This is a genomic window from Arthrobacter sp. 01L42 (assembly GCF_056400005.1).
Genome location: NZ_JBFTSL010000009.1, coordinates 1 through 56,152, shown reverse-complemented (window position 1 = coordinate 56,152; position 56,152 = coordinate 1). Strand labels below are relative to the sequence as shown.

Below are 56,152 nucleotides of genomic sequence, written 5' to 3'. Positions count from 1 at the left end.
GTTCTAATATCGAACACGCTAGGCCGTTGACAGGCCGCCACACAACGAAGTGAGGAAAGCCCGTGCATTTCCACCACCACGGCTACGTATCCGGTGACCCGCGGGTCCAGCCGGCCGCCGGCGCCGGCATCGACCGGCCCACACACCTTCCCGACGAGGTAGATGTGCTGATCGTGGGCTCCGGCCCCGCCGGCATGCTCGCCGCAGCCCAGCTGTCCCAGTTCCCGGGCGTCACCACCCGGATCGTGGAACGCCGGCCGGGCCGGCTCGCGATCGGCCAGGCCGACGGCATCCAGGCCCGCAGCGTCGAGACCTTCCAGGCCTTCGGTTTCGCCGAGCGGATCATCGCCGAGGCGTACCGCATCACGGAGATGGCGTTCTGGAAGCCGGATCCCGCGGACCCCTCGAACATCGTCCGCAGCGCGCGCACCCTCGATGACCCGGGCGGGATCAGCGAGTTCCCGCATCTCATCGTCAACCAGGCCCGCGTGCTCGACTACTTCGCCGAGTTCATGGCCATGTCCCCGAGCCGCATGAGCCCGGACTACGGGCTGGAGTTCCGCGGCCTGGAGGTCACCGGCGAGGGCGAGTACCCGGTCGCCGTGACGCTGGCGCACACCGCCGGTCCTGACGAGGGCCGGGAGCGCGTCGTGCGGGCCAAGTACGTGGTGGGCGCGGACGGCGCCCGCAGCAAGGTGCGCGACTCGATCGGCTGCACCATGGCGGGCGACCAGGCCAACCACGCGTGGGGCGTCATGGACGTGCTCGCCTCCACGGATTTCCCCGACATCCGGCTCAAATGCGCCATCCAGTCCCACGACGGCGGCAGCATCCTGCTGATCCCGCGCGAGGGCGGGCATCTCTTCCGCATGTATGTCGATCTCGGCGAGGTCGCCGCGGACGACCGCGGTGCGGTCCGCAAGACCACCATCGAGCAGATCATCGCCAAGGCCAACGCGATCATCCACCCCTACACGCTCGACGTGCGCAACGTGGCCTGGCACAGCGTGTACGAGGTGGGCCACCGCCTCACCGACAGGTTCGACGACGTCCTCCCGGAGGAGCTGGGCACCCGCACGCCGCGGGTGTTCATCACCGGCGACGCTTGCCACACGCACAGCGCCAAGGCCGGCCAGGGCATGAACGTCTCCATGCAGGACGGCTTCAATATCGGCTGGAAGCTCGGCCACGTGCTGGAGGGACGCAGCCCGGAGAGCCTGCTGTCCACGTACTCGGCCGAGCGGCAGGTGGTCGCGAAGAACCTGATCGACTTCGACAAGGTGTGGTCGACGCTCATGGCGAAGAAGCCCGAGGAGTTTGAAAACCCCTCCGAGCTCGAGGACTTCTATGTGCGCACCGCCGAGTTCCCTGCCGGCTTCATGACCGAGTACTCGCCGTCGATGATCGTCGCCGAGGCCACGCACCAGCAGCTGGCCACCGGCTTTCCCGTCGGCAAGCGCTTCAAGTCCGCGCCGGTTGTGCGGGTCTGCGACACCAACCCGGTCCAGCTCGGCCACCAGGCCACGGCGGACGGCCGCTGGCGCATCTACGTCTTCGCGGACCAGGCGGCGCCAGCACAACAGGCGGGGGCCCCGTCGCCCGCCGCGGATCTCGCCGCGTGGCTGGCCAGCGCGCCGGACTCGCCGCTCGCCGCCACCCCCGGAGGGGTCGACCGTGACGCCTGGTTCGACGTGAAGGTGATCTACCAGCAGGATCACACTGGCATCGACATCGGCAACGTCCCCGCGGTGTTCAAACCGGAGGTGGGGCCGTTCAAGCTCCCCTACCTCGAAAAGGTCTACGGCACCGACCCGGCGGCGGACATCTTTGCGTTGCGCGGCATCGACCGCGGCGGCGTCATCGTGGTGGTGCGCCCGGACCAGTACGTGGCCAACGTCCTGCCGCTGACGGCGACGGCGGAGCTTGCCGCGTTCTTCGCCCCCCTGTTGCGGGCAGGGCGGCCCGCGGCGGTGTGACCGCGTGGAGTTGGCCTTCTTCGCAAGGTTTGTCCGGGCTGGCGGTCAGAGGCCGGCTGCCTGCCTGGACCTGTATTCCGCGGCGGGGTAGACGCCAAGGATGCGTACCTCTGTGGTGAAGAACTCCAGTTCCTCCAGCGCCAGTCTGAGCGGCAAATCCTCGGGGTGCCCCTCGACGTCGGCCATGAACATCGTGGCCGCAAATTCATTGCCCACCATGTAGCTTTCCAGCCGCGTCATGTTTACCCCGTTCGTGGCGAATCCTCCCAGCGCCTTGTAGAGGGCTGAGGGGACATTCCGGACACGGAATACAAAGCTGGTGACGGCCGGTCCGGACAGGATGTCCCGGGCCGGCAGCGGCTTTTCCCGTGCCAGAACCACGAACCGCGTGGTGTTGGAGGGGTCATCCTCGACAGCGGAGGCGAGCACCTCCAGGCCATAGAGTTGAGCCGCGAGTGGAGGAGCGAGCGAGAGTTTGGTGGGATCGTTCCAGTCGCGCACTTCCCGGGCGGACCCGGCAGTATCGCCGGCGATCACGGGGCGCAGGCTGGCGGAGCGGATCAGACGCCGGCACTGCCCCAACGCGTGGAGGTGGCTGTGGACCTCGGTGGCTGCCTCGATGGTGCTGCCCGGGATGCCCAGCAGGTCGAAGTGGATGGGCAGAAAATACTCGCCGACGATCTGCAGCCCGGACTGGGGCAGCAGCACATGGATATCGGCCACCCTGCCGGCAATGGAGTTTTCGATCGGAATCATGGCCAGGTCGGCGGTGCCGACGGCCACCAGTTCAAAAGCGTCTTCGAAACTCGCGCAGGGAACGCTCTCCAGTTCGGGGAACATCTGCATGCACGCAATATTGGAGTTGGCGCCCGGTTCACCCTGGTACGCAATCTTCTGGGCCATGCTCCGTATGGTTTCACGCCAGGCGCCCGCTCACCCAAGTAAGACGCGGCAGGGCCGTTTGAGAACCAAAAACGGTCCCTGCCGCGACTCAGCTGGGGTTCAGATACTTGGCGAAGTGGTCCTCGATCCGCTGCCAGGCTTCCGGGGCCGATTCCGGATCCGGGCCGATGCCCATGACCCGCATGAGCGGCCGCAGCACCTTCGGCCCGGTCTCCACATCATTGAGGAAGGCGTGCCCGGCGTGCGGGAACTCCTTCACGTCGTTCTCCACGCCCAGCCCGTCGAGCACAGCCGCGAGTTTCGCCGCTTCGCCGGGCAGGGTGCGGTCCCGGCCGCCGAAGTTGGCCACGATCGGGCAGGCACCGGCGAGGGCCTCCCGGGGGTCTTTTGGGCGCCGCCCGTAGTTGACGGCGGCGGCGTCGAAGCCGTCATTGGCCAGCAGCAGGGCGAAGCCGCCGCCCATGCAGAAGCCGATGACGCCGATCTTGCCGGTGGTCCGGCCGGTTTCGCGCAGCCAGTCCCGGGCGGCGGCCAGATCGGTGAAGGCCCGGCCCTCGCCCGCGGACAGCGCGCGCATGGTGGCGACGAGGCAGCGGCGCGCCCCGCCGTCGCTGTACAGGTCAACGGCCAGTGTCAGGTAGCCGGCCGCCGCCATCCGGTCGGCGTGGCGGACGGTGATGTCGTCCAGGCCAAACGCCTCATGGACCATCAGGACCGCGGGGAACGGCCCTTCGCCCTGCGGCGTCGCCAGGTAGCCGCGCAGCGCCGGCGAACCGCCGGCGGCGGCACCGGACCGGCCGAGGTCAGTATTGCTGAGATCCCGGGCGGCGGGCTTGCTGCGTTCTGCGTGTGTCCGTGCCATGCTGACCCCTCCGTCGTCTGTGGGGCCATTCTTGCACGGGCGCAAAAAAGCGGCGCCGGAGATCCCCCAAAGGAAAATCCGGCGCCGCCAACGTCCTAAAGACTAGTCCTTCTTGAAGGCGTCCTTGACGTTTTCGCCGACCTTCTTCGCGTCGGCTACAACCTGGTCCTTCTGGCCCTCGGCGCGCAGCTGGTCGTTGCCAGTGGCGTTTCCGGCAGTTTCCTTGGCCTTGCCGCCGAGGTGCTCCGCTTCGTTCTGAATCTTGTCTCCGACACCCATGGTGTAGGCCACCTTTCGTTCCGGTTGAAAATACTGTCCGATCAGCCTAACACAAAGCATGCTTACTAATTCAAGGGGTCTCGCAGGGTAATTCTCTGGAGCGTCATCCGCGGCAGCGGCGGTGCGGTTCGCGAAAGGATGAAATCCCCCCGGCCCGCGGGCTAGGCTCGAGGTCATGGACCACAAGACCACTCTCACGCAGCACATCAATGCTCCGGCGGACGCGGTCTGGGCGGTGGTGTCGGACATTCCCGGATCTGCGGCGACCCTGTCCGGCGTCGATTCGATCCAGATGCTCACGGGCGGACCCTATGCCGTGGGTACCCGCTGGAAGGAGACCCGCACCATGATGGGGCGCGCGGAAACGGTGGAGATGTGGGTTGCCCAGTCCGAGGCGCCGTCGAAGGGCCGGGGCGGCAGCACCACTGTGAAGGCCCTCCAGGGCGGCGCCGACTACACCACCAGGTTCGCGCTCGCGGAGCGCGGCGGGGGAACCGACCTTACGCTGACCTTTGGCGCCGAAGTCATCAAACCGACCCGGTTCAGTAGGATCATGCTCACCGTGTTCGGTCCGCTCGGGATGCGCATCACCCGCAAGGCGCTTGCAAAAGACCTGGCGGACATCGCGGCCAAGGCCGAGTGCCAGTGATGGTCCGGCGCACTGCGGCGGAGAAAACCCCCAAGGTCACGGCCCCCCGGCTCGCGCCGGTCCGTCCCGGGGATCTGCGGGACGACCCTGCCCCGGAGTTCCGTCGGGGTGTTCGGTACGACGGCGTCCGCTACAGCCGCGCGTCGGCAGACGGTCTGGACCTGGACGGTACGGACTTTGCCGAGTGCGAATTCGCCGGGGTGTCCTTCAATGAGACGCAGCTGCGGGGCGCGACTTTCCGTGACTGCATCCTGGCCGAGACGTACGCCCCGGTGCTGATGGCGGCCCGGACCAGCCTGCGGGATGTCGAGATCGGCAACCCCCGCTGGGGATCGGCGGAGCTCTATGAAAGTGGCTGGCAGTCCGTGCGGATCGACGGCGGCAAACTTGACTACGTGAACCTGCGCGGATCCAAGCTCACGGACGTGCAGATCAGCGACTGCATCATTAACGAGCTGGATCTGGGCTCCTGCACCGCCACGCGCGTCGCTTTGAAGAACTGCACGATCGGCACCCTCGATTTCACCGGAGCCCGGCTCAAGGACTTCGACCTCCGGGGCACCGACTTCCGCACCGTCAGCGGTCTGGGCAGTCTGTCCGGCCTCGTCGTCGACGATCACCAGCTCACCCTGCTCGCTCCATTGCTCGCGGCTCATCTGGGCGTCGTCGTCGCGTAATCCGGCGGCATCCGGTTGACCCCCTTGCCCCGCCGTGTAATCTTTATAGAACGAACGGTCGGTAAATTACTCTGCTGCCGGCCCCGCTTTCTTGGTGAAGGATGTTCTCATGGTCGAGGCTTTTCTTGTTGGCGGCGCCCGCACTCCCGTGGGCCGCTACGGCGGCGCCCTCTCCGCAGTCCGCCCCGATGACCTGGCCGCACTGGTAGTCCGCGAGGCTGTGGCCCGCGCCGGCGTCGATCCGGACACCATCGACGAGGTCATCCTCGGCAACGCCAACGGCGCCGGCGAAGAGAACCGCAACGTGGCCCGCATGGCCACCCTCCTTGCCGGGCTGCCGCTGCACATCTCCGGTATCACCGTGAACCGGCTCTGCGCCTCCGGGCTCAGCGCCATCATTATGGCCAGCCACATGATCAAGTCCGGCGCCGCGGACATCGTGATCGCGGGCGGCGTCGAATCCATGAGCCGCGCCCCCTGGGTCCAGGAAAAACCCCGGACCGCCTTCGCCAAACCGGGCGAAATCTTCGACACCTCCATCGGCTGGCGTTTCGTCAACCCCCAGTTCACCAAGGGCGAGCTGTCCAGGGACGGCAAAATGACCTACTCCATGCCGGAGACGGCAGAAGAGGTGGGGCGGGTTGACGGCATCTCGCGGGAGGACGCCGACGCCTTCGCCGTCCGCTCCCACGAACGCGCCCTGGCCGCCATCGCCGCCGGCCGCTTCGCGGAGGAAATCGTTCCCGTGACCGTCAAGACCCGCAAGGGCGAGACCGTGGTGGACACCGATGAGGGCCCCCGCGCCGGCACCACCATGGACGTCCTCGCCGGGCTCCGGCCGGTAGTCAAGGGCGGCTCGATCGTCACCGCCGGCAACTCCTCCACCCTCAACGACGGCGCCTCCGCCATCATCGTTGCCTCGGAGGCCGCGATCCAGAAGCTTGGCCTCACGGCCCGCGCCCGCATCATCGACGGCGCCTCAGCCGGCTGCGAGCCCGAAATCATGGGCATCGGGCCGGTTCCGGCCACCCAGAAGGTGCTCGCCCGTTCCGGGCTCAGCGTCGATGACCTCGGCGCCGTCGAGCTCAACGAGGCGTTCGCGACCCAGTCCCTGGCCAGCATGCGCCGGCTCGGCCTCGACCCGGAGATCGTAAACCGCGACGGCGGTGCGATCTCCCTGGGCCACCCGCTGGGGTCCTCCGGTTCCCGGATCGCCATCACACTGCTGGGCCGGATGGAGCGCGAAAACGCCAAAATCGGCCTTGCCACCATGTGCATCGGCGTCGGCCAGGGCACGGCCATGCTGCTGGAGCGCGTCTAGTGGCGGCCCCGGCTCTCGACCCGGCTGGCTTCGGCACGCTCCTGGTCGAAGAGCGCGAGGACCGCGTGGTGGTGGTGCTCAACCGCCCCGAGGTCCGCAACGCGATCGACCAGCAGATGGTCGATGAACTCCACACCGTCTGCGCCCATCTCGAGCGGCACCCCAAAGTCCTCATCATCGCCGGCTCCAAGGGGGTTTTCGCCTCCGGCGCCGACATCGGGCAGCTGCGCGAGCGGCGCCGCGACGATGCCCTGCAGGGCATCAACTCCACCATTTTCGTCCGGATCGCCAAGCTGCCGATGCCCGTCATCGCAGCCCTGGATGGCTTCTGCCTCGGCGGCGGCGCCGAACTGGCGTACGCCGCGGACTTCCGGATCGGCACCCCGTCCGTCAGGATCGGCAATCCCGAAACCGGACTCGGCATCCTGGCCGCCGCCGGTGCCAGCTGGCGCCTCAAGGAACTCGTGGGGGAGCCCGTCGCCAAGGAAATGCTGCTCGCCGGTGCCGTGCTGCGCGCAGACCGTGCCCTGGCCGTCAATCTCATCACCGAAATCCATGAACCGGCCGGGCTGATGGCCGCGGCCCACAGCCTCGCCGACCGGATTGCCACGCAGGATCCGCTCGCCGTCCGGATCACCAAATCCGTGTTCCATGCCCCGGCCGAGGCGCATCCCCTCATTGACCAGCTGGCACAGGGGATCCTCTTCGAATCCCAGGCCAAGTTCGACCGTATGCAGACATTCCTGGATAAGAAATCAGATAAGAAATCAGATAAGAAATCAGTGACGAAGCCAGAGAACACGTCCGCTAAAGAACCAGGGAAGCAGAAATAGACATGGGCAACTCCGTACTCCCCGCCAACCTTCCCAACAGTGATCTTCCCGCCAGTAATCTTCCCCACTCCGTGGGAGTCCTCGGTGGCGGCCGCATGGGCGCAGGCATCGCCCACGCCTTCCTGATCAACGGAGCCAACGTGGTGGTCGTCGAGCGCGACGAGGCGTCGGCCGAGGCCGCCCGGGAGCGGGTCGAGTCCGCCGCCGCCAAGAGCATTGAGCGCGGCGCCGTGGACGGCAACCTGGACGAGATCGTTTCCCGGCTCGCGGTCACCGTGAACTACGACGACTTCGCCGGCCGGCAGCTGGTGGTCGAGGCCGTTCCGGAGGACTGGGACCTGAAGATCACCGCGCTGCGCGGCATCGAGGAACGGCTCGCCGACGGCGCCTACCTCGCCTCCAACACGTCCTCGCTCTCCGTCAACGGTCTGGCCCGCGAACTGAAGCGGCCGCAGAACTTCCTGGGCCTGCACTTCTTCAACCCGGTGCCGGCGTCGACGCTCATCGAGGTGGTCCTCGGCGAACAGACTTCCGACGCCCTGGCCCAGGCCGCCCGCGGATGGGCCGAGGCGCTCGGCAAGACCGCCGTCGTGGTCAACGACGCGCCCGGCTTCGCCTCCTCCAGGCTGGGCGTCGCGATCGCCCTCGAAGCGATGCGCATGGTGGAAGAGGGCGTGGCCACCGCGGAAGACATCGACAACGCCATGGTGCTGGGCTACAAGCACCCCACGGGACCGCTGCGGACCACCGACATCGTGGGCCTGGACGTGCGCCTCGGCATCGCGGAGTACCTGCAGTCCACGCTGGGTGACCGTTTCGCTCCGCCGCAGATCCTCCGCGACAAGGTGGCCCGCGGCGAACTGGGCCGCAAGTCCGGCAAGGGCTTCTTCGACTGGACCAAGTGACCGGCATTCTTCTCTGCCCCTAGGATGGTGCGGTGACCTCCCTGGACCGCCCCGCGATCGCGCCCATCACCCTGACCGGCAAGTACGTCGTCCTTGAGCCGCTGAGCCAGGACCACCATGACGGCCTTGTCGAGGCGGCACGCGACGGCGAGCTGTGGCACCTCTGGTACACCAGCGTGCCGCACCGCAGCACATGGCCGCCGAGATTGAGCGTCGCCTGGCCCTGCAGGACAGCGGCGCCATGCTGCCCTTCACCACGCGGCTGATCGACCCCGCTGCCGGCGGACCGGGCCGGGTGATCGGCATGACCACCTACATGAACATCGACGCCGCCACGCCCCGGGTGGAGATCGGCTCCACCTGGAACGCGGCGTCCGCGCATGGCACCGGCAGCAATCCGGACTCCAAGTTGCTGCTGCTGCGGCACGCCTTCGAGACGCTGGGCTGCCCCGCCGTCGAGTTCCGGACGCACTGGCTCAACCACCAGTCCCGCGAGGCGATCACGCGGCTGGGGGCCAAACAGGACGGCGTGCTCCGCAGCCACACGCGCAGCGCCGACGGGGCGCTGCGGGACACCGTCGTGTATTCCATCCTGGAACATGAATGGCCGATGGTCCGGAACGCCCTCGAATCCCGGCTGGCCAAGCGGCGCTAGCGTGCCGAGTAGGCCTTGGCCCCGTTAAGCGATGCGAAGTACGCCTCGTAGCCCCGGGCGTTCGGGTGGAAGTTTTCTGGACTGGCCAGGGCCGTACGGCTGAAATTGATCCACGGAGCCGCAGAGTTCACGCCGTGACCGGCGAAAGCGGCCCGGACATCGACGTACTCCGCTCCGGTGGCCCGGGCGGCGGCGGCGATGGAGCCGTTCAGGCCGTCCGCCAGGACCGTGGCCTTGTAGATGAACCGGGACATCGGATCAGCCTGGCCGGGCGCGACCGGGTCATAGAGGTAGGGGTAGCCCGTCACTACAACCTTGGCGTTGGGGGCGGCAGCCTTCACGCGCTGGATCATCGCTGTCACGTCGCCGGACAGTCGGTGGCTGGAGATCTGGCCCTCGGCGTAGGCACTGGCGGCATCGCACAGCGGACCCGCAGCGGGATTGACCATGGCGGCGCCGCAGGAGGCGAGGATTTCCGCAAACCGGAGGTTGTTGCCGCCGGCAGTGATGGTGACGAGCCCGGTGGTCCTGGTCAGCCGCCTGAGCTGGGTGTTGACGACGTCCTGGGTCGTCTTGCCGCTGCAGGCCGCGTTGGCGACGAGTTTGATGGTCTTCGTGTGGGCAGCGAGTTCGGAATAGCTGTTCTCGCTGCGGTAGCAATCATCCAGGTACGGCCCCGCCCCCAGCCCGGCGGCATAGGAGTCTCCGAGCGCGACGTACCGGGTCCTGTCCGCCGCCTCCGCCGGTACCGCCGCCACACCGGCCGCCATGGCCAGGGCGGCGAGACCGGCCGCCAGAGCCGTCCGCCGGCGTCGAAGTTTCAGACGTCCCATGGTGTTCTCCTCAGTGGCACCCTGGGTTCAGCGCCCGTGCCGTGAAAAACGTGTTGCGAAGCGTAAACCCCGCACCATGCCAATGGTCCCATTGTGTATAACGTTTGTGAATCCTGCCGCGGATCGCGCCGGTGCGTGTGCTTAGCTTTCTGGATGATGATTCCTGCAGCGCCCCTGGGCCAAGCCAAGGGGCAGGCGGTGCCCGGAACCGTGGAGTGGGATGGGGCCGTCAACGCGTGGCACGTGGCCGGGGACGTGTTCCGCATGGGACGGCGGGAGTGGCTCACCGAGGCCGGCTGGCGGCAGGTGCACCGCCGGGGCATCCGGACCGTCATCGACCTCCGCAACGAAGCCGAAATCCGGCGCCGGGAGACCGATCCGCCGGTGCGGGCTGGGGCCCTGGCCGGTTTCGACGTCGTGCTGGCACCCACCGAAGACCCGGACAACCGCGAATTCCGCGAGCTCTGCGTGCCTTACCTGAACGACCCCGCCTGTTATGCGGACAACGCCAGGCTGTTCCCGCACCTGCTGTCCCGGGTCTTCAAGGCGGTGGCCGCCGCGGAAGGCGGTGTGGTCATCCATTGCTCCGCGGGGCGGGACCGGAGCGGCATGATCGCAGCCATGCTCCAGGACCTCGCCGGTGACGGCGAAGAGGCCATTGTGAGCGGCTACCAGCGCTCCATGCGGGGCATCAACGAGCACCTCCGGCACGCCGCAGTCCCGCATCCCCACGAGCGTTTCCTGCCCGAGAATGTGCTGGCGCCCCTGCTGGAATCCCGGGGCCAGAGCCTGCTGCAATTTGTCCGGTCCCTCAACACTGCGGACTACCTCTTCCGCCACGGCGTGACGACCCCGGAACTCGCGGCCATCCTCGGAAAGCTCGGCCGATAGGGTGGGCGCAGTTAGGGTAGGCCAGTGAAGACTCCGAAGTTCCAGCCGATGGTGCGGGCCGCCGCGGCCCTCGCGATTGCGCTTGCCGGTACCGTGCCTGCCTTTGCGCTGACCGCGGTCCCGGCGATGGCCGAAGCCAACGCCCCCGCCCCGGTCCCCGACGACCCGGCGCCCGCTGCGTCGGCGATGGCGACGCCGGTTTCGACGGCGGTCCCGATGCCGGTGCCGGTCTCGACGGCGGTTCCAGCGCCGGCTGCGTCTGCGATCTCGACGGCGGTCCCGGTACCGTCGCCGGCTGACGCGCCTTTGGCTGATTCTTCTCCGGTGCCGTCCGCGACGCCGATCAGCGATGCCGGCCTCGCCGAGGCCGTGCGGCGGGACCTTGGCATGACCCTCGCGGAATTCGACGCCGCCGGTGCACTTGCCCGGCGGGCCGCCGACGCCGCACCCTCCCTTCGGGCCCTCCCGGGTTATGTGGGGATCAGCCTCGCCGGCGGCAAGATCGCGGTTGAAGGCAGCGGCGCCGAGCTCCGGGCCCGCGTGGCCGAACTGAACCAGTCCGGCCCGGCTGACTTCCTGCTTGCCGCCCCCGCGGCCGCCGCCGCTGTCCCGTCAGCCGCGGAGCTGCTGGCCTCCAGCACCCAGCAACTGTTCGAGGCCTATGTCCGCGAGGTCGGGGCCGCCGGGCTGCAGGCCGTCACCTACACAGACGGCCACTTTGTCATCCGCACCGGCGGCACCAACACGGCGCAGTCCGTTCCGGCTGCCGACGCCCTTCCCGCCGCCGCTGTTCCCGCCTCCGTTGTTCCCGCCGCTGTTCCCGCCGCTGGCGCCGATGCGCAGCCGGCGAAAGCCCCGGGCACGGTGCCGAAGATGTCCGCGGCCGAATTCGTGGCCCGCTACGCCAACGTGACGCTGGAACAAGGATCTCGGATCACCACCGAGGAAGACTACTTTGGCGGCCAGGGCTACATCGTTGACGGACGCACGCTGTGTTCGGCCGGGTTCGGGGCCTTCAGCCCCGCGGGCGAGCCTCTGGTCCTGACCGCCGGGCACTGCGCCGGTGACGGCTCCGCGAAGCGGGCCGCGATCGAAAATCCGGGGGGCGCGCCAGCGGCCGGGGGTGCAGGTTCGGGCGCGGCCGCCGGGATCCTGGGCGCATTCGGGTTCAGCCAATTCGGCGGCCCCGGCAATTCCAAGATAGCGACGGACGGCGCCAGCGTCGGCACGGACATCGCCGTCCTCCAGGGCATCAGGAGCGGCCTGGACCTCCAGCCCGCCGTCACCCGTTGGGACAATCCTGCCGATCCGGGGCCGACGTCCGTGAAGATCGTGGGAACCGTGGCTCCTTTCCAGGGCCAGCCCGTGTGCCGGTCCGGCCGGACCACCGGGTGGAGGTGCGGCACGGTGGACTCGATCGGCATCTGGGCCATCCCCGGGCCAAATTCACTGCCGCCGGACTATGACAACGATCTCCGGGCGGTCCGGGGCTTCGACTCAACGTCCGTCACCTCCGGCGGCGGGGACTCCGGCGGCCCGTGGATCAGCGGGAACTTCGCCGTCGGGCTGCACACGGGGGCGGAAAGTACCGACGAGGGCGTCCAGACTCGGGCCATCGCGACCAGCCTCGAGGACGCCATGGGCCAAGTCCCCGGCGGTGTTCAGCTGCAACTGTTCCTGGCCAAGCCGGCGCTCGCGGCGGCATCCAACGGAACCGTCACAGCCGGTGAGCCGATTACCGGGCACATCGATGCCGGCCCGGCCTCCGTGGTGGCTCCGAATTCCAAGGTCCGCATCACCGTCCTGAACCAGAAACCAGGCCAGACCTCCGGCCAGAAGGACGGCCAGCCCCTGGAAGTACCGGTCGACGCGTCGGGAAACTGGCAGTTCCCCGCACCGTCGTTGGCCGGGCCCTTCAAGTTCTCGGCTGAAACCGTGAACGGCTTCAGCGGCTCCGGCGCAGTCGCCCTGTCCGTCGGCGTCTCCCGGCTCGCGGCTCCGGCCATCACCTCACCTGTGGACGGCCAGCCGGACGGCCCGGGACTCACAGCCATCGACGCCATCGAGGGCACCGGAGAAGCCGGAGGCACGGTGCGGCTCTCCGGCGACTTCACCGGGACCGGGCTCGTCGACGCAGACGGCCGCTGGCGCATCAACGTGGCCGATCAGCCGGTCTTCGGAAAAATTTCGGTCACGGCAGTGCTCACGGCCCCCGGAGAAATGGACAGTCCCGCGGCGACCCGCACCTACACCGTCATTCCGCCGGCTCCGGCGGTATCGAACCTCAGGGACGGCCAACACCTGCGCCAGGACGCCCTGCCAGCCACCATCTCCGGCACAGCCCTTCGAGGTGCCGGCGTGGCCGTGGCTGTGGACGGGGTGGCCGTGGACTCCGTGCAGGCCGGTTCCGGTTCCGGAGCGGGCAATGCCGCGCTCGAGCCCGGGACCGCGCAGACCTTGGCCGGCAGCGCCCGGTGGAGTGTCACGTTCCCCGCGGAACTGGCCGCCGGAGCGCACACCTTGACCGTGACGCAAACCATTGACGGCGTCGCATCGCCGCCGGCAGCCGTGGCGTTCAGCGTCGAGGCCGCGCCCGTTTCCGGGGGCACTCCGGCCGGGCCGCCCGCCGGGACACCGGGATCCGTGCAGCCCGCCGGGACACCGGGATCCGTGCCGCCCGCCGGGACACCGGGATCCGTGCAGCCGGCAACGCCTGGCCACCCGGCGGTCCCGCAACAGCCCGCCAACCCGGCCGGGGCTCCCGCCGGACCGGTCAAACCGGCGCAAGCTCCCGCCCCGCCGTCGGACACCTCCGCCATTGTGGGCGGCGCGGCAGCGGGCAGCGCATCACCGGACAACACGGCACCAGGCAACACGCCGGGCACCTCAGGCCAGCTAGCGAGCACGGGCGCCGGCGGGCTCCTGCCCTTGGCGGGTCTCGGCGCCGGAGTCCTGCTGCTCGGCGCGGCCTTCGTGGCGTTCGGCCGGCGCCGGGCGGTGCGTTAGCCGGGGCCTCCAAGCCCGGGCTCGCCCGAAAGCCGCGGGGTCGCCGTACGGCTACGGCGACCCCGCAAGCTTTGGGCGAATCCGCGCGTTCGGGAGGAAACAGCGAGCCGCGGGTTACTGGAAGTCAGCCAGCCAGAGATCCGGGCCGAAAACCTCGTACTGAATGTCCTTCGCGGGGACGCCACCGGCAATCAAGGCGCTCCGAACCGACTTCAGGAACGGCAGGGGACCGCAGAGGTAGTACTCGGCGTCGTCCGGGAGTTCGACGTCGCTGACGTCCATGAAACCGGAGAACACGGAACTGCCCGCCCCGGCCCTCTCGCCGGTTTCGGCCACCGCGGACGCCCCGCCGGTCCCCGCTGTCTCCGCGGGAGCCAGGAACCAGGTCTTCAGGGTCCCGTCCGCGAGTTTCGCAAGATCTTCCCTGACCTGTGCGCGGAGCGGGAAGGATGCCTCGCTGTCATCGGCATGCAGCAGCATCACCTGGCGTCGTGAACCGGACTGCACGAGGTGGGAGAGCATCCCGGCCATGGGCGTGATGCCGATTCCCGCGCTGGCCATGACCAGGGGCCGGTCCGTGTACTCCAGCACAACGTCGCCGAACGGAGCTGAGAGCACCACCTCGTCGCCTACCTGGACGTCATTGTGGAGCAGACTGGACATCTCGCCGTCGGGAGTCGTAAGTCCGTGGACCCTCTTGACGGCGAACTGCCGGTGCTGCCCGTCGTCGGCCTTGGTCAGGCTGTACTGCCGGGGCTGCTGTACGCCGTCGGGCATGGTCATCTTGAGGGTCACGTACTGCCCGGGCAGGGACGGCTTGACGTCCCGCTCGTCGGTCCGCTCGACGACGAACGAGACGACGTCGGCGGTCTCCTGGATCCGCTGCACCACCCGCCACGTCCGCCAAATGGTCTCGGGGGAGAGGTGCACTGCGTTGTACAGCCCGCGCTCCTTGTTGATGAGCAGGTTCGCCATCAGCCAGTAGACCTCGTCCCAGGCGGCGGCGACCTCGGGAGTGACGGCATCTCCCAGAACATCCACGATCGCCCACATGAGGTGGTCGTGGACAATCTGGTACTGGTCCGGGCTTAGTCCCAGCGAGACGTGTTTGTGGGCCACCCGGGAGAGCAGATGGTCCGGCACCTGGTCCGGTTTCTCCACGAGCATGCCGGCGAAGGCCGCGATGGATCCGGCGAGCGCCTGCTGCTGGCGGCCGTCCGCCTGGTTTCCCCGGTTGAAGAGCCCGTCCAGGAGATCCGGCTGCGCCTCGAACATATGTTTGTAGAAGCGCTTGGCGATCTCCTCGATGTGCTCGCCGACTACGGGCAGCGTTGCCTGAATGACGGGAAGTGAGGTGTCTGAGAGCATGGTGGATCCCTTCCGGTGAGACCGGTGATACCCGGCGGTGCCGGGCGACTCAGCACTTCCAAGCTAACAGCCGCGGCCGCGGGCCTTCCGGGCCGATCGGCCCTACATCGGGAGCGGGGTCCGGTGTAGGCGGCCTCCCGCCCTGGGCCCGAGTTCGCCGGAAAGCTCCCGGGTCGCCGGAACGTTACAGCGACCCCGCAGGTCTCCGGCGACCCCGAGGGTTCGGGGCAGAAGTCAGGCCTTGCGGTCCAGCAGCAGGTTGGTGATCCGCAGCGTGCAGATTCGCTGGCCGGTCTCGTTCGTGATCAGCACCTCGTGGGTGGTCAGGGTGCCGCCCAGATGGATGGGGGTGGCCGTGATCGTGATCAGTCCCTCGCGGGCCGACTTGTGGTGCGTGGCCGAGACGTCGACGCCCACCGCCGTCTTGCCCAGGGTGCTGGCGTGGATGACGGCGGCCCAGGACCCCACGGCCTCGCCCACGGCCAGTGAGGCGCCGCCGTGCAGGAGCCCGAACGACTGCCGGTTGCCCTCCACCGGCATGGTCGCGACCACGCGGTCCACGGACTCCTCGACGATCTTCACGCCCATCTTCTCGTCGAGTTCCCCCAGGGTGATTTTCCACAACTCGGTGCTGCCGGTCTCGGGCGTCATAGCGTCTCCTTTGTTGCCGGCCGGCCTGGTCCCGGACGGTCGGTGCCGCCGCGGCTAGTGTGCGGCAGGCCTCATTCATGTACTGTAGATCATATTACCGAACGGACGGTCAGTAATGTTCCGGCCGTGTTGATCTTGCTCCCCCGTTGGAAGGACCCGTCAACGATGACCACCACAGCCGCACCCACAGTAGACACTGTCGAGATCGTTCCCAGTTTCATCCGGGGTTCTTGGTGGACTCCCGACGACGCCGCCGCCGCCGGCGCGGCGCCGGTACTGGACGCCAGCACCGGCGAGCTCCTGGCGAAGGTGAGCACCGAGGGGCTCGACCTCGCCGCCGTCGTGGATTATGGCCGCACCACCGGCCAGGCGGGACTTGGCACGCTGACCTTCCACCAGCGCGCGCTCAAGCTCAAGGAACTGGCGCAGTACCTCAATGGCCGCCGCGAGGAGTTCTACGCGCTCTCGGCGCAGACCGGCGCCACCAAGATCGACTCCATGATCGACATCGACGGCGGCATCGGCGTCCTGTTCACCTTCGGGTCCAAGGGCCGCCGGGAGCTGCCCAACTCCCAGGTGGTGGTGGATGGCCCCATGGAGGTGCTGTCCCGCGACGGCTCGTTCGCCGGTGAGCACATCTACACCCGCATCCCCGGCGTCGCCGTGCAGATTAACGCCTTCAACTTCCCTGTCTGGGGCATGCTGGAGAAGCTTGCCCCGGCCTTCCTCGCCGGCGTCCCCACCATCGTCAAGCCCGCCACCCCCACCGGGTACGTGGCCGCCGCCGTGGTCAAGGCGATCGACGAATCCGGGATCCTGCCCACCGGCTCGCTGCAGCTGATTTCCGGCTCGGTCCGTACGCTGCTGGACCACCTGGACTACCGCGACCTCGTGGCCTTCACCGGCTCCGCGTCGACCGCCAACACGCTCAAGTCGCACCCCAATGTGGTCAAGGGCGGGGTCCGCTTCACGTCCGAGACCGACTCCCTGAATGCCGCGATCCTGGGCCCGGATGCGGTCAAGGGCACACCGGAATTCGACGCCTTCATCAAGTCCCTCGTCACCGAGATGACCGCCAAGGCCGGCCAGAAATGCACCTCGATCCGCCGCGCTATCGTGCCGCAGGAACTCGTCGCCGACGTCACCGCCGCCGTGGGGGACCGCATCCGCGAACGCGTCGTGCTCGGTGATCCCCGCGCCGAGGGCGTCACCATGGGCGCCCTGGCCTCCCTTGAGCAGCTCGCAGACGTGCGCGCCGCCGTCCAGTCCATGCTCGACGCCGGCGGGGAGCTCGCCTACGGCACGCTCGACGCGCCCAAGGTCACCAGCGCGGACGGCAGCATCGGCGTCGTCGACGGCGGCGCCTTCATGTCCCCGGTCCTGCTGAGCTGGGCCAACCCGGAAGCCGAGGAGGTCCACTCGCTGGAGGCCTTCGGCCCGGTGTCCTCGGTGATCGGCTACACCGACCTGGCCGACGCCGTCCGCCTCGCCGCCCGCGGCGGCGGCTCGCTGGTCGCCACGGTCTGCACGAACGATCCCGCCGTGGCCCAGCAGCTGGTCACCGGCATCGCGGCCCACCACGGCCGCGTGCTCATGCTCAACCGCGAGGACGCCCGCAGCTCCACCGGCCACGGCTCCCCGGTCCCGCACCTGGTCCACGGCGGTCCCGGCCGCGCCGGCGGCGGCGAAGAGCTCGGCGGCATCCGCTCGGTGATGCACCACATGCAGCGCACCGCCATCCAGGGCTCGCCGAACATGCTCACCGCCGTCACAGGGCTCTGGCACACCGGAGCGGACCGCAACTTCACGCTCGAGACCGAGGGCCAGCACCCGTTCCGGAAATCCCTCGCCACCCTGCACATCGGCGACGCCATCCGCTCGGAGCTGCGCGAGGTCTCGCTGGAGGAAATCACCAAGTTCGCGAACTCCACCGGCGACACCTTCTACGCCCACACCAACCAGGAAGCCGCCGCGGCCAACCCCTTCTTCCCGGGCATCGTGGCGCACGGCTACCTCCTGCTCAGCTGGGCAGCCGGCCTGTTCGTGGAACCCGCGCCGGGACCGGTCCTGGCCAACTACGGCCTGGAGAACCTGCGGTTCATCACCCCCGTGGCCGCGGGCGATTCCATCCGCGTGACCCTGACGGCCAAGAAGATCACCCCGCGCGAGACCGACGAGTACGGCGAGGTGGCCTGGGACGCCGTCCTGACCAACCAGAACGACGAAATCGTCGCCACCTACGACGTCCTGACCCTCGTAGAGAAGTAAGCTCCTCCGGACGCTCCCTCACGTCCTGTGGTTCCTGTGCGGACGCTCCCTCATCAGTGAGGGAGCGTCCGCTGTTGTTCTGCCGCGAGTGGGGGAGCGTTTTCGAATTAGCTGCCGGAAGTGAGGGAGCGTCACGGGTCCGGGGAGTAATTGGCGGGCTCTTTCCATCCCGCTCCGGCGTAAAATCTTGCTCGTAGGAGGTGGCGAAATGACCCTAGTACTCAATAAAGCCACAACAGTCCTGCCAGTTGATGATGCAGCGCGTGCCCGGCATTTCTACGCGGACACTTTGGGGCTCCCGCACCGTGGCGTGACAGATGACGGAAGCGAATTGTTCGGCTCAGAAGGCGGCCCAATGCTGCAGCTGATGCCAGTCAAGGATGGAATGCATTCAGAGCACACCACCCTGAGCTTCGAAGTCAGCGAGATCGAGCGCACGGTCCAGGAAATGGAAGCCAAGGGCGTCATGTTCCAGGACTACGATCGCCCGGACCTCAAGACCGAGAACCATATTTGTACAACGGATTCAGAGAAGTGCGCCTGGTTCATGGACTCCGAGCACAATATTTTGTGCGTGCACGAGAACATCACCACGGCAGCTGATTACCAGCTCTAAACGGCGGGCAACGGCGGTTTCTCGGGCGCTCCGGCTCAGCGGGGCGCCCTTTTCTGTTGCCCGCGGTCATCCAGGGAGCCTCGCCGCCTTCCGGTGGCGCCCAGGCCCAGGTTCACGAGAGGGATTGTCCTCAGCTGCGTCCCTGCAATTGGTTCGCGGGCTGGTCAGCTTCCGTTGTACTCGTCGTCGGTGATGTGCTCGCCCCACGTGGTGGTCGTCGCTGCGTCCCGGCCGTTCTGGAGCATGGCGATATGTTCCATGAAGCAGCCAGGGGCGGCCGCGTGCCAGTGCTCCTCGCCGGGCGGCGTGTAGAGCGTCTGGCCGGGGTGGACTTCGATGATCTTGCCGTCCCGGGTTCCGAACCGGCCAACTCCCTGGGTGACGCGGAGGTACTGGCCGTGTTCGTGGGAGTGCCAGGCGGTGCGGGCTCCGGGCGCGAAACGGACGGTCGCGACCACCATCGTCTGATCCGGCTCGTGCGGGAGCGCGATCGGATCGAGCCAGACGTCGCCGGCGAACCGGGCCGGCGGGTTCTTCGCAGTGGGGACAGTGGGTTCGATGTTCATGGTGATCCTTACTTGCTCTCGGTGAAGAGCCGCTTGGCGACGCCCATGGCGGCCATGCCCTTGGGCCAGCCTGCGTAGAGCGTGACATGGGTGATGGCTTCGATGAGTTCTTCCCGGGTGACGCCGTTCTCAATGGCACGGCCAAGGTGGAAGCCGAGCTGTTCGGTGTTGCCGCCGGCGGTGAGTACGGCGACGGTGATAAGGCTGCGGTCACGGGCCGGAAGCTCCGGGCGGTTCCAGACGTCCGCGAACAGGACGTCGTCGGTGAGCTCGGCGAGCTTCGGGGCGAAGTCTCCGAACATGTTCCGGCCGCCGCCGATCTGTTGGGGTTGGTCAGTCATGATGTTCCTTCTTTCATTGGAAGCTCGAACTGCTCGAGGTTTGTTTTCTTGATGCTCCCGCCCGTGGGACGGGCTGGCAGTGTCCGGCAGTTACCAGGTTGATGCGACTGTGCGTGTGATGACCCAGTCGTCTCCGCGGGGTTCGAACCAGGAGCGCAGCGTCAGGCGCCTCGGCGGTCACAGTTGCTTCCGTCGCCGCGCCAGGGGCGTGAGTTCGTTGGCGCCGTAGCTGTTGTCGTCCGGGTTGACGGTCACGCCGGGTGCGACGAGCTGGTCGATGCGGTCCAGCACGTCGCTGGCCAAGGTGATGTCCGCGGCGGGCAGATAAGACTCGAGCTGTTCCATGGTGCGCGGTCCGACGATGGCGGCCGTGACGCCGGGGTGGTTGATCACGAAGGCGATGGCCAGTTCGATGAGCGTCAATCCGGCTTGTTCAGCGACGCGGGCGAGTTCTTCGACGATGTCGAGCTTGCGCTGGTTGGCCGGGCTCGTCATGTCGAACCGGGCGTTCGGGCGCGCGGTTGAGGTGGGCGCGGAGGCTGCATTTTTACGCCAGCGCCCGGAGAGCCAGCCGCCGCTGAGCGGGCTGTAGGTGAGGGTGCCCATGCCGTGGCGTTGCACCGTGGGAAGGATGTCCTCCTCGATGCCGCGGACCAGGATCGAGTACGGCGGCTGCTCGGTGACAAACCGCTCCAGGTTGCGTTCCCGGGATGCCCACTGGGCTTCCACGATCTGCGACCCGGAATACGACGAGGAGCCGATGTACCGCACCTTCCCCTGGCGGACCAGATCAGTGAGGGCGCCGAGAGTCTCCTCGACGTCGGTATCCGGGCTGGGCCGGTGCACCTGGTAGAGGTCGATGTAGTCGGTGTTCAAGCGGCGAAGCGAGTCTTCCACCGCCCGCATGATCCAGCGGCGGGATCCACCCCGCTGGTTGGGATCGTCTTCGCTCATGGGCATGAAGAACTTCGTGGCGAGGAAAACGTCCTCACACCGGCCCTCCAGTGCCTGCCCGACGATTTCCTCGGATGCCCCGCCGGAGTAGACATCGGCGGTGTCGATGAAGTTAATGCCCGCGTCGAGGGCGCGGTGGATGATTCGAATGGAGTCCGCGGTGTCGTTGTTGCCCCAGGGGCCGAACATCATCGCGCCGAGGCATAGGGGACTGACCTGCACGCCTGTGCGGCCAAGGGGACGATATTCCATGGTGGTGGCTTCTCTCGGTCTCAGGCTTCGGGGATGACCATGGCGAAACGCTCGTCGCGGGCCTCGTCGGGGTCCGGTCCGTTGCGCACGCCGGTGTCGAGGGCGTCGATGGCGGCGAGTTCGTCGGCGCCGAGTTCGAAGTCGAAGACGTCGAAGTTCCCGGCGATGCGTGCGGGGTTGGTCGACTTCGGGATGGCTGAGCGGCCCTGCTGCAGGTGCCAGCGGATCATGACCTGGGCGGGGCTCTTTCCGTGTGTTTGTCCGATGCCGGCGATCGTCGGGTCTTCCATCACGTTCCTGCGCTTCTCGCCCCATCCGGGGTAAAAAGTGATGCCGCCGATCGGTGACCACGCCTGGGTAAGGATGCCGTGTTCGGTGTCCGTTGCCTGGACGGCCGGCTGGGCGAAGTACGGGTGCAGCTCAATCTGGTTCACCGCCGGGACGACGTCTGTGGCCGCCAGCAGCTGCTCCAGGTGGTGCGGCATGAAGTTGCTGACACCGATCGCCCGGACGCGCCCGTCAGCAAGCAGGGTCTCCAGGGCCTTGTACGCGCCGACGGTTCTTTCGAAGCGGTCGGGGGCGGGCTGATGCAGGATGAACAGGTCCAGGTAGTCGACGCCGAGCTTGCCTGTCGCCTTTTCCCAGGCGTGCAACGTCTGGTCGTAGCCGTAGTCACTGACCCAGACTTTGGTCTCGATGAACACGTCGGAACGGTCCAGGCCCGAGTTGCGGATGCCCTCACCGACCTCCCGCTCGTTGCCGTACGCCGCGGCAGTGTCGATGTGCCGGTAGCCGGCCGCCAGCGCCGCTTCGACGGCCGCCGTCGTTTGCTCCGGCGCGCTTTGGAAGACGCCCAGTCCGAGGGCGGGCATCGTGACGCCGTTATTGAGAGTAAGTTCCATGTGCATGCCTTTCACGGTATTCAGGTGTGCGGGATTGTGGGAGGGCACGTGAGTACCCCCTTTTCGGATGTAGACAGGTCAGCGGGCGGCCTCGGCCAGGGGTGCGGGTGCGGCCCCGAGCGGTGTCAGGTAGCTGGCGAGGATGATCGCCAGGATCGCCGCCGGGTGGGCAGTAGTTGCGGGTGCAGGACTCATGTTTTCCATGGAACCGTGATTTCCCAATGGCGGGGAGTCACGGTCGTTCCGGGTAATGCCAGTGCCTCCCTCGTCGCATTGGCCGCGGGTAGCGTGGAGGCCATGACACACAGCGACGACGTGCGGAAGTTCCTGACCTCCCGCCGTGCCAGGATCACGCCGGAGGAGGCCGGCCTCCCGGTCTACGGCGGAAACCGCCGCGTTACCGGGCTGCGCCGCGAGGAAGTCGCGATGCTCGCCGGGATGAGCATCGATTACTACATACGCCTTGAGCGCGGAAACCTCTCCGGCGCCTCGGACAGCGTCCTTGAAGCCCTCTGCCGTGCACTGAAGCTTGACGACGCCGAGACGGCCCACCTTTTTGACCTGGCCCGCGCGGCCACGGCCGCTCCCCGGGTGCGGCGAAAGCGCAGCCCGCAGACGGTGCGGCCCAGCGTGCAACGCGTCATTGATGCGATCACGACGGCGCCGGCCTGGGTCCGCAACGACCGCGGGGATGTCCTTGCCGCCAACGAACTCGGCCGTGCACTCTACCTGGACATGATGGCTGAGCAGGTGACTCCGCCGAACAGTGCACGGTTCACCTTCCTGAACCCGAAAGCGCGGGAGTTCTTCGCCGATTGGGAACGCAGCGCGGACGACATCGTCGCGGTCCTGAGGTCCACCGCCGGGAAAAACCCCTACGACAGGGACCTCACGGACCTGATCGGAGAGCTTTCGACCCGCAGCGAGGAGTTCCGCACCCGGTGGGCGAGGCACGACGTGAAGTACCACCGCACCGGCCGCAAACGGCTCCACCACCCGATCGTGGGGGACCTGGACCTGAGCTTCGAGGCACTGGAACTGCCCGCGGACCCCGGACTGCGCATCAACGTCTACACGGCAGATCCCGGGACACCCTCCGAGGACGCCCTGAAAGTCCTCGCCAGCTGGGCCGCCACCCAGCGCGAAACGGCAGCGGCCGCAGTCAGGGAGAAGGAATGACCGATCGTTCCTCCACCGTGCTCATTGTGGGGGCCACCAGGTCAATGCCCGGGTCCGGTGACGATCTTCTTTCGTTCGGATTCGTGCGCGCCGCCCTTCTTTGCCAGTGTTGAGCACGCCTCCTCGATATCCCGGGCGAGCGTGTCGACGTGCTCGCGGCTCATCGTTTCCTTGACCAGCGCACGCATGATCGTCACGTCCTGGGCGTTCGGCGGCAGGGTGTAGGCCGGCACCATCCAGCCGCGTTCGGCCGAGAGCTGCCAGGCAATGTCGAACTCGTCGTAACCGGGGTCGCCGGCGAGCCGGAACGCAACCAGGGGAAGCTGCTCCTCGTCGGGGCCGATGATCTCGAACCGGCCCATGGCCTCCAACTTCTCGGCGAGGGCGCGGGCGTTGGTCTGCATGTTCTGCATGATGTAGGTGTAGCCGGCGCGGCCATAGCGCACGAAGTTGTAGTACTGGGCGAGAACCATCGACGAGCCGGTGGAGAAGTTCAGGGTGAACGTCGAGTCGGTCTTGCCGAGGTAGTTCTCCTCAAAAACAAGGTCCTTGGCCAGGTCGGCCTTCTCCCGGAAGATCAGCCAGCCGATGCCGGGATAGACCAGTCCGAACTTGTGCCCGGAGACATTGATCGAGTGGACCTGCTCGAGCCGGAAGTCCCACTCGGAGTCCGGGTACAGGAAGGGCCAGACAAACCCCCCACTGGCCCCGTCCACATGCAGCGGCACATCAAGGCCCCGCTCACCCTTAATCCGGACCAGCAGGTCGTTGATGCCGACGATGTCGTCTTTGTGCCCGGTGAACGTCGTGCCCAGCACGGCTGCGACGCCGATGGTGTTCTCATCGATATGGGCCTGCACGTCCTCCGGGCCGATCGTGTACTTCCCCGGCTGCAGGGGCACGATCCGCGGCTCGACGTCGAAGTAGCGGCAGAACTTCTCCCACACAACATGCACGTCGCCACCGAACACCAGGTTAGGGCTCGACGTCGATGCGCCGGCGGCCTCGCGGCGTTTGCGCCAGTTCCACTTCAGGGACAGGCCGCCGAGCATGATCGCCTCGGACGATCCCTGGGTCCGGGCGCCCGTCGTCTCGCCGGGAGCGTGGAAAAGGTCTGCGAGCATCCGAATGCAGCGCTGCTCGATTTCGGCCGTGCGGGGATATTCGGCGTGGTCGATGAAATTGCGGTGCAGGTTCGCTGCGATGATCTGCTGGGCCTGCGGCTCCATCCATGTCGTTACGAAGGTCGCCAGGTTGCGGGCCGGATCACCCTCCAGCGCCAGGTCCTCCGACACCAGCCGCAAAGCGTCCTCAGCAGGAATGCCGGTCTCCGGGAACTCCCGGCTCGGAACCTCCTGGGTGACAAATCGGTTGCCGAACAGTGCCACGTCGGCGTCCGCCGGCTGGGAATTTATTGACATCACTTCTCCTCAAGAGACTGTTGAAAGGGGGTTACGGATGAGCTCCACGGCTTGCAGGAGACGAGGCGTCGGTGGATTCTGGACTCAGCATCAGAACCGCGCCGGTGAGAAAGCACAGGCCTCCCACAAATGTGCCGAGATTGGACAGCTCGGCGTTCCAGACATCGCCGCTCGACGGTATGACAAACGCCGCGACAGCCGAGATGCCGAACGCAACGGAGCCGGCCACGTTGATCACGCCGATCTTCCACGTTCGAGTCCTGGGCCGGCCGGCAATGGCGCCGCGACCGGCATCCCGCAACGCCACCCCGCTTGAAACGAGGAAGGCGACTGACCCCAAAGCGTCGGGTCGCCACACTTGCTGCTCGGTCAGCGCCGCACTGAGATTGACCCGCATTGCGTTTGCCGTACTCCAGTTGAACCACAGCGTGCCGGCAAGTTGAACCGCGCCAGCAAGCCAGCCGAGATTCCGTGGCGCCCATACCCAAAACGAATGGCGCCGCGTGGCACCCACGGCCGGGAGCGCGTCAACGGCTTCGCGGTACTGCAGGAACGCCGCACAGGTGAAGAACAGCGAACCGACGAAGAACGTGGCTGCACACAAGCGCAATCCCACGGCCTCGGCGTATAGCGGCACCGCTCCCAGGGCGAACAGACTCGAGCCAATGATGAACAACCAGGCGGTCCACCGGTCCCGTACGGTCAAACGGCCCGCGCTCGAGATCTCAGTCATTGTCGGCCCTCGAGGCAGCCCGATGGTGGACCTTGCCGCCAGCGTCAGACGCCACGGGCCCTTTCGGGCCCGGGACCGGGACCGGGAGCACGTTGGAGATCACGAAGGCCACCGCCACAGCCACCACCACCTGCGGTGTTACCGCCACACCGTCCACTCCCAGCAGCAGCGTGGCCAGCAGGGTCGACGTCAACGGCAGCCGCAGCATGGCTGCGCACATGGCTCCCATGCCCATGCCGAGTCCTGCCGCGAGATTCATTCCGGGCAACCCGCTCGCGACAACACCGAGCGCCGCACCGATGAACATCGAAGGGAACACGGGCCCACCACGAAAAGCGCTCAGGGAGAGCCCGTAAGCCAAGGCCTTACAAACGATCAGCAGGAGGAGCGCCGCAAGCGAGTAGTCCGTGGCGTGTTCGACCAGATCCGGAAGGGCGTCCTGCCCCGAAAACAAGACCTGCGTGAAGCTGTTCCCAGAGATCAACTGGTAGGTCATTGCGGCAAGACCGATCAGCAGGCCGAGCCCGGAGGTCACCAACATCCGGTTCAGGTGCACGAGCGGACGAAGCGAGAGCCCGACCCAGCGGATCAACCATCCCAACAGCGCGCCGACGACGCCCATGATCACCGCCCAGCCCAGCGTCGCCAGGGTCGGCGGCACAGCAGGCGGCACGACGGGCAGCGCCAGCGAGAAGCTGCCCAGCCCGGTCCAGCCGTCCAGGCCGACGAACACCAGCGCCCCGACGCCGGACGCGAGCAGTCCGGGCAGGGCCATCAGGCTCAGCGTCATTCCCCCGATCCCGGCGGCCTCCATGATCAGGAATGCACCGAGCACGGGGGATCCGAGCAGGGTACTGATCGCTGCGAAGCTGCCAGCCGACGCCATGATCGTCAGGGCCATCGGCGGAGCGTCCTTCTTCGCCAGGTGCACCGCCAACGCCCCGAGGCCGCCACCGATCGCGATCAGCGGACCCTCCGGCCCGAGCACCGCACCCAGGCTGAGCGTGGTCAGCGCCGCGAGAATAATGCCCACGAGCTCCCGGCCGCTGGGCGGACCGCCGCCCGTCTTGAAGCCGAAAGCCGGTGAGTGGCCCCCGGTTCCCGGCAGATACCGGATGGTCGACGCCGTCAACAGTCCACACAGCACCAACCACGGAACCGGCCACCAGGCAGGAGCGGGACCCCCGAGGACTTGTTCCGGCAGGCCCACGAAGACGTACTGCTGGACAACCGCGACCAAAGCGAGAAAGCCGTACGCAATGACCGAGATGGGAACGCCCAAGACCGCAGCCAGCACGAGCGCAGAGATGTACGCCCTGGAACGAATGACGACGGCCGGATCGAAACTGGGCGGCGATGCGGCAGGCTCGCTCATTCCCGGCAACCCGGCGCGACTGTGACGATCCGGGTGACCCCGAATGTCTTTCTTCCAGGTCGGGGCGGCGTGCCCGGCCGGCAACACCGCGGGTCACCGATGATCAACGAGCAGAACATCATCCCTCCTCCTTCCGCCAGACGGCGGGAGCCTTTAGCGAGGTCTCACAAGCGATAGAGGTGGTCCTTCAGATGTTCTCCAAGCTAAACCCTTCCAAGGGGGCAGTCGTCACCCAATGCGGGTGAAAGAGAACCAAAGCGTTGCGGTCACACCCCGGGTGCCCCCGCTCCGTCCGGGCGTGACCATGGCGTGACCGGGCGCTCCTGCCGGACGCCGTCCACCGTGATGTCCACTCGCTCATTGAAGAAACTGACAAGTCCGTGGATCTGCGCGGCGTCGAGGAGCCGCCGGTCATAGCTCCACGCGACGTTCCTGCCCTGCTCGGAACCAGGGTAGCTCCAGTAGCTCGCCTGGCCCTTGTACGGGCAAATGGTCCGTTTGGGGCTCTCTTCCATCAGATCCAGCCGCACATCCGACGGCGGAATGTAGTAGCGCACCGGCAGCATGGTTTCGTAGAGCAGCTGCGCGCCGTTCGTCGTGGCGAGCGTTACGCCGTCGAGCCCTACCTCAACGGTGAGCGAGGACGCCCGGATGTCCACACGGTGGAACGGATCACGTGGGTGGCCGATGATCTCCTCGTCGTCCTCGAGCCAGCCGAAAGCGTTGAAATCCAGCACCACGTAGGCGGCGAGGTCGGGGTCCGCCGGCCGGAAGGCAGCTCGGGGCAGCCTCGCATGGGGAGTGACGACGTCGAGCTCCTCACCGGCCGCCGTGTGCCTGCCGAACGCCGTGCGCGGATCCAGTGCCCGAGGCCCCTCCCGGCTCACTCGGAAGCCGTTTTCCGGGACGTCTCCCGCCTGCTGCCCCGGCGGCGCCAGTTCGGCCCGGAGGTCGCCTTCGGAAACAGCGTAGACGGGGGTGATGCGTTTGGGCTCCCACACCAAGAGCGCACCCAGAGTGTCGACGACGGCACGACCGCCCACCATGGCACGGACCCTTTTCGCGGTGGGCTGGTAACGCAAATCGGGGAACGTGCTGAAGAGGACGTCAGATATCTTCGTGGCCATGACTACAGGGTGGGCGTCCGTTATCCCGCCGTCAACGACTGACCCGGCCACCCGCCGGCCGGCAGGCGGTCAGCGGGGGACGTGAAGGCCGTGGAACGCCATGGTGATGACGTCGTCGGCCAGCTTCTCCGGGGACAGCGAGCCGCCCGGCTTGTACCACTCGACGATCGAGTTGATGGTGCCGAATAGCAGCCGGGTGACGGTGCGGGGGTCAATGTCCTGGCGGAGCGAGCCCTCATCCCGGGCCTCGGAAATCAATGCGGCGACCTTGTGGTCGAAGGTGCGGCGTCGTTCCAACGCATCCCGCTCGATCTCCGTGTTCCCGCGCAGGCGCAGCAGCAGCGTCACGAAGGGCAGCCGCTCCACCAGCACCGAGATGGTCTGGCGGACCACGAACTCCAGCCGGGCATCGGCCGAACCGGAGGTTGCCCCGGGCTGGTCCAGGATCGCCTCGAGCCCGCCCAGGGCGTGGTCCAGGGCGAGCTTCAGCAGGTCGCCCTTGGACGGGACGTGGTGGTAGATCGCGGACTTGGAGATGCCCAGGTTCTCAGCAAGGATACCCATCGAGGTGGCATCGTAGCCGTGGCGGTTGAAGACGTCGACGGCGATGACCAGCACCGACTGCTGGTCATAGCCGGGGCGGCCGCGCTTGGTGGTGGTTGCTGTGCTGGGCATAGTGGCTAGTTTCTCACGATCTGGTGCTCACTCAGCCCTTGGGGCGCATGTCGTAGATCCGGCGCAGCTTGCCGTTGGACCGCTCCAGCGAGCCGGGGTCGACGACGTCGACGGTGCAGGAGGAGCCGACGTGGATCTTGATCTGCTGCTGCAGGACCTTAGCGGCGGCCGTGGCGCCCTCGACGGTGACGGTGTCGCGGCGCTCGATCTTGACGGTCAGCTGGTCCATGCGCAGTCCCTCGGGCCGGGTCAGCTCCAGCTGGAAGTGCGGGCTGAGCTCGGGGATGCGCAGGGCGATCTCCTCGATCTGGGACGGGAACAGGTTCACCCCGCGCAGGATGATCATGTCGTCGCTGCGGCCGGTGATGCGGCCCATGCGGCGGTGTGCCGGCCGTGCGGTGCCGGGCAGGAGCCGCGTGAGGTCCTTGGTGCGGTACCGGATGATCGGCAGCGCCTCCTTGGTGAGCGAGGTGAACACCAGCTCGCCCGGTTCGCCGTCGCCCAGCACTACGGTGGGGTCAAAGGCGTCGATGATTTCGGGCCGGAAGTGGTCCTCCCAGATGTGGCTGCCGTCCTGCGTTTCCACGGCTTCGCCGGCGACGCCCGGGCCCATGACCTCGGAGAGGCCGTAGATGTCGCAGGCCTTGAGGTTCATGGTGGTCTCAAGCTCGTGCCGCATTTCCTCGGTCCACGGCTCGGCGCCCAGGACCGCGTACTTCAGCGACGTGGAGGCCGGGTCGATGCCCTGCTTGATCATGGCGTCGGCGATGGTCAGCAGGTAGGTGGGGGTGGCCAGGATGGCATCGGGCTTGAAGTCCTGGATGAGGGTGATCTGGCGCTCGGTCTGGCCGCCGGAGATCGGGATGACGGTGCAGCCGAGGGCCTCGGCGCCGGCGTGGGCGCCCATGCCGCCGGTGAACAGGCCATAGCCGTAAGCGTTGTGCACCTTCATGCCGGGCCGGACGCCGGAGGCGCGCAGCGAGCGGGCTACAAGCTTGGCCCAGTCGGCGAGGTCCTTCTTCGTGTAGCCCACCACGGTGGCGCGGCCCGTGGTGCCGGAGCTGGCATGGATCCGCGCTACCTCGTTCTGCGGCACGGCGAACATGCCGAAGGGGTACTCGAGGCGGAGGTCCTCCTTGGTGGTGAAGGGGAACTTGCCGAGGTCGGAGAGTTCACGCAAGTCCGACGGGTGGACGCCGGCCTCGTCGAACTTACGCTTGTACAAGGGGACGCGGTCATAGGCGTAGGCCACCGTGTGCTGCAGGCGGCTGAGCTGGAGCGCCTCGAGCTCGTCGCGGGAGATGGTCTCCTCGCGGTCCAGGACAGCGTCGGTAGTGGCGGCGGCAGTTTCTTGGGTCATCAGTGGTTCCCTGTTTCTATTTCTTGGAGATGGTGCGGCTGCGGCCGCGGAACTCGGCGATGAGTTCCCACGTAGGGGCGTCGGTAGCGGTATCGGTGGGGAGCTGGCCCGGAAGGGTTGCTGCGGGGGCCGCGCCGGCCGGTGCCGGCTGCGGTGTTCCGGGCGTGCCCGCGCCTGGGTCGGCGGCGTAGATCTGGATGTCGTACAGCCCGCTGCGTCCGGTGCTGGCGCGGCGGTTCGCGACGGCGGTCAGCACCTGTCCGCGGAAGGCGGGCTTCAGGAAGTTGATGTCGACGCCGGCAGCAACCGTGATGTTGCCGCTGTCGATCCCGGCTTCGCCGGGTTTCGGGCTGGCCGGGTTGCAGGCGAGGGCGAAGGCGGTGTCGCCGAAGGCGAAGATCATTCCGCCGTGGGCCATGCCGAAGCCGTTGAGCATTTCCTGCCGGAGCGTCATGCGGATCGTGGCATGCCCGTCGTCCAACGCCAGGACTTCGATGCCCATCCATTCCGAGGCGTAGTCGTCTTTCAGGATGGGGTGGGTGGCCCCGGAAACCGTCAGTTCAGCCATGCGTCGTTGCCTCCAGCTTTATTTACCGAATGTTCATTAGGTAATCCCATGTGGGTGCCCGCTGTCAAGGGGTGTAAGTATGCTGGGACACATGGCCAAAGGAATTTACGTCAGCGCGACCACCCCGGGCTCCGGCAAGTCCCTCATAGCGCTGGGGCTGGCGGACACCCTCCACCGGCACGCGGACCGGATCGGATTCTTCAAGCCTGTGGTTCACGGCAACGACGCCGCGGCGGACCCGATGGTGGCGCTGATGAAGGCCCGGTTCGATCTTGATGACCAGCGCTGCCGCGGCGGCCTGACGTTTGCCGAGGTCCGCGGGCTGCTGGCCGAGGGCAACAGGGCCGAGATCGACGCCCGCTGCGTGGAGATCTTCGCCGAAATGTCCCGCCACTGCGACGTGGTGATTGTGGAGGGGACGGACCTCACCGGCCAGGATGCCGCCGTCGAATTCGACCTCAACGCTCGCCTCGCGAACAACCTGGCCGCCTCGATCGTCGCCGTGGTGGGCGCGAAGGGGCGGACCGTCGCGGAGGCTGCCGACGCCGTCGAGGTTGCCCGCAAGGAACTGGCGGCGGAACACTGCAGCCTCCTGGCCATCATGGTGAACCGGGCCGACCCGGAGGACGTGGACGGGATCGTCGCCGCCGTGAAGCCCGGCGCGTCCGGCCGCCCCGTCTACGTCTTCCCCGAGCTGGAGGACATCGCACGGCCCACCACCGGGGAGGTGGCCTCGGCCCTTGGGATCCGCCAGGTGGCCGGCCGGCAGGACATGGAACGCGACGTCCATTCCATCAAGGTGGCGGCGATGAACGTGGCCAACTTCCTGCACGTGCTCGACGACGGCGCCCTCGTGATCGTCCCGGGTGACCGTGCGGACGTGATGGTCGCGTGCCTCGCGTCGTCGTTCTCGCCGGAGTTTCCGGTGCCGTCGGCGCTCATCCTCACCGGCGGCCTGGCCCCGGACCCCAACATCTACTCGCTGCTGGCGCAGGCGCCATTCCCCGTGTTCGCGGCCCCGGATGATACCTACACCACCGCCAAACGGGTGTCCGAGGTCCGCAGCGAGATCTGGTCGGGGCACCGCCGCAAGGTGGCCTCGGCCGTGGGGCTGTGGGCTAAGCGCGTGGATGAGGCCGAGCTGGTGGAGCGGCTGCACCTGCCGCGGCTGGAGCGGATGACGCCGCTGCGGTTCCTGCACGACCTCATTGAGCGGGCCCGGCTGCAGCGCCGGCACATTGTCCTGCCCGAGGGGAACGACGTGCGGATCCTGCGGGCCGCCGAAATTCTGCACCGGCGGGACGTCTGCGACCTCACGATCCTGGGCAATGAGTCGGCGGTCCGGGAGCTGGCGTCCACCCAGGGCATCGACCTCTCCGGCATGAGCATCGTGGACCCCGCGACGTCGGAGCTGCGCCAGCAGTTTGCCCAGAAGTACGCGGAGCTGCGGGCGCACAAGGGCGTGGACCTGGCCCGGGCGCTGGAAGTCATGCTCGACGGCAGCTACTTCGGCACCATGATGGTGCAGCTCGGTGTGGTGGACGGTATGGTGTCCGGCGCCGCGCACACCACGGCCCACACCATCCGGCCCGCGCTGGAGTTCGTCAAGACGCGGGACGGCGTAAAAATCGTCTCCTCGGTGTTCCTGATGCTGATGCCGGACCGGGTGCTGGTCTACGGCGACTGCGCGGTCAACCCTGACCCGAACGCGGAGCAGCTGGCGGATATCGCGCTGGCCTCAGCCGAGACCGCAGCCCAGTTCGGCGTGGAGCCCCGGGTGGCCATGCTGTCCTACTCCACCGGCGGATCCGGGACCGGGGAAGCAGTGGACAAAGTCCGGCAGGCCACCGAAGTCGTGAAGGACCGCCGCCCGGATCTCGCCGTTGAAGGCCCCATCCAGTACGACGCCGCCGTCGACGCCGCCATCGCCGCGTCCAAGATGCCCGGCTCGTCCGTGGCAGGGCAGGCAACCGTGTTCATCTTCCCGGACCTCAACACCGGCAACAACACCTACAAGGCGGTGCAGCAGTCCTCGGGTGCGGTCGCCGTCGGGCCGGTCCTGCAGGGGCTCCGGAAGCCGGTTAACGACCTCTCCCGCGGGTGCACGGTGGAGGACATCGTGAACACGGTGGCCATCACCGCCGTGCAGGCGCAGTCCGTGGAGCCCGCTACCGAGCCGGAACCTGCGGCTGCCCGCGCATAGTCAGCTGTTCCGGCTCGGCTGTTTTCCAGGTCAGCTGTTTTCCGGCTTCGCCGGACTTTCGGGGTCTTCCTCCTTGGCAGGCTCATCGGCCAGGCCCGCCGGCGTGAGATCCAGGTCCTCCAGATTCTCGGGGGCCTCGGGCGCTTCGCCGACCTCGGCGGCCTTGGGGTTTCCTGTGTCGTCCAGGGCCGGGTTCGCGCCGACGACGCCGGTGGGATCCGGTTTACCGGAACCGCTGGCGGGTTCGGTGCCCGCTAGTTCGGTGCTCTCCGGCTGGGTCGCGTCGTCAGTCATGGAAATCCCCTTCGTGAGTTGTCCAGTTGGTCCGCCGACTCTAGGCGCCCGGCCCGGCTTTCGCAACGGATGGGCGCCACTGGCGTTCCGGCAATTTGGTCCGGCAATTTATAGTGGATCCCACGGAGCGCTCGGCCAGGCTCCGGCGTGATGCCAGTCCCGGCGCACCCTCGGGTAGCGTCGAAGCCAAGGCTTAGGAGGCCCCATGCTCGTGCTAGTCATCAACTCCGGCTCGTCTTCGCTCAAGTATCAGGTGCGCGACGTCGAGGCCGGCAGCGTGCTCACCGAAGGCCTGGTCGAGAAGATCGGCATGGGTGCCGGCGGTGAGGGCGACGGCCAGATCGAGGGCCCGCGCGACCACGCCGAGGCGCTGGAGCAGGTGGACGCCGCCATCCACGACGCCTTGGGGGACCGCGTACTGGATGCCGTCGGCCACCGCGTGGTGCACGGCGGGGAGCGCTTCGCCGAGCCGGTGCTGGTCAACAACGAGATCGCCCGGGCCATTGAGCGGCTGAACCCGCTTGCCCCGCTGCACAACCCCGCCAACGTCCTCGGCATCCGCGCGATCTCGAAGAAGTGGCCCGAACTGCCGCAGGTGGCCGTGTTCGACACCGCCTTCCACCGCACCCTGCCCGAGCACGCCTGGCGCTATGCGGTGCCGGACGAGCTCTACACGAACCACGGGATCCGCCGCTACGGCTTCCACGGCACCTCGCACGAATACGTTGCGCACCGGGCGGCGGCGCTGCTGGATGTTCCGGTCGAGGAGTTCGACGCCGTGATCGCCCACCTGGGGAACGGCGCCTCGGTCACCGCGATCCGCGGCGGCCAGTCAATCGACACGTCCATGGGATTCACGCCCCTCGAGGGTCTCGTCATGGGCACCCGCTCCGGCGACCTCGATCCGTCCATCCTGGTCTTCCTCGGCCGGAACGGATGGTCACCCGAGGACCTGGATTCGATGCTGAACCGGCAGTCCGGGCTCAAAGGCCTGGCCGGCAACAACGACATGCGCTCCGTGGTGGAGGCCGCGGAAGCCGGCGATGCCAAGGCGGCCATGGCCCTGGCGGTCGCGTCCTACCGGCTCGCGAAGTACATCGGCGGCTACCACGTGGCCGTAGGCGGCGCGAAGGCCCTTGTGTTCACGGCCGGAATCGGCGAGAACTCGCACCAGTTCCGGAACCTGGTGGCGCAGCGGCTCGGTGCCCTCGGCGTCGAACTCGACGCCGGGCTGAACCGGGAACGGTCCAGGGAACCCCGCGTCATTTCCACCCCGACGTCGGCCCTGCCGGTCCTTGTGGTCCCCACTGACGAGGAACGGGCGATCGCGGAGGCAACGGCCGCCGCCGTCGCGCAGGCATCCGTTGCTCCGTAGCCGCCCCAACTAGCTCGCAGCAGGGGCCGTTTTGAGCGCTCAAAACGGCCTCAACTGCGAGTCAGTTGGGTGAGCGGTAGCGTTGGGGACATGAATGAACCCAAGCCACTGCCTCCGCTGCCCATCCGCACCGAGCGGCTGGTGCTGCGGCGTTTTGCAGCCGCCGACCTCGATGCGTTCCATGCTTACCACTCGCTCCCGGAAACCGCCCGGTTCCTGCCCCGCGAGGCCAAGAGCTACACCCAGTCGATGGAAACGGTGGGACGGTACGCCAACTTCGAGTTCGAGAAGGAGGGCGACTGGGTTGCCCTGGCCATTGAGGCCCAGGATTCGCCCGGCCTCCTCGGCGAGGTGGTGCTGAAGTGGCTGGAGGGGTGCGGGCAGGCCGAGATCGGCTGGAGCCTGGCCCCGGAGGCGCGGGGACGGGGCATCGCGAGCGAGGCCGCCCGGGCACTGCTGAAGCTCGGCTTTGAGGACCTGGGCTTCCACCGCATCGACGCCAAGCTCGATGCCCTGAACACAGCTTCGGCGGCGCTTTGTGAACGGCTCGGCATGCGCCTGGAATCACGGCAGGTGGACAAATGGCATTACAAGGGCGAATGGGCCACGGAAGTGGTGTACGCCATGCTCGCGGACGAGTGGAAGGACCGGCAACAGGTATCCGGCGGCTGACGGCGCCGGGAAGCCCCAATCTGACGGGACGCCGACCGAACGGGACACCGGTCTGACGCAGATGGCCGGAATGAAGTCCTCATTCCGGCCATCTGCGTCCATTCGAACCCGATTCGGGTTCCCGCCTTAGGGTGCCGGCGGCGCGGTGGATACCGGCGCCGGTGAGACCGTGCCCGGTGCGGAAGCCGCGGGTTGCGTCAGTTGCTGCCCTGCCGGCTCCGTGGCACCGGAGCCCGGGGCGGGACCGGACGACGTCGTACCGTCACTCGGCGCCGCGACTCCCGTGGCTCCCGCGGGTCCCGGGGCCGGGGCCTGCGTGCTGCCGGGGGTGGTTTCGGCAGTGGCTCCCGACGTCGTACCGGGCGTGGCAGCGGTACCGGCACCAGGCGTAGCGCCGGAGGTTGCGCCGGGCGTGGCGCCAGGAGTGGCGCCCGGAGTCGGCGCTGTGCCGGCGGACCCGGCCGGGGTGGCGCTCGGATCGGCCTTGATGACCGCCATGATCTGTTCCTTGTACGCGCTGAGCCGGCCCTGGATCTCCGAGAGCGGCTGGTTCCGCAGGTCCTTGCCGTAGGCGGCGATCTCCTGCCACAGCTCGTTGAGCCTGGTCATGCCGTCGCCGCTCAGGGGCCCATCCAGGGTCAGGACAAGTTGGCTGGCCAGGGCGTAGGTCAGGCACCGGACGCAGTTGTAGTTCGCCGACGCCGAGAGATTTTCCGGAACGATCACATCGGTCTGTCCCACGATCAGGACCACCTGGAAGCCCACCGCCACGGCGGCGCAGTCCGCGCAGCTGGCAAAGGCGTACGCCTCATTCCTGGTGTCCACGGTGTCACCGTCCTCGGCCCAGACCAGGGCGAAGGCGACGTCGTAGACCACGGAACCGTCAGTCGTGTTGACCGCGAGCGACTGGTTGCCGTCGTCCTCCGGAGCGGCCGGCTTGTCGAAGGGGAAGACCCAGGAAGGGGCAGCCGGCGCCGCCTCGGGGCCGGCCGTGCTGGCCGTGCCGGACTGCCGGGGCACCAGGACCATGCTCAGCTGCGGGTCCTCGCGTGTGGGCCGCCGGGCGCCCTCCGGCCACAAGGCAACGGTCGTTCCCGACTGGCCCTCGGTCATCCGGGACGTGGCGGAGGCCGGGAAGACGGCGGTGGTGGCGTCGGCCAGGGTGCCGCGCTCGTAGGGCTGGACCGGGCGGTACGTGTCAGCTCCCGGCCACCAGGCCCAGGCGAGGCCCGCCGCCACCGCTGCGATCGCAACGATGGCGGTGGCACGCTGGAGGGCCTTTCCGCGGGTCTTGCGCCACAGGCCGGTGGCCAGCTGGCGGACCAGGCGCAACAGGATGTAGAAGATACCCAGCGCCGGCAGCGCCAGGCAGGCGATCGCGATCACCCGCACGGCGGCGTCGGCGAGGTCCCCAGTGGCGACGCTGTGGGAAAGCATGGCCTGCTGCTTCAGGCCGTTGTCCCAGGCGGTGCCCAGGACGCGCGGCAGGGTGAGCACCATGGTGGCCATGCTGAAGAGCAGCAGGGGGACCGTGACCAGCACCCAGATGGTGACCACGGCCCGCGCCCAGGGCTTCAGGAGCCCGGCTTCGGGATCTGTCTTCCGCCACGGCACCAGGGCCAGCAGCGTGGGCTTGATGCGCTGGAACAGGTCCGGGACACCGGTAGCGTCGGCCAGGATATGGTAGCCGTCGAAGCGGACCAGCGGCATCAGCTGCCGGACCATCTGCAGGATCTGGGTGACCACCACCAGCAGCAGCGCATCGAAGCCGGTGGCCCACCAGATACCCATGATCGTGACGGCCACGATGGCGTTGAAGTACAGTCCGCCGAGGTCCGTGCGCAGCCGGCCGCCGCGCCCCAGCCGGTAGGAATCCGTGACGTCGGTATAGAAGGCCGGCCACATCAGATACAGACCGGTCCCCATGGCGCCGGGGGTGGCCCCGCCGCGGCGGGCGGCGGCGGCGTGGCCGAACTCATGGAAACCGGCCGAGAGCACCGTGACCACCAGGATCAGAAGCACCAGGCCGGGGTTGGCGAAGGCCTCATGCGTTGCCGATGCCAGACCCTTGACCATCAGCACCCACCAGCACGTGGCCAGGAAGGCCGCGGTCACGGCCACCACGATCAAGGGGTTGAACAGCGTGGCGAACGGCGCGGTGATCTTCCGGGTGCGGTCCGGATCGGTCACCGAGTACCGGAAGCGCATACCCAGCAGCGGGTTCGATTTCTTTACCGCGGGCTCGGAGCCGTCCGCCAGCTGCAGGAGGCCGAGGGGGAGCAGCTGGGAAGTGATCAGGGTGCGGACGTTCTCGGCACTGACGAGCCGTCCGAAACTGTCACTGGCGTGCCCGGCGATTTCTTCCAGGCCCCGCTCGCCGTCGATCGCCTCGAGCACCAGGTACAGCAGTCGGGTGAGCTGGATGGTCTGGCCGTCGGAACGGCGCACGAGGGACGGGGCTTCCTTGTAACCGGACCCCTTCGCCTCGCCGATCAGCTGGACGCCGGCGGCCCGCACCGGAACCGGGTGCAGGCCGACCGCCGCGGACGCCGCCGGGCCGGCAGCGTCGCCGCGTGCACCGGCTCCGGAGTCGGTGCCGGAGCCGGGCGATGTGGCGGCGGATGTGGCGCCGCCGGTGGCAGGCAGGGCCGGAGGGCCGTCCTGCCCGGACGGCCCTCCGTGCACAGTGCTCATCTAGGTGCTACTGCTTCAGGTCGGACTGCTGGTCAGCAGACGCCGTAGCGTCACCATGGATGTCCTGGTTGATGATGGCATCCTGCTGGGCGACGGCGAACGCGTTGCTGTCGATGGAGCCGATGTTGGCGCCGACGGCAGCGTCGATCGGCGCGGCCACGTTGGCGTTGGCGGCCACCGCACCGTTGATCGGTGCTGCGATGCCAGCGTTGGCGTCCAGGTTCACATCGACGTTGAGCAGGTTGCCGTTGAGGGCACCCGCGGCGCCGGCAGCGGCTCCCACGTCAGTCGGCAGCGCACCGCCCAGGTCCGGGGCCGTGCCATCCGGCAAGACGCCGGTGGCATCGGCGGGTACCGTGCCGGCGGGTACAGCGCCGCCGAGATCGGCCGTGGCGGCAGGCGTGGCCGGATCGGTGGGGGCAGGCGCTGCGGCAGAACCTGCTGTGGTCCCGGCATCCGTACCGGTTCCCTGGTCGATCATACTGTCCTGGGTGGAGTCGGCCGTGGCATCGCCCGTGACGCCCTGGTTGATAATGGTGCCCTGGTCGGCGAGGGCCTGGGACTCAGACCCGAAAGAGAGCACGTTTGCCGAGGCAGCCGCATCAATCGGCGCGGCAACGTTGGCGTTGGCCGCGATGCCGAGGTCGATCGGCGCCGCGGCGCTGATCCCCAGGTTCAGGTCGGCGTTCAGGTCCAGGACGGAGGCGACTTCCTTGTCCGGGAGAGCCGTGCCGCCCTGCGCCATCAGCTCATCATCAGTCAACGGGGTCATTCCCTGCTCAACGCTCATAACAAACTCCATCTCCGGCACCCTGTGCCCGGTCAAAGCCCTACGACGCCCCGCCCCCAGCGGACGGGTTCCACGTCGAAGTGCCCATCATGCCAGTAAATAGTAAGCATGATGACCAAATATCGGTAGCGGGCTCCCGGATTATTGCCGGAAAGTCTGCTGACCGGCCGGAAAACGCATCGATTGCTCCGTAACTGCCCTCATGGAGGTCCAAAAGGGCGCCTACGGAGCAACCGATGGAGTGCTTACTTCAGTCCGGCTCCGGGCAGCAGTTCGGTGGCGCCGAGGGAATCGGCGACGAACGCGTAGTCCCAGGCCCGTTCGCGCCACTGCACGTACCGGCCCGACGCGCCGCCGTGGCCGCCTTCCATCTCGATTTTCAGGACGACGGGTTCGCTGCCGGTGTTCACCTCGCGCAGCCGCTGGACCCATTTGGCGGGCTCCACGTACAGCACCCGCGTGTCATTAAACGAGGTGACCGCGGCGATCTTCGGGTACGCCACGGCACGGACATTCTCGTAGGGCGTGTACGACTTCATGTACGCGTACACGTCCGGGTCGGTGATCGGGTTGCCCCATTCCTCCCACTCCAGCGCCGAGAGCGGCAGGTCGGGGTCCAGGATGGTGGTCAATGCGTCCACGAACGGGACGGCGGCAACGATCGCCGCGTACTTTTCCGGCGCCAGGTTGGCGACCGCGCCCATGAGCAGGCCGCCGGCGGAGCCGCCCATCGCCGCGATCCGTGCCGGGTCCACCCAGCCGGAACCGGCGAGCCAGTCCGTGGCCGCAATGAAGTCGGTGAACGTGTTTTTCTTGTGCAGCTTCTTGCCGTCGTCGTACCAGTGCCGGCCCAGCTCGCCGCCGCCCCGGATGTGGGCGATCACAAACACGATGCCCCGGTCCAGCAGGGACAACCGGGGGATCCCGAAGCCCGGATCCATGCTCATTTCGTAGGAGCCGTAGCCGTACACCAGGCCGGCCGCCGTCGAATCCTGCCGGACGGAGGCATGGCGGAGGACCGAGAGCGGAATCCGGGTCCCGTCGGACGCCACCGCCCATTCCCGGGTGGCGACGTAGTCCGACGGCGTGTAGCCGCCCAGCACCGGGCTCTCCTTGCGCAGCAGGAGTTCACCGGCCGGGAGCTCCGGGGTGGGCAGTACAAAGTCGTAGACCCGCGACGGGGTGAAGTAGGAGGTGTAGCCCATCCGGATGACGGGCGCCTCGTAGTCGGAGCCCGCGACGCCGGCGGTATACAGCTCTTCGGCGAACGCAGGTTCCACGGCGGCGCCCTGCTCCGGGGTGCCCAGTCCTGCCAGGGGCAGGACCTGGACCCGTTCAATGGTGTCCTTGCGCACGGAGACCACCGCGTGGGTCGACGTGACGCCGGCGCCGTTGACCCGGACCTGGTCGGAATGGGCGACGACGGTATCCCAGTGCTGCTCGGCGAGCGGCTTTGCGAGCTCGGCCGGGTCCACCAGCGAGACCATGGAATTGATGGCGTCCTTGTTGTGCGTGAGCAGGATCCGCTCCCGGCCCCGGCCGGCGGCGTCCGCCAGCAGGAACGGCTCGGCCTCGTAGAGGATGCGCTCGTCGCGGGAGATCACGGTGCGCAGGCCGGCGTCGGGGTCATCAAAGCGCAGCAGGCGGGTCTCGCTGAACTCGGAGCAGCCGATGCTGAGCACCAGGTGCCGCCGGTCGGCAGAGAGCTCGAAGCCGAGCCACATGGCGACGTCGTCCTCCTGGTAGATGACCGTGTCCTCGCCGACGGGTGTGCCGAGCACGTGGGACTTGACCTGGTACGGCCGCCACGAATCGTCCACCACGGTATAGAAGATCCGGCTGCCGTCGGGGGAGAAGGAGATGCCGTAGAAGACGTTCTCGATCACATCCGGCAGCAAGTCGCCGGTGCGGAGGTCCTTGATGCGCAGGGTGAAGCGCTCGTCGCCGGCGTTGTCCACGGCGTAGGCGTAGAGGGTGCCGTCGATGGTCGTGGCGGCCCCGCCCACGGCGAAGAACGGCTTGCCCTCGGCCTCGAGGTTGCCATCGAGGAGGACCTCCTCGCCGGGGATGACGACGCCGGCCTCCACGGCCGGGGGAGTCCAGTCCGCGACGCGGTCCCCGGTGTCCTGGCCGCGCACGCGGCAGTGGATGCCGTACTCCTTGCCCTCGACCGAACGGGTGAAATACCACCAGCCGTCCTTGCGGTTCGGGACGGAAAGGTCAGTTTCCTGGGTGCGGCCCTTGATTTCCTGGAAGATTGCCTCGCGCAGCGGCTCCTGGTGCGCGGTCACGGACTCCTGGTAGGAGTTTTCAGCCTTGAGCAGGTCCACGACCTCTGCGGACTCCTTGTCCCGGAGCCACTCGTAGTTGTCCTCGAACGCGTCGCCGTGATGGGTGCGCACCGAGGGAACTTTCCGGGCGACGGGAGGCTGCGGGGACGGCTGGGCGGGAGTCTGGGTCATGGACCCAATCTACCGAAGAGCGGCGCCTCAATTGCCGTTCTGCAGATTGTTGGCCGCCACGTAGCCGGCGAGCGTTCCCGAGCGCAGTGCGGCGGAGAGCGCTGCGGTCGCGGCAGGGTCCTTCAGGACAATCGACTGGCCGTCCCGGCTGGTCCCGGTGCCGGCGGTCGGCAGGGTGAAGAACACTCCACGTCCCGGCGGCGTGCCCCGCAGGCCGAAGGCGAGGTTTTCCAGCGACTCCAGGGTGAAGCTTGCGTCCAGGGTCACGTGCGGCAGCACCGTCTTGATGAGTTTGCGGACGGTGCCGCGGTCCGCCAGGCCGCCTTCGGAAGCCAACTTGGCCATCATGGCTTTCAAGAACGTCTGCTGGTTCCGGACCCGCTGGTAATCGCCATCGGCGAAGGCATGGCGCTCGCGGACGAAGGCCAGGGCCTGCAGCCCGTTGAGGTGGTTCACGCCCGCCGGGAAGTGGACCTTGTCATCTGCGGTGGCGGTGAATGACTGTTTGATGTTGAGGTCGACGCCGCCGAGCGCGTCTGTCATGGCCGCGAACCCTTGGAAATCCAGCATCACCGTGTGGTCGATGTGCGCACCCAGCAGCGCCTCCACCGTCCGCGTCATCAGCGGCAGTCCGCCCAGTTCCAGCGCGGCATTCACCTTCGCGGTTCCGTGGCCGGGGATGTCCACCCAAAGATCGCGCATGATCGAGATGCCGTAGACGCTCTTCCGGTCCGCCGGGAGGTGGATCAGCACAAGAGCGTCGCCGCGCTGGTCGGAGGTGGTGCCGCGGGCCGCCGCCGCCCGCTCATTCACCCGGCTGTCGCTCCCGATCAGCAGGATGTTGAGGGCGACGGCGGGTGGTTCCGGGGTGGGCGTGGGGCTGGGCGTGGGGCTGGCCGCCGTCGCCGTCGCGGTCGCGGTCGCGGCCGCCGGGGCGGCGGCGGGTGCCGTGGCTCCGGCCGGGCCGGTGCCCCCGGGCCGGGGCCCGGTGAAAACGTACGCCGCGACCGCAACGGCCACCGCGGCGGCGACCGCGAGCAGCGCCCCCAGCAGCAGCATCGTCCGGCGGCGGCCGCTTGCCGCGGCGGGCGGGGGAGGGGGCGGGGACGCCGCGGAAGCCGCTGCTGCTGGCTCCGGAACGTTCCCCATAGGCGGACGCTACCACTGCGGAAGGCCCCGGACCATGGGTCCAAGGGCCTCCCGCCGGTTCACTTGGCTGGACTCAGTTGCCGTTCTCGAACTTGTTGGCCGCGACGTACTCGCCCAGGGTGCCGGAGGCCATTGCCCCGGAGATTTTCTGGATGGCGTCCGGGTCGGTCAGCACGATCGACTGGCCGTCCGCGGACGTTCCGACGCCGTTGGTCGGCAGCGTGAACATGACGGTGTTCTGTGCCCGGATGTCCTTGAGCTCAAACGCCAGCCCGGCCACGGCGCCCGAGTCCAGGGTCTTGTCCACGGTGACGAACGGCGACACGGCGCCCACCATGTTGTTGATGGTGATCGGGTTGCTTAGGGTCTGGCCGGCGGTGGACTTCTTGATGATGGCCCGCAGGAACTCCTGCTGGTTGCGGACCCGCTGGTAGTCGCCGTCCGCGTAGGCGTGCCGTTCGCGGACGAAGGCCAGGGCTTCGGTTCCGTTGAAGGTGTGCTGGCCCGGGGCGAAGGACTGGCCCTTCAAATCGTTCGACGTAAACGGCAGTTTGGTGTTCACGGTCACCCCGCCGAGCGCGTCGGTGAGCCCCTTGAAACCCTCGAAGTCGATCATGGCCACGTGGTCGATGCGCTGCTGGAAGATCGACTCAATAGTCTGCACCATCAGTGGCGTGCCTCCCAGGGCCAGCGCCGAATTGATCTTCGCCTCGCCGTGCCCTGGGATGTCCACCCAGAGGTCGCGCATGATTGACATGGTGTAGATGTTCTTGCGGTCTGCGGGAATGTGCATGAGCATCAGCGTGTCCGCGCGCTGGTCCGTGGCCGCGCCGCCCGCGGCGTCAGACTCGGCGGCGCCACGGCTGTCGCTGCCCATCACCAGGATGTTCATCGACGTGTCCGACTTCTTCGGACGCGTGGACTCCTCAGGGAAGGCCTGGTCAATCTTGCTGCTGCCGGAATCGAACGTGTGGGCGAGGTTGAAGAGGTAGCCGCCGGCCACCACCGCGACGAGAGCCACCACCACGGCGACGGCGATCAGCACGTTGCGGCCCCGGCGTTTCTTCACGGGGCGCCGCTCCCTGAATTCTGCCCGCGGGGTGTCGTCTGGGCTGTCGAAGGGGTGTGTCATGTGTTCCTCAAAGTCGGCCGGACCGGGTGTCCGGATGCCATCTTGACCAGTGCCAGGTGCCGAAAGGGCGCCGTGGAGGCCTTCAATACAGTACACCGGGCCCGTCTATCAACACTTCCGGTCGAACAAAGCGCAGATAACGCGACGTTTCCCGGATATGAAGCCTACTGTTGCCTGCGTCACATTCCCTGCCTAGGCTGGGGGCGGTCGCAGCGTGGCGGCCAAAGCGGTCGCAGCGTCGCGGCCAAGCGGTAAAGCACGAACAGGGGAATCGTTTTGAACCACAAACTCCGGGTTCTTGTCAGGCTCGACCTCGATTGCGGTCAGGCAGAAGTAGCAGCACAGGGACATGTGACGGCGAGGAGCCTCCAGGCCCTTTATGTGGTGGTCAAACGGGCAAACCACCTGAAAGAAGGACTCCACCTGGTGCTGGATGTCAGCCACGCCGTGGTGGAGCCGGCGGCCCTCGAACAGCTGCGGGAGTGCTCGGCCTCGCACCACCTGCCGGCCGCCATCGATCCGCTTCAGTCAGAATGCCAGCTCAGCATCGTGGCGCCGGCAGAAACGACGGCGGCTCCCTGGGCCCGGAGCATGGCGGCGTAACCGTTATCCACTTATGAACATCCGGCGGCGGACGGCCGCGCGGCCTTAGCTGTAGTGCCGGGCGAAACGCAGGATCGTCAGCAGGGCTGGCGCCAGCTCGTCCTCCATCTGCCGGTACATGTCCTCGCCGCGGCGGTACGGATCCACAACGTCGTTTTCTGACGCATCCTCGGCAAGGGCCAGGTGCCGCACGGCGGCAGCCCTGACGGGCAACCCGCGCCAGAAGGCTGCGAGGTCCGCCGCCGGATCCGGATTGCTGTCCTGCGCGGCTGTGTCCTGCGTTGTTCTGTCCTGCGCTTCTCTGGCCCGCTCGGTGGCGTCCCGTTGTTCCAGGACCTTCAGCATGCGCGCGAACTCGCGGATGGTGAACGTGCGCCGGAGCAGGGAGGCATCCATTTGCAGCACTTCGCCGCGGTGCCGTGCGGCCATGGTCAGCACCAGGTCAGTGTCACGCAGGATCTGCGGAGTCAGCTGCCGGGCAGCAAAGCCTTCCGCTGTTCCGCCATAATTCCGGATGATGTCCGCTGAGCTGGGCTGGACGGCCTCGCCCACCATGGCCCGAGTGCCAGCGCTCTCCACGCGGAACGCGCCGGGCTTCACTTGGTTGAGCCCCGCCCGGAGCAGGCGCTCTGCGACAGGGGAGCGGCAGATGTTGCCGGTGCAGACGGTGAGGATCCGAATAGGTGGGGACGATTCCAAAGTTTCTAGTTTCCGTTCCGGGGATTCATGGTTTCGGACGTACGGAGGCGTAGTGTCCGAGCCTATCTTCCCCGGGCGCGGGCTGGGTGTTTCCACACGCCGCCCGTGCGCCCCAGCCGGCGAGCGGAGTTCCCTGAATCTAAACGCTCGCGCTGACCCGCGTCCGAAAGATGTCGGCTGGACGCCTATTCGGCGCTATTCGGCGGACGGCCGCCGTCGTTGCTGCTTCGTCGCTGCCCGCTGTTCCTTTGCGGCGAGGCGTCGACGGTTCGAGCCGCGGGTGGGTTTGGTCGCCCGGCGGCGGGCGGCCTCGGGGGCAAGGCCCTCTGCCACGAGGCCGGCGAGCTTGGCCAGGGCGATCTCGCGGTTGCGCAGCTGGGAGCGCTGCTCGGCGGCGGTCACGGTGATCACACCGCCGATGAGGCGCCGTTCAAGGCGGGTGGCCAGTATCAGCCGTTGACCATCCGAGAGCGCCGTCGAGGCCGCGACGTTCCACGAGAGTTCGACGCGGCTGTCCGAGGTGTTGACGTGCTGGCCGCCTGGCCCGGACGAGCGCGAGAACCGCCAGCGGAGTTCCGACGCGGGAATGGTGAGCGCGGCCGACACCTCCAGATCCATGCAACCAGCGTTACACGGATTCCTGTCCTTGACGCATCTCCGGCCTTCCGCATATCCTGAACGAACGGTCGGTAATTATTTATCCGAAATCATTAGGAGCAACCATGGCATCGCAGACCCTGCAGTCAGTGCCCGCCGAGCCATCGCAGGCACGGCATGAACTGAGCCCCGAGGACGCGGCCCGGCTCGACGCCGAGGGCCAGGCATACTTCGACAAGGTCATGGCGGAAGATTCCCGGATCGAGCCGCGTGACTGGATGCCCCCGGCCTACCGCAAGACGCTCCTGCGCCAGATCTCTCAGCACGCGCACTCGGAGATCATCGGCATGCAGCCCGAAGCCAACTGGATCTCCCGCGCCCCGAGCCTGAAGCGTAAGGCCATCCTCATGGCCAAGGTCCAGGACGAGGCCGGCCACGGCCTCTACCTGTATTCCGCTGCTGAAACCCTCGGCCAGCCGCGCGATCAGATGATGCAGGACCTGATGGACGGCAAGGCCAAGTACTCCTCCATCTTCAACTACCCCGCCCGCACCTGGGCCGACATGGGTGCCATCGGATGGATGGTCGACGGCGCCGCGATCGCCAACCAGGTGCCGCTCTGCCGCGCCTCCTTCGGCCCCTACGGCAGGGCCATGGTGCGGGTCTGCAAGGAAGAGTCCTTCCACCAGCGCCAGGGCTTCGAGATCCTGCTGGAACTCTCCAACGGCACCCCCGAGCAGAAGCAGATGGCACAGGAAGCGGTCAACCGCTGGTACGCCCCCGCCCTGATGATGTTCGGCCCGCCGGATGACGATTCGCCCAACTCCAAGCAGTCCATGGCCTGGAACATCAAGCGGTTCAGCAATGACGAGCTCCGCAACCGGTTTGTCGGCATGATGATGGAGCAGGTCAAGGTCCTCGGCCTGACGCTTCCGGACAAGGACATCCGGTTCAACGAGGAAACCAGGAAGTGGGAGCACGGGCCGCTGGACTGGGATGAATTCCATGAAGTCCTGGCCGGCCGCGGCCCCTGCAACGCCCAGCGCCTGGAACGGCGCCGCGAGGCACACCAGAACGGCGCCTGGGTGCGCGAAGCCGCCGCCGCCTACGCGGAAAAGCAGGCAAAGAAGCAAGCAGAGAAGGAATCCGCAGCATGATCCCCAACGACACCCCAACCTCGCAAGCTCGGCCGGGGACCCCTGTCGCCGTGGCCCCCACCGAACCCCACGCAGGAAACGTCTGGCCCATCTGGGAAGTATTCGTCCGCTCCAGCCGCGGCCTGTCCCACGTCCACGCAGGATCCCTGCACGCGCCCGACGCGGCCATGGCCCTGCGCAACGCCCGCGATCTCTACACCCGCCGCAACGAAGGGGTGTCCATTTGGGTGGTCCCGGCCGAGGCCATCGCCTCCAGCGACCCCGATTCCAAGGGTTCCTTCTTTGAATCCCCCCAGGGCAAGGACTACCGCCACGCCACGTACTACACCAAGAGTGAGGGCGTGAAGCACCTGTGAGCACAACACCTGAAACAGCAGAAGAAACCGGCGGTCACGGCGACATCTCCGTCGGCATACCCGGCGCCAGCGGTGACGGCACCGCGAGCGCCACCCGTATCACCCCTGGCAACGCCCTCCGTCCGGAAGACATCGCTCTCGCCGTCAACCGCGGCTCCGCGAAGCCGAGCGAGGACGCTGCCGAGTTCGCCCTGCGCGTGGGTGACGACGCACTGATCCTGGCCCAGCGACTGGGCCACTGGATCTCCCGCGCGCCGGAGCTCGAAGAGGACGTCGCCCTCGGCAACATCGCCCTGGACGAACTGGGCCATGCCCGGTCCTTCCTCAGCTATGCCGGCGGCCTGGACGGGCGCAGCGAAGACGATCTCGCCTACTTCCGCCGCGAGCACGAGTTCCGCTCCGCGGCGCTCTTCGAGCAGCCGAACGGGGACTTCGCCGTCACCATCGCCCGGCAGTTCGTGGTCAGCTACTACCAGTTCGAGCTCTACCGCCGGCTGACGTCCTCCACCGACTCCACCCTGGCCGGCATCGCCGCCAAGGCGGTCAAGGAAGTTGACTACCACCGGGACCACAGTGCCCAGTGGGTGCTGCGCCTGGCCCTCGGCACGGACGAATCGCGCCGGCGCATGATCCACGCGTTCAAAGTCGTCTGGCCCTTCGTCGATGAGCTGTTCCGCGACGACGAACTCACCGGACGCCTCAGCGGAGCCGGCGCCGCGCCCCAGCCGTCGAGCCTGCGCGAGGACTTCGACCGGCTCACCGGCGAGATCCTGGCCGAAGCCGAGCTCGAGGTCCCCAACGTGCAGCCTTCGCCGGGCGGGGGCCGCCGCGGCCTGCACTCCGAACACCTCGGCTACATCCTCGCCGAGATGCAGGTGCTCGCCCGCGAGTACCCCGGAGCCAGCTGGTAGGGACCATGGAAATGTTTGTCTCCGATCCGGAAACCGCTGAGCGCCGCAACGCCGCCAAGGGCAATACTGCCCGGGAGAAGGCCTGGGCGGTCGCTGCCACCGTGTGCGACCCCGAGATCCCGGTCCTCACCATCGCGGACCTCGGCATCCTGCGCGATGTCCAAGTCTCGACGGAACCAAGCACTGACGACGGCGGGATGGTTCCCGCCGTCCAGGTCACCATCACCCCGACGTACTCCGGCTGCCCCGCCATGGACGCCATCCGGGATGACCTCTCGGCGGCATTCCACCGCGCGGGGTACCCGAGTGTCCGGGTCGAGCTTGTCCTCTCGCCGGCCTGGACCACTGACTGGATGAGCGAGGCAGGCAAGGCCAAGCTGGAGCAGTACGGGATCGCCCCGCCGTCGGGCCACTCGGCGGCCACCCGGCACGCCGGCCCGGTCCGGCTCTCGCTGGCCGTCAAGTGTCCCCAGTGCTCATCGCTCAACACCAAAGAACTCACCCGCTTCGGTTCCACTTCCTGCAAGGCCCTCTACGTGTGCCAGGACTGCAAGGAACCGTTCGACTACTTCAAAGTCTTGTAAGGAACAGGTGCCTCCATGAAGGTTGTCCGCCAGACCGCCGCGGAGTCGGCCGCAACTACCGGCCGCCGTCGTGCGTCCTTCCACACCCTGACGGTGGACGAAGTCCGCCGGCTCACCGACGACGCCATCGAGGTGACGTTCGGGGTGCCGGCCGAGCTCGCCGGACAGTTCGACTACCTGCCGGGACAGTACGTCGCGCTGCGCACCACCCTGCCCGACGCCGACGGCCAGCCGCACGAGATCCGCCGCAGCTACTCGATCTGCGCCGAACCGCGCAGTTTCGCGGACGGCAGCAGCGAAATCCGGGTGGCCATCAAGAAGGACCTCGGCGGCCTGTTCTCCACGTGGGCCAATGCCGAACTCAAGGCCGGCGACGTCCTGGACGTCATGAGCCCCATGGGTGCGTTTGTCTCCAAGCACGGCCGCGACGGCAAGTCCGTGGAGCAGAATGTCATGAACTCCATGAACCATCCGGAAGAGTTGGCGGGGGAGCCCGGCTCTTTCGTGGCGATTGCCGCGGGCTCCGGCATCACTCCCGTGATCGCCATTGCCCGCACCCTGCTGGCGGCCCACCCGGAGACCCGCTTTGACCTCGTCTACGCCAACAAGGCGGCCATGGACGTGATGTTCCTGGAAGAACTCGCAGACCTGAAGGACAGGTACCCGGCCCGGCTGGCGCTGCACCACGTGCTGTCGCGTGAACAGCGGATCGCGCCGCTGCTCAGCGGCAGGATCGACGCCGAGAAGCTGCAGGCGCTGCTGGGCACCGCGATCCACGCCGACGACGTCGACGAATGGTTCCTCTGCGGCCCGTTTGAACTCGTCCAGCTCTGCCGGGACACCCTCGCCGCGCGCGGCGTCGCCCCGGAGCATGTCCGCTTCGAACTGTTCACCTCGGGCAAGCCGGAGCGCCCCGAGGGCAACATTGGCCGGCCCGTGGTCACGGACGAATCCAAGGAGACCTATAAGATCACGTTCAAGCTGGACGGGCTGCAGGGCGAGGTGGCCAGCCCCACGCACGCCCGCGAATCCATCCTCAACGCCGCCCTCCGGGTCCGCCCCGATGTGCCGTTCGCCTGCGCCGGCGGCGTCTGCGGCACCTGCCGGGCCAAGGTGGTCAGCGGCAACGTCACCATGGACGAGAACTACGCTCTGGAACAGGACGAGCTGGACAAGGGCTACGTCCTGACCTGCCAGTCCCACCCCACCACCCCGGAAGTCACGGTCGACTTCGACGTCTAGGTTTTTTCGACGTCCAGGCCTTTTCGAATCCAAGGAGCCCCATGATTTCCCTCTCCATCGCTCGCGGCGTCGCCGAGGTCGTACTCGACGCCCCGCATAAGCTGAATTCCCTCGACGAGCAGGCGCTCGCGGATTTGTCCGGGGCGTACGATCGCGCCGCCGACGCCGCCGCACGCGGCGAGGTCCGGGCGCTGCTGCTCCGCGGCGAGGGCCGGGCCTTTTGCGCCGGCCGTGACATTGCCGGCGTTACACCGGAGGGCGATGACGCGCAGGCCTACCTGGGCGGCCTCGTCCAGCCGCTGCTGAAGAAAATGAGCGCCTTCCCCGCGCCCACGTTCGCCGCGGCCCAGGGCGCCTGCCTCGGCGTGGGGCTGGGCCTGCTGCTGGCCACGGATGTGGTCTACGTGGCGGAGAATGCCAAGGTCGGCTCGCCGTTCGCCAAGCTCGGCGCCACCCTCGATTCGGGCGGGCACTGGTATTTCACCGAGCGCCTCGGCATGCACCGGACCCTGGACCTGATCTACACCGCCGAGCTCATGAGCGGCGCCGACGCCGTGGCGCAGGGCCTGTTCAGCCGGGCCATGCCCGCGGCGGATCTGCTGGAGAACACCCGCGCCATCGTGGCCGGCGTTGCCACCGGCGCCACGGGTGCGTTCCGGGCCAGCAAGGAGCTTGTGGCGCACATCCGGGACCAGCGGCTGGGGCTGTGGGAGGCCATGGAGGAGGAAAACGCAGAACAGGCGCGGCTGTGCAAGAGCGAGGACTACGCCGAGGGTTTCCGCGCGTTCCAGGAGAAGCGCAGCCCGGCTTTCAAGGGTCTTTAGCCTCCTCCCGCGGGGCGGCGATTGCTAGTTGGTTCCATTGATTTGTATGGTTCACCTATGACTTTGGGGAAATCTGTAAGAAAAGCCGTCATTCCTGCTGCCGGATTGGGGACTCGCTTCCTGCCCGCCACTAAGGCAATGCCGAAGGAAATGCTGCCGGTGGTTGACCAGCCGGCCATCCAGTATGTGGTGGAGGAGGCCGTCAAGGCGGGCCTGACCGATCTGCTGATGATTACCGGCCGGCAGAAACGGGCGCTGGAGGACCACTTTGACCGCGCCCCGGCCCTGGAACGGACGCTGGAGCTCAAGGGCGATCTGGACCGCCTGGCGGCTGTACAGCACGCCTCCAACCTGGGACCGGTGCACTACGTCCGCCAGGGCGATCCCAAGGGGTTGGGCCACGCGGTCCTGTGTGCCCGCCAGCATGTGGGGGACGAGCCCTTTGCCGTCCTGTTGGGCGATGACCTTATTGACGAGCGCGACGAGCTCCTCAGCACCATGATCGAGGTCCAGGCGAGGACCGGTGGTTCGGTGGTCGCCCTGATCGAAGTGGATCCGTCCCAGATCAGCGCCTATGGCTGCGCGGACATCTCCGCGGTGGAGGGCGAGGACTACTTCCGGGTGAATCGCCTCGTGGAAAAGCCTGCGGTGGAGGATGCTCCGTCCAACCTTGCCGTGATCGGGCGGTATGTGCTCCATCCTGAGGTTTTTGACGTCCTGGAGGAAACGGAGCCGGGCCGCGGCGGCGAGATCCAGCTGACGGATGCCCTCCAGACCCTGGCCGTATCCGACTGCGAGGGTGGGGGCGTTTACGGTGTGGTGTTCCGTGGGCGCCGTTATGACACGGGGGACAAACTCAGCTACCTCAAGGCGGTTATTTCGATCGCCTCGGAGCGGGTGGAGTTCGGTGAAGAGCTGCAGTCCTGGCTGAAGGAATTCGTCAACTAGGCGGCAACTTTAGACGTAAGACTTCGGCAGGTCCGGCGCTGGGATGCGCCGGGCCTGTTGTTGTTTTATGGCCCTCAGCGCAGTGGCGGCAACCAGGGTGCCTGCAACGCAGCCCGCGGTGTTGGTTATAACGTCAAGCGGGCTCGCAAAGCGGCTGCTGAGGAATAGTAACTGGCCGAGTTCCATGCAGGCGGAGGCCAGCAGTCCCAGGGCTGCGTTTTGCCACCATTTCCGGCCGGGAAAGGCCAAGGTGGCCGCGATTCCCACGGGGATAAAAAGGACCACGTTGGCGGAGGCCTCTATGAACGCGTAGTTAATCCAGCCGGGAAAGCCCAGGGCATGGAGCATGAATAGAACGCCGGCAAGTTCGCCCTGGACGGGCCGGTCCACCGGGCTGGGCCAAAAGCCGATAATCGCCAGTAGGATGAATGCCCCGCCGAGGACCCCTTGCCAGAGTCGGGGCCGTCCCAGCGCCCTCACAGTGGCCCTAGGAGGTCTTTAGGACGGCCAAAGCCGCCGTTCCCAGGGCGGCCGCGGCCAGGAGCGTCAAGAGGATGTAGGGGAGTGCCTGTCTGGTGGGCAGTTTTACCGGGGGGGGTGGGGGGGTAAATGGTTTTCCCGATGAMCCCCACCACCATCCTTAGTGCGTGTTGGCTTGGAGCCTAGGCTGCAACCTCTGCCTTGGCGCGGCGGCGAACCACAACCACGGAGGTAGCGCCGGCTGCCAGTGCGCCTGCGCCCACGAGCGACCACAGAACCAGGCTGGAGCTGGCGCCGGTGTTGGCCAGTTCCGATGAGCTGCTGGTGCCAGTGCCGGTGGTGGTGCCGTTTCCGGCGATCGTGCCGGTGCCGGTACCCGTGGCCGAGCCGACAACCGTCACGCTCGAGGTCACCGTCTTGCCGGAGGTGACGCCGGTGGCGGTGAGGGTGTAGGTACCTGCCTCGCCGATGGCGACGGGGAAGGCAAACTTGCCGTTGGCATCGGCGGTGGTGGAGAACGTCTGGGTGCCCATGGGCAGGTTGATCTTGGCAGGGACAGCCATGCTGGCTGCACCTGCGGAGCCGGCGCCCATGGCCTGCGGCGCGCGGGTGAGGGTTACCGTGATGGTGATCTTTTCACCGGCAAGGAAGCCGGTTCCGGAGAAGGTGAAGGTTTCGCCGGGTGTCACGGTGCCGTCAGAAACGGTCCCGGCGACTTCGGGCGCGGTGTAGTTGTCCGCCACTGCCGGAAGCGCGCCCACGAGAGCGATGGAGCCGGCAAGTGTGATTGCTGCGAGTGATTTTTTCATGTGTCCCCCTGAGACCGTAAGTTCTAATGTCACGCGAAGTGGAGATTTCCGGTCCCTTGATAAGCCGCAGGTTGAAATCTCATTTGATAAGCCCATGCAGACACTAGCACCCAAATCGCCTGTTACCAAAGTGAATCAAGTCGCTTTACATACTGTTTACGCGGCGTCTACTTTGCGGCAGGGCAGTCGGCCAGTTTTGCCGCCAGCACCACGTCTTTGAGAGCCTGAACGGTGGGAGTGACCACCACGGTAGGTTCGGTGTGCTGGACAATCTTGCCGAAGCTGAATTCCACAGTCTTGCTCTGTCCAGGAGCCAACGTGACGGTGACCGTTCCAACCGGCCTGTTGGCATGTTGATTGGCTGCAAAACCAACCTTCTTGCCGTCAACCGTGGCTGTTTCGATGTGCGCCTGGACGGGGCCGTAAGCGATTACGTTGGTCTGGACCGTGCCGGCAGGTACGCCGTATATTCCGTCGCCGGTCACGTATCCCGGCAGCGACTTCGCCGCGTCCGCCGGAGCCGTATTGGTACTGGTGATGCGAACCTTGATTTGCCCATAGTCGTCGCCGGTGCACTCCTGCACCAGCTCCACGGTCCGCTTCACGTAGTAGTCCATTTTGGCGCCGGTGCCGTCGTTGAAGTAGACGCCGAATTGCGCGGGCGAGACGCTGGAACCGGATATTGCACCGCTGAGCGGATATCTGGCGATGACCTCTTGCTCATTGGCCGTGCCGGACCACAGCAATACCCGGCCGTCTTCCGTTCCGCGGCTAATGCCCTTAACCAAGCTCTTGGCATCGCCCTTTCCACTGGAGAGGGCGCCGAATACTTCTTTGGCGACGTCCGCAAAATAGACGTCCTGCAATGCGGGACTCGTTATCTTCGCGTAAACGTCGGAGACCAAAGTCTTCACCAGGTTTTTCGCATTCAGCTCGGTGGGGAGTCCACCGCCGGATGCGGTGATCAGTTCGGGGTTGGTGATCCGAACCGGGCCCGTCGCTGCAAGGATGTAGCTCAACGCCACAGGGTCCACGGAGATAACGCCGTCCACATGCTGGCCGGTCTTCGTCTCCCACATGGCCCGCGCCGTCGCGGCAGCTGTGGGGAAGTCTGGGGTGAGGTTGACGTCCTGCATGTACTCCCCCAGCCGTGCCGAGTAGATTTGAATTTGCTCGGGGTTCACAGGGACAACAGGGGAGAAGACTCCGAGTCCTGAGGCGCTGCCTTGAGTCCCGAGGCTCAACTTGCCGTGATCGAACGTCAAGACCGCTAGGGCCCCCGGAATCCCTCCGGAGGCTCGGGCTTCCGCATTGTTCTGGACCATCAGTAAGTAGTTCCGCTGGCCGTCGGACCCCAACATCCCGGGAGCGATCGCTGCAGCATTGGCCGCGGCATCCAACGCACCGGTTAGGCTTCCCAGCTGCTCCCGGACCCGTGTCAGCGGTTCGGCCACCTGAGGGAGCAAACCGCTAGCGTCGATGCCCTTGAGTCGCTCGGACGAGGCCCGCACCGCGTGAGCGGCGGCCGAAACGCTCGGCGCGGCCTTCCGTATGGGCTCGAGATTTGTCCCGGTGCTGCTCGGCAGCAGGTTGTCCCAATTGAGTGACTCGAATACGTTCACCAGCGGGTCGACGCCCAGTGTGGCCACATCGTCAGCTGATCGTGCGACTTCTGTAATGGCGCTGAAATTTGCTCCGAACCACGGAGCGGCAGAGGCCAAGGACCACAACGGATCTCCTGCTGCCTCGCGTGCTGCCGCCGTGTGTGCGTGAAGCTCAGCAGCCATCGCACCGGCCTCGTGTGGCTTGTATCCGACAATGTTGCCTTTGAGCACAGGGACAAGCTGCGATGCGGCTTCAAGTTCCGTCTTTATGATGGCCGCTCTGGATCCAAGCCATGTCGCCCCAGCAATGGCAACAATACCCACTGCGGCCAGCCACACGGTGGTAATCAACAAACGACGTCGGCGGACACGGCTTGGCGGCTTACGCCTCATCGTTCGAGTTGCTTCAGTGACAGCCATTGACTACGAACGCTCCAGCCGCGTGGCTTCAAGCTCGGCAAAAATTCCTCTATGAACGGCACCGAGGTGGCCGAGGCCGATTACAGATTTACGCATTTTTATTCCTTGCCTTTATAGGGCGTCAACTGGTTGCTTTAGTAAGCGCCCGCGCCACGAAATACCGCGCGAAAGGTCTTGAGTAAGATCATGAGATCACCGGCGAGTGACCAGTTTTCCACGTAATAGAGGTCCAGCCTAACTGAGTCCTGCCACGACAGGTTGGAACGTCCGCTGACCTGCCATAGCCCGGTCAAGCCTGGCTTGACCAGGAGTCTACGACGAACGTCGTGCTCATAGGCTGCCACTTCCGAGGGCAACGGAGGGCGAGGGCCGACCAAGCTCATGGAGCCAGCGAAAATGTTGAACAACTGGGGTAGCTCGTCCAAGCTGAATTTCCTGATGAACTTCCCAATGCGCGTGACCCGTGGATCGTTCTTCATCTTGAAGAGGAGCCCGTTCCCGTCGCTGTGTTGCGCAAGCTCCGACAGGCGCTGTTCGGCATCAACGACCATGGACCGGAACTTCAGCATTTGGAAATGCTCTCCCTCCATGCCAACCCTTTCTTGCTTGAAGAGGGCGGGCCCTTGGCTCTCTATCTTCACTATGACTGCCACGAGCAACATGACGGGGGAGGATACGGTGATTAACAAAGATGACACGAAGATGTCAAACAGACGCTTGGCCACGCTCTGGCCACCATCCAGAGTAGGCGTAGTCACGTGGATCAGAGGAAGCCCCGCGACTTGCTGCGTGTGAATGCGAGGTCCAGCGATGTCGGTTAGTGCAGGAGCCATGATCAGCCCAATATTGCGGGACGCCAGCTCCCAACCTAGGTGTCGCAATATTTGTGGGTGAAGCTGCACTCCTGCTGACACGGCGACAGCATCAGCCTGGCACCTGTCGATGGCCTCCAATATGGAGGCTGTATCAGGTTTGTAGCCCAGTATCGGTAACCCGGATTCAGACTCAACGGGTAGGGCCGGGCGCGAACCAGGAGTGTAAGCCGCAATTGGTTCGTACCCGGCGTGCTTTGCACTGTCCAAGGAAGCAGCAAGGTGAGCCACTGCACTTGGGCCCCCCAGCAGTATCAGACGATTCATGCTTGATCCCCTGAGCCTGTCCACGCTCAGGTGCTGGCGGAGTAACCACCTTGCGAGAAGTAGACCAGTGAGCCCGACAGGGAGCGCAATACCCACATAGCCGCGCGCAGTGTCAATCCGGAAAACGTAGGAAATGATCGCAATCAATCCGAACAGCCACAAAGTTGCAGCCGCTACCCTCCTGTATTCGTCCGCCCCTGAGCCGAGGATCCGGCTATGCCGGCTTTTCCACGCCCCAAGCATCAGCCACCAGGCTATGGCAACAGCTACGGAAAGCCACCCATATGCAAACTCCTGACTCGAAGCTTCGAGACTTGGCTCGATACCGAACCGGATCACGAAGGCCCCAGCGACAGCCCATACAACGACGAACGCGTCTACTACCCGCAATCGGCGAGAGGTTCTAGCTCGCCAATCCGACACTAACATCGACATACATCCCCAGATTCTTCTAACCCCGGCTTGCGGAAAACCCGTAACCACGACACGCCCATAGGCAGTCCGCTCTGAATTCTTCCATGTGCTGGCGATGTCAGACGCCACGGGAAACCGACGCGCCTTCTGACCTTCGGAGACGACACCGCGCCGAGGTTGAAGCAAACCACCCTGACCCCTCCCAAGGCCACGGTAAACGACGACCACCCCGCCTCAACAGGGGTACTTAAGAGGCTCTTCGTGGTTCGTGGGGAGATGATTCCGTGTCGTAGCTAAGAAAGGGGCCCGTGGCCCTGCTGGGATGAGTGTGTCTAGCATTCAACCAGGAACAGGACCACGAGCCTTGACTGAGCCTACCGTTGTGGCGTTCGACGCTGCCACCAGCATCTTCAACCTGCCCGACTACCGCGTCATCTCCGCCACCGTT

The 56,152-nt window shown here is 66.8% G+C and carries 51 protein-coding genes and 1 pseudogene; 23 read left to right on the top strand and 29 right to left on the bottom strand.

Going from position 1 to position 56,152, the window contains the following annotated elements:
• Positions 1-62 precede the first annotated feature (62 nt).
• Positions 63-1,976 (top strand): FAD-binding monooxygenase, encoded by a 1,914-nt coding sequence (locus AC1DN2_RS09940; RefSeq protein ID WP_476850201.1) that lies wholly within the window; start codon positions 63-65, stop codon positions 1,974-1,976.
• A 45-nt stretch (positions 1,977-2,021) separates the two neighbouring features.
• On the opposite strand, the gene AC1DN2_RS09935 is transcribed toward AC1DN2_RS09940, so the two are convergent.
• From AC1DN2_RS09935 to AC1DN2_RS09925, 3 genes are all read right to left on the bottom strand, one after another.
• Complete coding sequence (locus AC1DN2_RS09935) at positions 2,022-2,879, bottom strand: prephenate dehydratase (protein ID WP_223913646.1); 858 nt, start codon at positions 2,877-2,879, stop codon at positions 2,022-2,024.
• An 88-nt stretch (positions 2,880-2,967) separates the two neighbouring features.
• On the bottom strand, positions 2,968-3,741 hold the full coding sequence (locus AC1DN2_RS09930) for a dienelactone hydrolase family protein (RefSeq protein WP_476850200.1): 774 nt from the start codon (positions 3,739-3,741) through the stop codon (positions 2,968-2,970).
• Between the two features lie 102 nt (positions 3,742-3,843).
• The gene (locus tag AC1DN2_RS09925; protein ID WP_043435744.1) at positions 3,844-4,020 is read right to left on the bottom strand and encodes a CsbD family protein; all 177 of its coding nucleotides are present in this window, start codon (positions 4,018-4,020) and stop codon (positions 3,844-3,846) included.
• Between the two features lie 175 nt (positions 4,021-4,195).
• On the opposite strand from AC1DN2_RS09925, the gene AC1DN2_RS09920 reads away from it, so the two are divergent.
• The 6 genes and pseudogenes from AC1DN2_RS09920 to AC1DN2_RS09895 all read left to right on the top strand — a co-directional run bounded on the left by AC1DN2_RS09920 (position 4,196) and on the right by AC1DN2_RS09895 (position 9,060).
• Positions 4,196-4,669, top strand: a complete 474-nt coding sequence (locus AC1DN2_RS09920) for an SRPBCC family protein (RefSeq protein ID WP_476850199.1) — start codon at positions 4,196-4,198, stop codon at positions 4,667-4,669.
• Positions 4,669-5,346 (top strand): pentapeptide repeat-containing protein, encoded by a 678-nt coding sequence (locus tag AC1DN2_RS09915; RefSeq protein WP_476850198.1) that lies wholly within the window; start codon positions 4,669-4,671, stop codon positions 5,344-5,346. The genes AC1DN2_RS09920 and AC1DN2_RS09915 overlap by 1 nt, the downstream gene beginning before the upstream one ends.
• Before the next feature lie 109 nt (positions 5,347-5,455).
• Complete coding sequence (locus AC1DN2_RS09910; protein ID WP_079554859.1) at positions 5,456-6,667, top strand: thiolase family protein; 1,212 nt, start codon at positions 5,456-5,458, stop codon at positions 6,665-6,667.
• Positions 6,667-7,500 carry an enoyl-CoA hydratase/isomerase family protein gene (locus AC1DN2_RS09905; protein ID WP_476850197.1) on the top strand — a complete coding sequence of 278 codons (834 nt, stop codon included), beginning with the start codon at positions 6,667-6,669 and terminating at the stop codon, positions 7,498-7,500. Before AC1DN2_RS09910 ends, AC1DN2_RS09905 begins: the two co-directional genes overlap by 1 nt.
• A gap of 2 nt (positions 7,501-7,502) precedes the next feature.
• Entirely contained in the window at positions 7,503-8,405 is a 903-nt protein-coding gene (locus AC1DN2_RS09900) for a 3-hydroxyacyl-CoA dehydrogenase family protein (RefSeq protein ID WP_476850196.1), read from the top strand.
• 32 nt (positions 8,406-8,437) lie between these two features.
• A pseudogene (locus tag AC1DN2_RS09895) lies at positions 8,438-9,060 on the top strand (GNAT family N-acetyltransferase).
• Here AC1DN2_RS09895 and AC1DN2_RS09890 read toward each other — a convergent pair.
• On the bottom strand, positions 9,057-9,893 hold the full coding sequence (locus tag AC1DN2_RS09890; protein ID WP_476850195.1) for an SGNH/GDSL hydrolase family protein: 837 nt from the start codon (positions 9,891-9,893) through the stop codon (positions 9,057-9,059). The pseudogene AC1DN2_RS09895 and the gene AC1DN2_RS09890 overlap by 4 nt on opposite strands.
• Positions 9,894-10,046: 153 nt before the next feature.
• Here AC1DN2_RS09890 and AC1DN2_RS09885 point away from each other — a divergent pair, with 153 nt between their 5' ends.
• Both AC1DN2_RS09885 and AC1DN2_RS09880 read left to right on the top strand, forming a co-directional pair.
• Complete coding sequence (locus AC1DN2_RS09885; RefSeq protein WP_476850194.1) at positions 10,047-10,784, top strand: tyrosine-protein phosphatase; 738 nt, start codon at positions 10,047-10,049, stop codon at positions 10,782-10,784.
• 24 nt (positions 10,785-10,808) lie between these two features.
• A complete protein-coding gene (locus AC1DN2_RS09880) occupies positions 10,809-13,790 on the top strand; it encodes a S1 family peptidase (protein WP_476850193.1) in 2,982 nt (993 codons plus the stop codon).
• Between the two features lie 114 nt (positions 13,791-13,904).
• Here the strand turns inward: AC1DN2_RS09880 and AC1DN2_RS09875 are convergent, their stop codons facing one another.
• Positions 13,905-15,158: a globin domain-containing protein gene (locus AC1DN2_RS09875; RefSeq protein ID WP_476850192.1), complete on the bottom strand. Its 1,254-nt coding sequence runs from the start codon at positions 15,156-15,158 to the stop codon at positions 13,905-13,907.
• Positions 15,159-15,392: 234 nt separating this feature from the next.
• Positions 15,393-15,809, bottom strand: coding sequence for a PaaI family thioesterase (locus AC1DN2_RS09870; RefSeq protein ID WP_223913660.1), 417 nt, complete (start codon positions 15,807-15,809; stop codon positions 15,393-15,395).
• A gap of 165 nt (positions 15,810-15,974) precedes the next feature.
• Here AC1DN2_RS09870 and paaZ point away from each other — a divergent pair, with 165 nt between their 5' ends.
• Both paaZ and AC1DN2_RS09860 read left to right on the top strand, forming a co-directional pair.
• Positions 15,975-18,077 carry a phenylacetic acid degradation bifunctional protein PaaZ gene (gene paaZ, locus AC1DN2_RS09865; RefSeq protein ID WP_476850191.1) on the top strand — a complete coding sequence of 701 codons (2,103 nt, stop codon included), beginning with the start codon at positions 15,975-15,977 and terminating at the stop codon, positions 18,075-18,077.
• A 208-nt stretch (positions 18,078-18,285) separates the two neighbouring features.
• Positions 18,286-18,693 carry a VOC family protein gene (locus AC1DN2_RS09860; RefSeq protein ID WP_476850190.1) on the top strand — a complete coding sequence of 136 codons (408 nt, stop codon included), beginning with the start codon at positions 18,286-18,288 and terminating at the stop codon, positions 18,691-18,693.
• 164 nt (positions 18,694-18,857) lie between these two features.
• On the opposite strand, the gene AC1DN2_RS09855 is transcribed toward AC1DN2_RS09860, so the two are convergent.
• The 4 genes from AC1DN2_RS09855 to AC1DN2_RS09840 all read right to left on the bottom strand — a co-directional run bounded on the left by AC1DN2_RS09855 (position 18,858) and on the right by AC1DN2_RS09840 (position 21,708).
• On the bottom strand, positions 18,858-19,259 hold the full coding sequence (locus AC1DN2_RS09855) for a (R)-mandelonitrile lyase (RefSeq protein WP_476850189.1): 402 nt from the start codon (positions 19,257-19,259) through the stop codon (positions 18,858-18,860).
• Between the two features lie 8 nt (positions 19,260-19,267).
• Positions 19,268-19,600: a carboxymuconolactone decarboxylase family protein gene (locus AC1DN2_RS09850; RefSeq protein ID WP_476850188.1), complete on the bottom strand. Its 333-nt coding sequence runs from the start codon at positions 19,598-19,600 to the stop codon at positions 19,268-19,270.
• 177 nt (positions 19,601-19,777) lie between these two features.
• Positions 19,778-20,806, bottom strand: coding sequence for an aldo/keto reductase (locus tag AC1DN2_RS09845; RefSeq protein WP_476850187.1), 1,029 nt, complete (start codon positions 20,804-20,806; stop codon positions 19,778-19,780).
• A gap of 20 nt (positions 20,807-20,826) precedes the next feature.
• Positions 20,827-21,708 (bottom strand): aldo/keto reductase, encoded by an 882-nt coding sequence (locus tag AC1DN2_RS09840; protein ID WP_476850186.1) that lies wholly within the window; start codon positions 21,706-21,708, stop codon positions 20,827-20,829.
• A 297-nt stretch (positions 21,709-22,005) separates the two neighbouring features.
• On the opposite strand from AC1DN2_RS09840, the gene AC1DN2_RS09835 reads away from it, so the two are divergent.
• Entirely contained in the window at positions 22,006-22,887 is an 882-nt protein-coding gene (locus AC1DN2_RS09835; protein ID WP_476850185.1) for a helix-turn-helix transcriptional regulator, read from the top strand.
• A gap of 41 nt (positions 22,888-22,928) precedes the next feature.
• On the opposite strand, the gene gad is transcribed toward AC1DN2_RS09835, so the two are convergent.
• The 7 genes from gad to AC1DN2_RS09800 all read right to left on the bottom strand — a co-directional run bounded on the left by gad (position 22,929) and on the right by AC1DN2_RS09800 (position 30,146).
• Complete coding sequence (gene gad, locus AC1DN2_RS09830) at positions 22,929-24,308, bottom strand: glutamate decarboxylase (RefSeq protein WP_476850184.1); 1,380 nt, start codon at positions 24,306-24,308, stop codon at positions 22,929-22,931.
• 31 nt (positions 24,309-24,339) lie between these two features.
• Positions 24,340-25,041, bottom strand: a complete 702-nt coding sequence (locus AC1DN2_RS09825; protein ID WP_476850183.1) for a hypothetical protein — start codon at positions 25,039-25,041, stop codon at positions 24,340-24,342.
• Positions 25,034-26,416: a chloride channel protein gene (locus tag AC1DN2_RS09820; RefSeq protein WP_476850182.1), complete on the bottom strand. Its 1,383-nt coding sequence runs from the start codon at positions 26,414-26,416 to the stop codon at positions 25,034-25,036. Before AC1DN2_RS09820 ends, AC1DN2_RS09825 begins: the two co-directional genes overlap by 8 nt.
• Positions 26,417-26,682: 266 nt before the next feature.
• Positions 26,683-27,543: a DUF427 domain-containing protein gene (locus AC1DN2_RS09815; RefSeq protein ID WP_476850181.1), complete on the bottom strand. Its 861-nt coding sequence runs from the start codon at positions 27,541-27,543 to the stop codon at positions 26,683-26,685.
• Between the two features lie 69 nt (positions 27,544-27,612).
• Positions 27,613-28,218: a TetR/AcrR family transcriptional regulator gene (locus AC1DN2_RS09810; RefSeq protein ID WP_028276376.1), complete on the bottom strand. Its 606-nt coding sequence runs from the start codon at positions 28,216-28,218 to the stop codon at positions 27,613-27,615.
• Positions 28,219-28,249: 31 nt separating this feature from the next.
• Positions 28,250-29,578, bottom strand: coding sequence for a phenylacetate--CoA ligase PaaK (gene paaK / locus AC1DN2_RS09805; protein WP_476850180.1), 1,329 nt, complete (start codon positions 29,576-29,578; stop codon positions 28,250-28,252).
• Positions 29,579-29,594: 16 nt separating this feature from the next.
• Positions 29,595-30,146 (bottom strand): hotdog fold thioesterase, encoded by a 552-nt coding sequence (locus AC1DN2_RS09800; RefSeq protein ID WP_476850179.1) that lies wholly within the window; start codon positions 30,144-30,146, stop codon positions 29,595-29,597.
• A gap of 91 nt (positions 30,147-30,237) precedes the next feature.
• On the opposite strand from AC1DN2_RS09800, the gene pta reads away from it, so the two are divergent.
• Positions 30,238-32,349, top strand: a complete 2,112-nt coding sequence (pta, locus tag AC1DN2_RS09795; protein WP_223913676.1) for a phosphate acetyltransferase — start codon at positions 30,238-30,240, stop codon at positions 32,347-32,349.
• 30 nt (positions 32,350-32,379) lie between these two features.
• Here the strand turns inward: pta and AC1DN2_RS09790 are convergent, their stop codons facing one another.
• A complete protein-coding gene (locus tag AC1DN2_RS09790) occupies positions 32,380-32,643 on the bottom strand; it encodes a hypothetical protein (protein WP_476850178.1) in 264 nt (87 codons plus the stop codon).
• A 205-nt stretch (positions 32,644-32,848) separates the two neighbouring features.
• Between AC1DN2_RS09790 and AC1DN2_RS09785 the strand changes: the two genes are divergently transcribed.
• Positions 32,849-34,018 (top strand): acetate kinase, encoded by a 1,170-nt coding sequence (locus tag AC1DN2_RS09785; protein WP_476850177.1) that lies wholly within the window; start codon positions 32,849-32,851, stop codon positions 34,016-34,018.
• Positions 34,019-34,108: 90 nt separating this feature from the next.
• Positions 34,109-34,690: a GNAT family N-acetyltransferase gene (locus AC1DN2_RS09780; RefSeq protein WP_476850176.1), complete on the top strand. Its 582-nt coding sequence runs from the start codon at positions 34,109-34,111 to the stop codon at positions 34,688-34,690.
• A gap of 126 nt (positions 34,691-34,816) precedes the next feature.
• Here AC1DN2_RS09780 and AC1DN2_RS09775 read toward each other — a convergent pair whose 3' ends face one another.
• The 5 genes from AC1DN2_RS09775 to AC1DN2_RS09755 all read right to left on the bottom strand — a co-directional run bounded on the left by AC1DN2_RS09775 (position 34,817) and on the right by AC1DN2_RS09755 (position 42,917).
• Positions 34,817-37,384: a hypothetical protein gene (locus tag AC1DN2_RS09775; protein WP_476850175.1), complete on the bottom strand. Its 2,568-nt coding sequence runs from the start codon at positions 37,382-37,384 to the stop codon at positions 34,817-34,819.
• A gap of 7 nt (positions 37,385-37,391) precedes the next feature.
• Complete coding sequence (locus AC1DN2_RS09770; RefSeq protein WP_476850174.1) at positions 37,392-38,174, bottom strand: peptidoglycan-binding protein; 783 nt, start codon at positions 38,172-38,174, stop codon at positions 37,392-37,394.
• Between the two features lie 245 nt (positions 38,175-38,419).
• Positions 38,420-40,636, bottom strand: coding sequence for a S9 family peptidase (locus AC1DN2_RS09765; RefSeq protein ID WP_476850173.1), 2,217 nt, complete (start codon positions 40,634-40,636; stop codon positions 38,420-38,422).
• Positions 40,637-40,663: 27 nt separating this feature from the next.
• Positions 40,664-41,785, bottom strand: a complete 1,122-nt coding sequence (locus AC1DN2_RS09760) for an LCP family protein (RefSeq protein ID WP_476850172.1) — start codon at positions 41,783-41,785, stop codon at positions 40,664-40,666.
• A gap of 73 nt (positions 41,786-41,858) precedes the next feature.
• Complete coding sequence (locus AC1DN2_RS09755; protein ID WP_476850171.1) at positions 41,859-42,917, bottom strand: LCP family protein; 1,059 nt, start codon at positions 42,915-42,917, stop codon at positions 41,859-41,861.
• Positions 42,918-43,193: 276 nt separating this feature from the next.
• Between AC1DN2_RS09755 and AC1DN2_RS09750 the strand changes: the two genes are divergently transcribed.
• Positions 43,194-43,520, top strand: a complete 327-nt coding sequence (locus AC1DN2_RS09750; RefSeq protein ID WP_476850170.1) for a hypothetical protein — start codon at positions 43,194-43,196, stop codon at positions 43,518-43,520.
• Between the two features lie 45 nt (positions 43,521-43,565).
• Here the strand turns inward: AC1DN2_RS09750 and AC1DN2_RS09745 are convergent, their stop codons facing one another.
• Both AC1DN2_RS09745 and arfB read right to left on the bottom strand, forming a co-directional pair.
• Entirely contained in the window at positions 43,566-44,219 is a 654-nt protein-coding gene (locus tag AC1DN2_RS09745) for an arsenate reductase/protein-tyrosine-phosphatase family protein (RefSeq protein WP_476850169.1), read from the bottom strand.
• Positions 44,220-44,414: 195 nt separating this feature from the next.
• On the bottom strand, positions 44,415-44,837 hold the full coding sequence (gene arfB, locus AC1DN2_RS09740; RefSeq protein WP_476850168.1) for an alternative ribosome rescue aminoacyl-tRNA hydrolase ArfB: 423 nt from the start codon (positions 44,835-44,837) through the stop codon (positions 44,415-44,417).
• Positions 44,838-44,941: 104 nt separating this feature from the next.
• Between arfB and paaA the strand changes: the two genes are divergently transcribed.
• From paaA to galU, 7 genes are read left to right on the top strand one after another with little or no spacing between them, the layout of a single operon-like run.
• Positions 44,942-45,973 (top strand): 1,2-phenylacetyl-CoA epoxidase subunit PaaA, encoded by a 1,032-nt coding sequence (gene paaA, locus AC1DN2_RS09735; protein WP_476850167.1) that lies wholly within the window; start codon positions 44,942-44,944, stop codon positions 45,971-45,973.
• On the top strand, positions 45,970-46,329 hold the full coding sequence (gene paaB, locus AC1DN2_RS09730; RefSeq protein ID WP_476850166.1) for a 1,2-phenylacetyl-CoA epoxidase subunit PaaB: 360 nt from the start codon (positions 45,970-45,972) through the stop codon (positions 46,327-46,329). Before paaA ends, paaB begins: the two co-directional genes overlap by 4 nt.
• Positions 46,326-47,240: a 1,2-phenylacetyl-CoA epoxidase subunit PaaC gene (paaC, locus tag AC1DN2_RS09725; RefSeq protein ID WP_476850165.1), complete on the top strand. Its 915-nt coding sequence runs from the start codon at positions 46,326-46,328 to the stop codon at positions 47,238-47,240. Before paaB ends, paaC begins: the two co-directional genes overlap by 4 nt.
• A gap of 11 nt (positions 47,241-47,251) precedes the next feature.
• Positions 47,252-47,824 (top strand): 1,2-phenylacetyl-CoA epoxidase subunit PaaD, encoded by a 573-nt coding sequence (gene paaD / locus AC1DN2_RS09720; protein ID WP_476850270.1) that lies wholly within the window; start codon positions 47,252-47,254, stop codon positions 47,822-47,824.
• A 15-nt stretch (positions 47,825-47,839) separates the two neighbouring features.
• Positions 47,840-49,066 (top strand): 1,2-phenylacetyl-CoA epoxidase subunit PaaE, encoded by a 1,227-nt coding sequence (gene paaE / locus AC1DN2_RS09715; protein WP_476850164.1) that lies wholly within the window; start codon positions 47,840-47,842, stop codon positions 49,064-49,066.
• Positions 49,067-49,107: 41 nt separating this feature from the next.
• Positions 49,108-49,890, top strand: a complete 783-nt coding sequence (locus AC1DN2_RS09710) for an enoyl-CoA hydratase/isomerase family protein (protein ID WP_476850163.1) — start codon at positions 49,108-49,110, stop codon at positions 49,888-49,890.
• A gap of 57 nt (positions 49,891-49,947) precedes the next feature.
• Positions 49,948-50,838, top strand: coding sequence for a UTP--glucose-1-phosphate uridylyltransferase GalU (galU, locus tag AC1DN2_RS09705; protein WP_476850162.1), 891 nt, complete (start codon positions 49,948-49,950; stop codon positions 50,836-50,838).
• Between the two features lie 9 nt (positions 50,839-50,847).
• Here galU and AC1DN2_RS09700 read toward each other — a convergent pair whose 3' ends face one another.
• The 4 genes from AC1DN2_RS09700 to AC1DN2_RS09685 form a co-directional block, all read right to left on the bottom strand.
• The gene (locus AC1DN2_RS09700) at positions 50,848-51,318 is read right to left on the bottom strand and encodes a VanZ family protein (protein WP_476850161.1); all 471 of its coding nucleotides are present in this window, start codon (positions 51,316-51,318) and stop codon (positions 50,848-50,850) included.
• Between the two features lie 182 nt (positions 51,319-51,500).
• Positions 51,501-52,127: an LPXTG cell wall anchor domain-containing protein gene (locus tag AC1DN2_RS09695; protein ID WP_476850160.1), complete on the bottom strand. Its 627-nt coding sequence runs from the start codon at positions 52,125-52,127 to the stop codon at positions 51,501-51,503.
• 167 nt (positions 52,128-52,294) lie between these two features.
• A complete protein-coding gene (locus AC1DN2_RS09690) occupies positions 52,295-54,082 on the bottom strand; it encodes a DUF4012 domain-containing protein (protein ID WP_476850159.1) in 1,788 nt (595 codons plus the stop codon).
• Positions 54,083-54,285: 203 nt separating this feature from the next.
• Entirely contained in the window at positions 54,286-55,719 is a 1,434-nt protein-coding gene (locus AC1DN2_RS09685; RefSeq protein WP_476850269.1) for a sugar transferase, read from the bottom strand.
• Between the last annotated feature and the right edge of the window lie 433 nt (positions 55,720-56,152).

What these genes read in the sequence shown, in the direction of transcription:
- AC1DN2_RS09935 (WP_223913646.1), bottom strand. Translation starts at nt 2,879, where the DNA reads ATGGCCCAGAAGATTGCGTACCAGGGTGAACCGGGCGCCAACTCCAAT.
- AC1DN2_RS09930 (WP_476850200.1), bottom strand. Translation starts at nt 3,741, where the DNA reads ATGGCACGGACACACGCAGAACGCAGCAAGCCCGCCGCCCGGGATCTC.
- AC1DN2_RS09925 (WP_043435744.1), bottom strand. Translation starts at nt 4,020, where the DNA reads ATGGGTGTCGGAGACAAGATTCAGAACGAAGCGGAGCACCTCGGCGGC.
- AC1DN2_RS09920 (WP_476850199.1), top strand. Translation starts at nt 4,196, where the DNA reads ATGGACCACAAGACCACTCTCACGCAGCACATCAATGCTCCGGCGGAC.
- AC1DN2_RS09915 (WP_476850198.1), top strand. Translation starts at nt 4,669, where the DNA reads ATGGTCCGGCGCACTGCGGCGGAGAAAACCCCCAAGGTCACGGCCCCC.
- AC1DN2_RS09910 (WP_079554859.1), top strand. Translation starts at nt 5,456, where the DNA reads ATGGTCGAGGCTTTTCTTGTTGGCGGCGCCCGCACTCCCGTGGGCCGC.
- AC1DN2_RS09900 (WP_476850196.1), top strand. Translation starts at nt 7,503, where the DNA reads ATGGGCAACTCCGTACTCCCCGCCAACCTTCCCAACAGTGATCTTCCC.
- AC1DN2_RS09890 (WP_476850195.1), bottom strand. Translation starts at nt 9,893, where the DNA reads ATGGGACGTCTGAAACTTCGACGCCGGCGGACGGCTCTGGCGGCCGGT.
- AC1DN2_RS09885 (WP_476850194.1), top strand. Translation starts at nt 10,047, where the DNA reads ATGATGATTCCTGCAGCGCCCCTGGGCCAAGCCAAGGGGCAGGCGGTG.
- AC1DN2_RS09875 (WP_476850192.1), bottom strand. Translation starts at nt 15,158, where the DNA reads ATGCTCTCAGACACCTCACTTCCCGTCATTCAGGCAACGCTGCCCGTA.
- AC1DN2_RS09870 (WP_223913660.1), bottom strand. Translation starts at nt 15,809, where the DNA reads ATGACGCCCGAGACCGGCAGCACCGAGTTGTGGAAAATCACCCTGGGG.
- paaZ (WP_476850191.1), top strand. Translation starts at nt 15,975, where the DNA reads ATGACCACCACAGCCGCACCCACAGTAGACACTGTCGAGATCGTTCCC.
- AC1DN2_RS09860 (WP_476850190.1), top strand. Translation starts at nt 18,286, where the DNA reads ATGACCCTAGTACTCAATAAAGCCACAACAGTCCTGCCAGTTGATGAT.
- AC1DN2_RS09855 (WP_476850189.1), bottom strand. Translation starts at nt 19,259, where the DNA reads ATGAACATCGAACCCACTGTCCCCACTGCGAAGAACCCGCCGGCCCGG.
- AC1DN2_RS09850 (WP_476850188.1), bottom strand. Translation starts at nt 19,600, where the DNA reads ATGACTGACCAACCCCAACAGATCGGCGGCGGCCGGAACATGTTCGGA.
- AC1DN2_RS09845 (WP_476850187.1), bottom strand. Translation starts at nt 20,806, where the DNA reads ATGGAATATCGTCCCCTTGGCCGCACAGGCGTGCAGGTCAGTCCCCTA.
- AC1DN2_RS09840 (WP_476850186.1), bottom strand. Translation starts at nt 21,708, where the DNA reads ATGGAACTTACTCTCAATAACGGCGTCACGATGCCCGCCCTCGGACTG.
- AC1DN2_RS09835 (WP_476850185.1), top strand. Translation starts at nt 22,006, where the DNA reads ATGACACACAGCGACGACGTGCGGAAGTTCCTGACCTCCCGCCGTGCC.
- gad (WP_476850184.1), bottom strand. Translation starts at nt 24,308, where the DNA reads ATGTCAATAAATTCCCAGCCGGCGGACGCCGACGTGGCACTGTTCGGC.
- AC1DN2_RS09825 (WP_476850183.1), bottom strand. Translation starts at nt 25,041, where the DNA reads ATGACTGAGATCTCGAGCGCGGGCCGTTTGACCGTACGGGACCGGTGG.
- AC1DN2_RS09820 (WP_476850182.1), bottom strand. Translation starts at nt 26,416, where the DNA reads ATGAGCGAGCCTGCCGCATCGCCGCCCAGTTTCGATCCGGCCGTCGTC.
- AC1DN2_RS09815 (WP_476850181.1), bottom strand. Translation starts at nt 27,543, where the DNA reads ATGGCCACGAAGATATCTGACGTCCTCTTCAGCACGTTCCCCGATTTG.
- AC1DN2_RS09810 (WP_028276376.1), bottom strand. Translation starts at nt 28,218, where the DNA reads ATGCCCAGCACAGCAACCACCACCAAGCGCGGCCGCCCCGGCTATGAC.
- paaK (WP_476850180.1), bottom strand. Translation starts at nt 29,578, where the DNA reads ATGACCCAAGAAACTGCCGCCGCCACTACCGACGCTGTCCTGGACCGC.
- AC1DN2_RS09800 (WP_476850179.1), bottom strand. Translation starts at nt 30,146, where the DNA reads ATGGCTGAACTGACGGTTTCCGGGGCCACCCACCCCATCCTGAAAGAC.
- pta (WP_223913676.1), top strand. Translation starts at nt 30,238, where the DNA reads ATGGCCAAAGGAATTTACGTCAGCGCGACCACCCCGGGCTCCGGCAAG.
- AC1DN2_RS09790 (WP_476850178.1), bottom strand. Translation starts at nt 32,643, where the DNA reads ATGACTGACGACGCGACCCAGCCGGAGAGCACCGAACTAGCGGGCACC.
- AC1DN2_RS09785 (WP_476850177.1), top strand. Translation starts at nt 32,849, where the DNA reads ATGCTCGTGCTAGTCATCAACTCCGGCTCGTCTTCGCTCAAGTATCAG.
- AC1DN2_RS09780 (WP_476850176.1), top strand. Translation starts at nt 34,109, where the DNA reads ATGAATGAACCCAAGCCACTGCCTCCGCTGCCCATCCGCACCGAGCGG.
- AC1DN2_RS09775 (WP_476850175.1), bottom strand. Translation starts at nt 37,384, where the DNA reads ATGAGCACTGTGCACGGAGGGCCGTCCGGGCAGGACGGCCCTCCGGCC.
- AC1DN2_RS09770 (WP_476850174.1), bottom strand. Translation starts at nt 38,174, where the DNA reads ATGAGCGTTGAGCAGGGAATGACCCCGTTGACTGATGATGAGCTGATG.
- AC1DN2_RS09765 (WP_476850173.1), bottom strand. Translation starts at nt 40,636, where the DNA reads ATGACCCAGACTCCCGCCCAGCCGTCCCCGCAGCCTCCCGTCGCCCGG.
- AC1DN2_RS09760 (WP_476850172.1), bottom strand. Translation starts at nt 41,785, where the DNA reads ATGGGGAACGTTCCGGAGCCAGCAGCAGCGGCTTCCGCGGCGTCCCCG.
- AC1DN2_RS09755 (WP_476850171.1), bottom strand. Translation starts at nt 42,917, where the DNA reads ATGACACACCCCTTCGACAGCCCAGACGACACCCCGCGGGCAGAATTC.
- arfB (WP_476850168.1), bottom strand. Translation starts at nt 44,837, where the DNA reads ATGGATCTGGAGGTGTCGGCCGCGCTCACCATTCCCGCGTCGGAACTC.
- paaA (WP_476850167.1), top strand. Translation starts at nt 44,942, where the DNA reads ATGGCATCGCAGACCCTGCAGTCAGTGCCCGCCGAGCCATCGCAGGCA.
- paaB (WP_476850166.1), top strand. Translation starts at nt 45,970, where the DNA reads ATGATCCCCAACGACACCCCAACCTCGCAAGCTCGGCCGGGGACCCCT.
- paaD (WP_476850270.1), top strand. Translation starts at nt 47,252, where the DNA reads ATGTTTGTCTCCGATCCGGAAACCGCTGAGCGCCGCAACGCCGCCAAG.
- paaE (WP_476850164.1), top strand. Translation starts at nt 47,840, where the DNA reads ATGAAGGTTGTCCGCCAGACCGCCGCGGAGTCGGCCGCAACTACCGGC.
- AC1DN2_RS09710 (WP_476850163.1), top strand. Translation starts at nt 49,108, where the DNA reads ATGATTTCCCTCTCCATCGCTCGCGGCGTCGCCGAGGTCGTACTCGAC.
- galU (WP_476850162.1), top strand. Translation starts at nt 49,948, where the DNA reads ATGACTTTGGGGAAATCTGTAAGAAAAGCCGTCATTCCTGCTGCCGGA.
- AC1DN2_RS09695 (WP_476850160.1), bottom strand. Translation starts at nt 52,127, where the DNA reads ATGAAAAAATCACTCGCAGCAATCACACTTGCCGGCTCCATCGCTCTC.
- AC1DN2_RS09685 (WP_476850269.1), bottom strand. Translation starts at nt 55,719, where the DNA reads ATGTTAGTGTCGGATTGGCGAGCTAGAACCTCTCGCCGATTGCGGGTA.